The organism is Acidobacteriota bacterium (genome assembly GCA_034211275.1).
Classification (GTDB): Bacteria; Acidobacteriota; Thermoanaerobaculia; order Multivoradales; family JAHZIX01; genus JAGQSE01.
Map to the genome: position 1 here is coordinate 1 of JAXHTF010000003.1, position 57,671 is coordinate 57,671.

48 protein-coding genes and 1 tRNA gene (1 of these 49 running past the window's edge) are annotated in these 57,671 nt (G+C 62.5%); 32 read left to right on the top strand and 17 right to left on the bottom strand.

What is annotated here, in order from left to right:
• Positions 1-194 precede the first annotated feature (194 nt).
• Positions 195-1,661, top strand: coding sequence for a DUF4403 family protein (locus tag SX243_01120; protein MDY7091551.1), 1,467 nt, complete (start codon positions 195-197; stop codon positions 1,659-1,661).
• Between the two features lie 10 nt (positions 1,662-1,671).
• Here the strand turns inward: SX243_01120 and SX243_01125 are convergent, their stop codons facing one another.
• On the bottom strand, positions 1,672-2,292 hold the full coding sequence (locus tag SX243_01125; GenBank protein MDY7091552.1) for a hypothetical protein: 621 nt from the start codon (positions 2,290-2,292) through the stop codon (positions 1,672-1,674).
• Positions 2,293-2,478: 186 nt separating this feature from the next.
• Positions 2,479-3,714 carry a hypothetical protein gene (locus SX243_01130; GenBank protein ID MDY7091553.1) on the bottom strand — a complete coding sequence of 412 codons (1,236 nt, stop codon included), beginning with the start codon at positions 3,712-3,714 and terminating at the stop codon, positions 2,479-2,481.
• A gap of 538 nt (positions 3,715-4,252) precedes the next feature.
• On the opposite strand from SX243_01130, the gene SX243_01135 reads away from it, so the two are divergent.
• From SX243_01135 to SX243_01155, 5 genes are read left to right on the top strand one after another with little or no spacing between them, the layout of a single operon-like run.
• Complete coding sequence (locus tag SX243_01135; protein MDY7091554.1) at positions 4,253-5,929, top strand: class I SAM-dependent DNA methyltransferase; 1,677 nt, start codon at positions 4,253-4,255, stop codon at positions 5,927-5,929.
• Complete coding sequence (locus SX243_01140; protein MDY7091555.1) at positions 5,919-7,196, top strand: restriction endonuclease subunit S; 1,278 nt, start codon at positions 5,919-5,921, stop codon at positions 7,194-7,196. The genes SX243_01135 and SX243_01140 overlap by 11 nt, the downstream gene beginning before the upstream one ends.
• Before the next feature lie 44 nt (positions 7,197-7,240).
• Complete coding sequence (locus SX243_01145; GenBank protein MDY7091556.1) at positions 7,241-8,260, top strand: SIR2 family protein; 1,020 nt, start codon at positions 7,241-7,243, stop codon at positions 8,258-8,260.
• A 14-nt stretch (positions 8,261-8,274) separates the two neighbouring features.
• The gene (locus SX243_01150; protein ID MDY7091557.1) at positions 8,275-11,430 is read left to right on the top strand and encodes a type I restriction endonuclease subunit R; all 3,156 of its coding nucleotides are present in this window, start codon (positions 8,275-8,277) and stop codon (positions 11,428-11,430) included.
• A gap of 42 nt (positions 11,431-11,472) precedes the next feature.
• On the top strand, positions 11,473-13,602 hold the full coding sequence (locus SX243_01155) for an SIR2 family protein (protein MDY7091558.1): 2,130 nt from the start codon (positions 11,473-11,475) through the stop codon (positions 13,600-13,602).
• 382 nt (positions 13,603-13,984) lie between these two features.
• Here SX243_01155 and SX243_01160 read toward each other — a convergent pair whose 3' ends face one another.
• The 7 genes from SX243_01160 to SX243_01190 all read right to left on the bottom strand — a co-directional run bounded on the left by SX243_01160 (position 13,985) and on the right by SX243_01190 (position 21,071).
• Positions 13,985-14,743: a JAB domain-containing protein gene (locus SX243_01160; protein MDY7091559.1), complete on the bottom strand. Its 759-nt coding sequence runs from the start codon at positions 14,741-14,743 to the stop codon at positions 13,985-13,987.
• 237 nt (positions 14,744-14,980) lie between these two features.
• Positions 14,981-15,427, bottom strand: a complete 447-nt coding sequence (locus SX243_01165) for a hypothetical protein (protein ID MDY7091560.1) — start codon at positions 15,425-15,427, stop codon at positions 14,981-14,983.
• Positions 15,428-15,798: 371 nt separating this feature from the next.
• Positions 15,799-16,485: a HEAT repeat domain-containing protein gene (locus SX243_01170; GenBank protein MDY7091561.1), complete on the bottom strand. Its 687-nt coding sequence runs from the start codon at positions 16,483-16,485 to the stop codon at positions 15,799-15,801.
• A 91-nt stretch (positions 16,486-16,576) separates the two neighbouring features.
• Positions 16,577-16,852 (bottom strand): hypothetical protein, encoded by a 276-nt coding sequence (locus tag SX243_01175; protein ID MDY7091562.1) that lies wholly within the window; start codon positions 16,850-16,852, stop codon positions 16,577-16,579.
• A 134-nt stretch (positions 16,853-16,986) separates the two neighbouring features.
• A complete protein-coding gene (locus SX243_01180; GenBank protein ID MDY7091563.1) occupies positions 16,987-17,586 on the bottom strand; it encodes a DUF6714 family protein in 600 nt (199 codons plus the stop codon).
• Positions 17,480-19,300 carry an RHS repeat-associated core domain-containing protein gene (locus SX243_01185; protein ID MDY7091564.1) on the bottom strand — a complete coding sequence of 607 codons (1,821 nt, stop codon included), beginning with the start codon at positions 19,298-19,300 and terminating at the stop codon, positions 17,480-17,482. The genes SX243_01180 and SX243_01185 overlap by 107 nt, the downstream gene beginning before the upstream one ends.
• 637 nt (positions 19,301-19,937) lie before the next feature.
• Entirely contained in the window at positions 19,938-21,071 is a 1,134-nt protein-coding gene (locus SX243_01190) for a hypothetical protein (GenBank protein ID MDY7091565.1), read from the bottom strand.
• 749 nt (positions 21,072-21,820) lie between these two features.
• On the opposite strand from SX243_01190, the gene SX243_01195 reads away from it, so the two are divergent.
• Both SX243_01195 and SX243_01200 read left to right on the top strand, forming a co-directional pair.
• Positions 21,821-23,098, top strand: a complete 1,278-nt coding sequence (locus SX243_01195) for a tyrosine-type recombinase/integrase (GenBank protein MDY7091566.1) — start codon at positions 21,821-21,823, stop codon at positions 23,096-23,098.
• A gap of 129 nt (positions 23,099-23,227) precedes the next feature.
• The gene (locus tag SX243_01200; protein MDY7091567.1) at positions 23,228-23,623 is read left to right on the top strand and encodes a hypothetical protein; all 396 of its coding nucleotides are present in this window, start codon (positions 23,228-23,230) and stop codon (positions 23,621-23,623) included.
• 341 nt (positions 23,624-23,964) lie between these two features.
• Here the strand turns inward: SX243_01200 and SX243_01205 are convergent, their stop codons facing one another.
• The 4 genes from SX243_01205 to SX243_01220 all read right to left on the bottom strand — a co-directional run bounded on the left by SX243_01205 (position 23,965) and on the right by SX243_01220 (position 30,566).
• A complete protein-coding gene (locus SX243_01205; GenBank protein ID MDY7091568.1) occupies positions 23,965-27,411 on the bottom strand; it encodes a type IIL restriction-modification enzyme MmeI in 3,447 nt (1,148 codons plus the stop codon).
• Positions 27,412-27,650: 239 nt separating this feature from the next.
• Positions 27,651-30,050, bottom strand: a complete 2,400-nt coding sequence (locus tag SX243_01210) for a DUF3987 domain-containing protein (GenBank protein MDY7091569.1) — start codon at positions 30,048-30,050, stop codon at positions 27,651-27,653.
• 82 nt (positions 30,051-30,132) lie between these two features.
• Positions 30,133-30,342, bottom strand: a complete 210-nt coding sequence (locus SX243_01215) for a helix-turn-helix domain-containing protein (GenBank protein MDY7091570.1) — start codon at positions 30,340-30,342, stop codon at positions 30,133-30,135.
• Positions 30,339-30,566 (bottom strand): helix-turn-helix domain-containing protein, encoded by a 228-nt coding sequence (locus SX243_01220; protein ID MDY7091571.1) that lies wholly within the window; start codon positions 30,564-30,566, stop codon positions 30,339-30,341. Before SX243_01220 ends, SX243_01215 begins: the two co-directional genes overlap by 4 nt.
• A 657-nt stretch (positions 30,567-31,223) precedes the next feature.
• On the opposite strand from SX243_01220, the gene SX243_01225 reads away from it, so the two are divergent.
• The 14 genes from SX243_01225 (at position 31,224) to SX243_01290 (ending at position 41,601) form a co-directional block, all read left to right on the top strand.
• On the top strand, positions 31,224-32,417 hold the full coding sequence (locus tag SX243_01225; protein MDY7091572.1) for a tyrosine-type recombinase/integrase: 1,194 nt from the start codon (positions 31,224-31,226) through the stop codon (positions 32,415-32,417).
• A gap of 9 nt (positions 32,418-32,426) precedes the next feature.
• On the top strand, positions 32,427-32,684 hold the full coding sequence (locus SX243_01230) for a type II toxin-antitoxin system HicA family toxin (GenBank protein ID MDY7091573.1): 258 nt from the start codon (positions 32,427-32,429) through the stop codon (positions 32,682-32,684).
• The gene (locus SX243_01235; protein ID MDY7091574.1) at positions 32,681-32,902 is read left to right on the top strand and encodes a type II toxin-antitoxin system HicB family antitoxin; all 222 of its coding nucleotides are present in this window, start codon (positions 32,681-32,683) and stop codon (positions 32,900-32,902) included. Before SX243_01230 ends, SX243_01235 begins: the two co-directional genes overlap by 4 nt.
• Before the next feature lie 1,190 nt (positions 32,903-34,092).
• Entirely contained in the window at positions 34,093-34,353 is a 261-nt protein-coding gene (locus tag SX243_01240) for an AlpA family phage regulatory protein (GenBank protein ID MDY7091575.1), read from the top strand.
• Positions 34,353-35,141: a bifunctional DNA primase/polymerase gene (locus SX243_01245; protein ID MDY7091576.1), complete on the top strand. Its 789-nt coding sequence runs from the start codon at positions 34,353-34,355 to the stop codon at positions 35,139-35,141. Before SX243_01240 ends, SX243_01245 begins: the two co-directional genes overlap by 1 nt.
• Positions 35,138-36,490 (top strand): DUF3987 domain-containing protein, encoded by a 1,353-nt coding sequence (locus tag SX243_01250; GenBank protein MDY7091577.1) that lies wholly within the window; start codon positions 35,138-35,140, stop codon positions 36,488-36,490. Before SX243_01245 ends, SX243_01250 begins: the two co-directional genes overlap by 4 nt.
• 232 nt (positions 36,491-36,722) lie before the next feature.
• Complete coding sequence (locus SX243_01255) at positions 36,723-36,926, top strand: hypothetical protein (protein MDY7091578.1); 204 nt, start codon at positions 36,723-36,725, stop codon at positions 36,924-36,926.
• Positions 36,919-37,524, top strand: a complete 606-nt coding sequence (locus SX243_01260) for a hypothetical protein (protein MDY7091579.1) — start codon at positions 36,919-36,921, stop codon at positions 37,522-37,524. Before SX243_01255 ends, SX243_01260 begins: the two co-directional genes overlap by 8 nt.
• Before the next feature lie 640 nt (positions 37,525-38,164).
• Positions 38,165-38,240: transfer RNA gene (locus SX243_01265), tRNA-OTHER, on the top strand.
• A gap of 176 nt (positions 38,241-38,416) precedes the next feature.
• Positions 38,417-38,824 (top strand): hypothetical protein, encoded by a 408-nt coding sequence (locus SX243_01270; protein MDY7091580.1) that lies wholly within the window; start codon positions 38,417-38,419, stop codon positions 38,822-38,824.
• Complete coding sequence (locus tag SX243_01275; GenBank protein MDY7091581.1) at positions 38,821-39,465, top strand: hypothetical protein; 645 nt, start codon at positions 38,821-38,823, stop codon at positions 39,463-39,465. Before SX243_01270 ends, SX243_01275 begins: the two co-directional genes overlap by 4 nt.
• Positions 39,462-40,217 carry a terminase family protein gene (locus SX243_01280; protein MDY7091582.1) on the top strand — a complete coding sequence of 252 codons (756 nt, stop codon included), beginning with the start codon at positions 39,462-39,464 and terminating at the stop codon, positions 40,215-40,217. Before SX243_01275 ends, SX243_01280 begins: the two co-directional genes overlap by 4 nt.
• A gap of 28 nt (positions 40,218-40,245) precedes the next feature.
• Positions 40,246-40,845 carry a hypothetical protein gene (locus SX243_01285; GenBank protein ID MDY7091583.1) on the top strand — a complete coding sequence of 200 codons (600 nt, stop codon included), beginning with the start codon at positions 40,246-40,248 and terminating at the stop codon, positions 40,843-40,845.
• Positions 40,846-40,983: 138 nt separating this feature from the next.
• Positions 40,984-41,601, top strand: a complete 618-nt coding sequence (locus tag SX243_01290; GenBank protein ID MDY7091584.1) for a hypothetical protein — start codon at positions 40,984-40,986, stop codon at positions 41,599-41,601.
• 713 nt (positions 41,602-42,314) lie between these two features.
• On the opposite strand, the gene SX243_01295 is transcribed toward SX243_01290, so the two are convergent.
• From SX243_01295 to SX243_01310, 4 genes are all read right to left on the bottom strand, one after another.
• A complete protein-coding gene (locus tag SX243_01295) occupies positions 42,315-43,241 on the bottom strand; it encodes a tyrosine-type recombinase/integrase (GenBank protein MDY7091585.1) in 927 nt (308 codons plus the stop codon).
• Positions 43,238-43,486 carry a hypothetical protein gene (locus tag SX243_01300; protein MDY7091586.1) on the bottom strand — a complete coding sequence of 83 codons (249 nt, stop codon included), beginning with the start codon at positions 43,484-43,486 and terminating at the stop codon, positions 43,238-43,240. The genes SX243_01295 and SX243_01300 overlap by 4 nt, the downstream gene beginning before the upstream one ends.
• Before the next feature lie 349 nt (positions 43,487-43,835).
• Entirely contained in the window at positions 43,836-44,315 is a 480-nt protein-coding gene (locus tag SX243_01305; protein ID MDY7091587.1) for a hypothetical protein, read from the bottom strand.
• 103 nt (positions 44,316-44,418) lie between these two features.
• Positions 44,419-44,838 (bottom strand): hypothetical protein, encoded by a 420-nt coding sequence (locus SX243_01310; protein MDY7091588.1) that lies wholly within the window; start codon positions 44,836-44,838, stop codon positions 44,419-44,421.
• Positions 44,839-45,875: 1,037 nt separating this feature from the next.
• Here SX243_01310 and SX243_01315 point away from each other — a divergent pair.
• The 10 genes from SX243_01315 to SX243_01360 all read left to right on the top strand — a co-directional run.
• Positions 45,876-46,394, top strand: coding sequence for a DUF3347 domain-containing protein (locus tag SX243_01315; GenBank protein MDY7091589.1), 519 nt, complete (start codon positions 45,876-45,878; stop codon positions 46,392-46,394).
• 25 nt (positions 46,395-46,419) lie between these two features.
• The gene (locus tag SX243_01320) at positions 46,420-47,526 is read left to right on the top strand and encodes a DUF2231 domain-containing protein (protein MDY7091590.1); all 1,107 of its coding nucleotides are present in this window, start codon (positions 46,420-46,422) and stop codon (positions 47,524-47,526) included.
• 38 nt (positions 47,527-47,564) lie between these two features.
• Entirely contained in the window at positions 47,565-48,035 is a 471-nt protein-coding gene (locus tag SX243_01325) for a nuclear transport factor 2 family protein (GenBank protein MDY7091591.1), read from the top strand.
• Positions 48,036-48,037: 2 nt separating this feature from the next.
• Positions 48,038-50,443 (top strand): multicopper oxidase domain-containing protein, encoded by a 2,406-nt coding sequence (locus tag SX243_01330; protein MDY7091592.1) that lies wholly within the window; start codon positions 48,038-48,040, stop codon positions 50,441-50,443.
• A 99-nt stretch (positions 50,444-50,542) separates the two neighbouring features.
• The gene (locus SX243_01335) at positions 50,543-51,082 is read left to right on the top strand and encodes a DUF305 domain-containing protein (protein ID MDY7091593.1); all 540 of its coding nucleotides are present in this window, start codon (positions 50,543-50,545) and stop codon (positions 51,080-51,082) included.
• Between the two features lie 7 nt (positions 51,083-51,089).
• The gene (locus SX243_01340; GenBank protein ID MDY7091594.1) at positions 51,090-52,436 is read left to right on the top strand and encodes an APC family permease; all 1,347 of its coding nucleotides are present in this window, start codon (positions 51,090-51,092) and stop codon (positions 52,434-52,436) included.
• A gap of 31 nt (positions 52,437-52,467) precedes the next feature.
• A complete protein-coding gene (locus SX243_01345; GenBank protein MDY7091595.1) occupies positions 52,468-53,709 on the top strand; it encodes a hypothetical protein in 1,242 nt (413 codons plus the stop codon).
• Between the two features lie 148 nt (positions 53,710-53,857).
• Positions 53,858-55,684: an ATP-binding protein gene (locus tag SX243_01350; protein ID MDY7091596.1), complete on the top strand. Its 1,827-nt coding sequence runs from the start codon at positions 53,858-53,860 to the stop codon at positions 55,682-55,684.
• Entirely contained in the window at positions 55,681-57,027 is a 1,347-nt protein-coding gene (locus SX243_01355; GenBank protein ID MDY7091597.1) for a sigma-54 dependent transcriptional regulator, read from the top strand. The genes SX243_01350 and SX243_01355 overlap by 4 nt, the downstream gene beginning before the upstream one ends.
• 361 nt (positions 57,028-57,388) lie before the next feature.
• Positions 57,389-57,671 carry the 5' portion of a hypothetical protein gene (locus SX243_01360; protein ID MDY7091598.1) on the top strand. 71 nt of this gene lie beyond the right edge of the window, so 283 of the gene's 354 nt are visible here — the first part of the coding sequence; the start codon lies at positions 57,389-57,391; the stop codon falls past the right edge of the window.

Genomic DNA, 57,671 nt, shown 5'->3' on the forward strand with positions numbered 1-57,671 from the left:
CCCCGCCCCCCCCCCCCCCCCCCCCCCCCCCCCCCCCCCCCCCCCCCCCCCCCCCCCCCCCCCCCCCCCACCAGGGGCCGGTGGAAAACGGCCAGTTCGAGGCAGCCAGAAGCAGATCTCTCGCGCTTCGGGAAGAGCTCTGCTGCGTCCGTCTCAAGAGTTGAACGTAGACTCTTATGCTGACTGGAGGCCTCATGCGTCGACTCAACCGGGGAATTCTGATCCTTGTCATCCTGCTGCTGGCTACCGCTCTCGGTGTGGGCTGGCTGGGTCAACGGGACCGCGAGCTGTCCGAGGAGCCGGAGCTGCTGGCTCCTGCTCGTGAAGCCACTGTCGAGCCGAGCACTCTTGCCATCGCCGTGACTCTGCCCTTCGAGGCTATGCAGCAGCGAGCCAACGCGGAGGCTCCGAAGAATTTCAGTGATTCAGGTCATGGGAAGAACGTCTGCAAGAGAATTCTAGGAATCAAGCATTGCGCTGGGACGAAGTACTCCTTCAATGCGACACGAGGCACCATCGCTGTGCGCGCCGCCTCCGATGATCGAATCCATGTCGAGGTCCCGATCAAGGTCCGGGGGAAGGGAGGTTTGCGTGGGGATGGAGCCAAGATCCTCGATCTCGACGGGAAGAACTTCAAGGCCGATCTGGTGGCCTTCGCCGATATCGATCTCGCTTTGGACGAGAATTGGTGTCCGAAGCCGACCGTCAAGGCCGACTTTCGATGGACTCGGGGTGCGCGAGTCGAGATCGTTGGTGGAGTCTGGGTGCACATCAACAGCCTCGTCGAATCCGCGCTGCGAGAGCAGGTGCAGTCGATGGGTAAGGAGGTTGCCAAGTCGATTCAGTGCGACGAAATCCAGCGACAGCTGGCGCAGGTCTGGGCTCCCCGAGCCTATCCGGTGGACCTTCCCGGTCGCGATGATCGACTCTTCATCCACGTCGAGTCGAAGTCTTTGGCGTACTCGGGACTTCAGACCCACGCGGAGGCGGCCGAGCTCCTGGCTGAGCTCGAAGTCGACATCTCGGTCAGAGACGAAGCGGAGCCAGGAACAGCCAGCCCTTTGCCTCCACTACAACGCACCGATACGACCCAAAGCGCAGTGCATTTACGAGTTCCGTTGATCCTCTCTTACAGCGAGCTCGAACGCCGACTCGGAGCGGAGCTTGTGGGCAAAAAATGGCAGTCCCCGACTCCCGCGGGCGAGGCAGTGCTCGAGGCAAAGAATCTCCGCATATACCCCAGCGGTGAATCGCTCGTGGTGGGGACGCTGGTAAGCGTTGATCTCCCCGACCGACTCTTTGACGTCAATGGCTGGGTCTATGTTGCCGGCGTGCCGCGTGCCAACGATTCTGGAGACGGTCTCTACGCGGACGATCTTGTGTTCACTCGGGCGCTGGACAACAAGCTATGGAGCACGCTGTCGGTGATCCTCGAGAGCACCTTGCTGCAAGAGCTGCGCAAGGCGGCCGCGGTCGATCTCCAACCAATGATCGAGCAGGCGAGTTCAATGATCGTTGCTCAGCTCGAACAACCCACGGGCGATCTGATGGTCGAGCTGGGCGACCCGGAGCTGCGGCTTGGGCGTCTCCTGACCACCCGGGATCATCTCTTGCTGGAAGCTATGCTCGATTCCGGGGCCGACGTCACGCTAATTCGCTAACACGCACCCTCTACGTACTTCGTTTCGGGCCAGCCCAGACGCGAAAGGCCACGCGGGCTGCTGCCGCCACTGCGCCGACCAAGAGCGCCATGATCAGCCAAGATTCCCAGAAGGGAAAATACTGAATGCCTGCTTCGCCGAGAGTGTATTTATAGCGAAAGGTCAGGGGCTTTACGGTGAAGAGATGGGCAAGTACCCCTGTCCCGGTGACGGGGGTACCCGAGCTGCGCTCCACGACCGCTGTACGGAAGACTTCGAGGAAGAGATGAACAAGGCCGGCAGTCGGCACCACTAGGAAAGCACTCAAGGAGAAGGCTTGAACCGTCTTCGCCAAGGATGGTGATTCGCCAAGCTCGAGCCCTCCGAGTGGAGGTATTTGCTTGTGCCATCGGCGCGAGGGATACGTGAGGAGAAACAGGTGCCAGAGGAAGAGTTGCGCTCCGAAGGCTAGAGCCCCGACGAAGAACCCCAACACGGCAGCGGAGGCATCCCCGTGGTGCTGGCTGAAGTCCATCCCGCTCGGGAGTCGGAAGTAGCCCTGTTGTGTGTAGATCCAAGTGTTGAGGATGGTTGAGGAAGCGAAGATCGCCGGCACGCTCCACACAAGCCCGTGACGAGACCTCGTGTCCATTCTGACTTCCTCCTAATCCTTGTCGGTGGAGAGGCCCATTCGGTCAGTCGCTTGAGCTACGTGGGCTCGATTCCGCCGCCATCCCAGGGCGCCTCACCAGCCAGCGCGTCTACTGGCCTCGGTTGTCACTGAAAGCCCAGCGCCCCGCCAGGATGCCGGTAGCGATCTGAGCTGAGGCTCTGAGGATCATTTCGTTTCGCGGTACTTGTCGCCGAAGATTGTCTTTTTGGTACGGGTCTTATGCTTGGTTTTGGAGGAGCCTCCAACGCTCTCCGTGTATTCATCGCCGAAGAGATCCTTCTTACGTCGCGACCGGGATTTGACTTTCCCGTCGGGGCCCTTCGTCTGCGTGTACTCGTCGCCGAGCCATCCCTTCTCGCGAGTTGTCGTACCGGTCGTCTTGCCGGTAGCGCTCTTGTGGCGACGTCTTTCGTCTCCGAAGAGGTTCTTCTCGTCCTTCGACTCGCTGATGAGCTGTCCGAGGCTGTTGTAGGTCTTGAAGACCGTCTCGCCGAGGATGGTGGTCGTCCGGACCGTTCGAAACGGCTTGTGCTTGAAGAGCTCGCGACAGTCGGGGCACCGCTTCGGTAGGTCCCAGCCTTTGCTCTTGCAGTTGATCTGCGTGCCAGTGGGAATCTGGAAGCTCTTGCCGCAGTGGCTACAGGAAGACTGCTTGGGAGCGAACTTCTTCTTGCAGCCGTCGCAGAATCGAGGCGGGTTGTCCCAAGCCCGATGGGTCTTGATGCCTGTGCTGCAAGACTGGCAAGGTGTAGTCGTCCAGGCGCACTCCTTGTGATACTCGGGGATACGCTTCCAATCCACGTGGTATTTGAGCTCTCTCCCGCAGTGGCGGCAGGAACGGGTCTTCCATTTCGCAGCCTGGCGGGCCTTGCACTCCTTGTGGGCTGTTGGCGGGTGATCCCAGCCGCGGTGGATTTTCATAGGCTTGCCGCAGATCCCACAGGGGGCAGTCTTCCATGCACATTCCTTGTGGTACTCGGGGATCTTGCTCCAGTCCACGTGGTATTTGAGCTCTCTCCCGCAGTGGCGGCAGGCGCGAGTCTTCCATTTCGCCGCTTGGCGAGCCTTGCACTCTTTGTGGGCTGTCGGTGGGTGATCCCAGGCTCGGTGGATCTTCATCGCGCCACCGCAGATGCCACACGATGCGGTCTTCCAAGCACATTCCTTGTGATATTCGGGGATGTTGTCCCAATCGGCGTGGTACTTGAGCTCACCGCCGCAGTGTCTGCACGACCGCGTCTTCCACTTGGCGGCCTGGCGATCCTTGCATTCCTTGTGCGCAGTGGGCGGGTGGTCCCAGGCGCGATGAATCTTCATCGTTCCGCCGCAGATGCCACACGAAGAAGTGGTCCAGGCACACTCCTTGTGGTACTCCGGGATCCTGTCCCAGTCGGCGTGCACAGGGATGTCACCACCGCACTGACGACAGGAGACTGTGGACCATTTCGACATAGATGCTTTCGATACTAGCCTTTCGATCCAACCTAGACCAGGTGATGTTCTGTCCGGTCTGATCTCCCGAGGACTTTGGGTAGATAGTGATGGTGGAAGTTGATGGAGCCCTTCTCGGTGTTGCCCTGGGTGCCTTCATCTTAGGGTTCCCTCGGAGCCGACTTCAGGGACAGCGGCCCGGGCTTTTCCCGATTTCCCTGCTCAACTGAGGAAGGTGGAACCGACTTCGTCTCTTTCGATGTGCGCCCGCGGTTCACGCCGGCTGCTAAACTCCCGCCCTATGACGACAAGCAAAGTTCCCTCGCTGGACTTTCAGCGACAGGCTCTGGCCGTGCTCGGCCGGGATCGGTTGGCGGAGTTGAGCGAGCAGTTCGAAGTGTCCGTGGGTGACCGGCGGGTGGCCGCGCAGCATGTGGAGGCGTTGGTGGAGGGCTCGGTGTCCTTTCGGGAGATCCTGGAGGAGCTGAAGCGGGACGAGCTCAAGGCGATGTGCCGGGCGGTGGAGCTGGACGACAGTGGTCGCCAGAAGGCACGGATTATCGACCGGCTCCTCGCTGGTCCGGGGGCGGATACGGGAGCCTCCAGCCAACCGAAGAAGCCTCGGAAGCAGCAGCGCAAGGCTCGGGGGGAGAACGGAGGCTCCGGCTCGCCGCTGGGCTTCGAGTCGAAGCTCTGGGCCGCTGCCGATGCGCTGCGCAACAACATGGATGCGGCGGAGTACAAGCACGTCGTGCTGGGGCTGATCTTCCTCAAGTACATCTCCGACGCCTTCGAGGCGAAGCATGCCGAGCTCGAGAAGCAGCGAGCCGAGGGAGCCGATCCGGAGGACCCCGACGAGTATCGGGCGGAAAACATCTTCTGGGTGCCGAAGGAGGCGCGTTGGCAGCAGCTCAAGGAGAACGCGCCGCAGCCGATCATCGGCAAGTTGGTGGACGAAGCGATGGCGGCCATCGAGCGCGACAACCCGACGCTCAAGTCCGTGTTGCCCAAGATCTACGCCCGCCCTGGGCTCGACAAGCAGCGCCTCGGGCAGCTGATCAATCTGGTGAGCGATATCTCCCTCGGCAGCTCGGCGGATCGCGCCAAGGACACCCTGGGCAGGGTCTATGAGTATTTCCTGTCGCAGTTCGCCAGCGCCGAGGGCAAGCGCGGCGGGCAGTTCTACACGCCGTCCCACGTGGTGCGCGTGCTGGTGGAGATGCTGGCACCGTACAAGGGGCGGGTCTACGACCCCTGCTGCGGCTCGGGCGGGATGTTCGTGCAGAGCGAGAAGTTCATCGAGGCCCACAGCGGCCGCATCGGCGACATCTCGATCTACGGTCAGGAGTCGAATTACACGACGTGGCGGCTGGCGATGATGAATCTGGCGATCCGCGGCATCGAGGGCCAGGTGGCCCACGGCGACACGTTCCACAACGACCGGCACCCGGACCTCAAGGCGGATTACGTAATGGCCAATCCGCCGTTCAACGACAGCGATTGGCGCGGGGAGCTGCTCCGCGAAGACAAGCGCTGGGTCTTCGGCGTGCCGCCGGCGGGGAATGCAAACTTCGCCTGGGTGCAGCATTTCATCTATCACCTGGCGCCGACGGGCATGGCCGGATTCGTGCTCGCCAACGGCTCGATGTCGACGAATCAGTCGGGGGAGGGGAAGATTCGCGAGGAGATCGTCGAGGCGGACCTGGTGGACTGCATGGTGGCGCTCCCCGGGCAGCTTTTCTATTCGACCCAGATACCGGTCTGCTTGTGGTTCTTGGCGCGCTCGAAGAAGAACGGCCGCTTCCGAGACCGCCGCGACGAGACGCTGTTCATCGACGCCCGGGATCTGGGCTCGTTAGTGGATCGCACCCACCGTGAGCTCACCGACGACGACATCGCCAAGATCGCGGGCACCTACCACGCCTGGCGCGGCGATGAGGGGGCTGGTGAGTACGAGGACGTGCCCGGCTTCTGCAAGTCGGCCGATCTCGAGGAGATCCGCCAGCACAACCACGTCCTCACCCCCGGCCGCTACGTCGGCGCCGCCGAGATAGAAGACGACGGCGAGCCCTTCGGAGAAAAGATGCAGCGTCTGGTGGCGGAGCTTCGGGAGCAGCAGGCTGAGGCTGCGCGGTTGGATGCGGCGATTGCTGCGAATCTGGAGGGGCTTGGGTATGGGGAGTGAGTGGCGAGAAGCTCCGCTGGACGACCTAGCCTCTGAGATCACAGTCGGCCATGTTGGTCGGATGGCATCTAGGTATGTTGAGGCGGGGATTCCTTTCTTGAGGTCCCTGAACGTCGAGCCATTCAGGATCAACCTGGGCGATCTGAAATTCATTCCTCCTGAATTCCACTCAGACTTAGGAAAGTCGTCGCTGGTTCCCGGGGACGTTGTGGTCGTGCGGACTGGCAAACCCGGTGCCTGTGCGGTCATCCCGAAGTCGCTTCCAGTAGCCAACTGCTCAGACCTAGTTATTATTCGATGTGCGGAAAACCTTGACCCTCAATTCCTTTGTGGGTACATCAACTCTGTAGCTTCTCACCACGTAAGGGCTAGTTTGGTTGGCGCTGTGCAACAGCATTTTAACGTTGGTGCGGCCCGCAGAATGATCATTAGGTTTCCTCCTCTACGGGACCAGCGTGCCATAGCCCACATTCTCGGCACCCTCCACGAGAAGATCGAGCTCAACCGCCGGATAAGCGAGACCCTGGAGGCGATGGCGCGGGCGCTCTTCAAGTCGTGGTTCATCGATTTTGATCCAGTGCGGGCCAAGTCGGAGGGCCGCGGCTCGGGACTGCCTGCGGAGGTTGCGGATCTCTTCCCGGAATCGTTCGAGGAGTCGGAGCTGGGGGAGCTTCCGAAGCATTGGAGCGTCAGCCGGATTGAGAATATTGCCCAAGTCTCTGGGGGGAGTACTCCGAGCACGAAGATCCCGAGATTCTGGAAAGAAACTGGCCACCTTTGGGCGACCCCAAAAGACTTGTCGGGACTGTCAGCTCCAGTGCTTTTCGATACCGCGAGAAGAATCTCCGATGAGGGACTCTCGCAGATTGGTTCAGGATTACTACCAAAGGGTACTGTTCTCCTGTCCTCGAGAGCTCCAATTGGGTACTTGGCTATAGCCGAGAATCCTACTGCTGTGAATCAGGGCTTTATCGCAATGGAGCCCAAGGGGGCGGTGTCGAATTTGTTTCTTCTCTTTTGGGCCCGAGCTGCAAAGGCGACAATCATTAGTCGGGCAAATGGTTCAACATTTTTGGAAATTAGCAAGAGAAATTTTCGCTCCATGCCGATTGTGCTGCCGCCGGCTGAGATCATGGATGCTTTCGATAGGAGGGTGCGGAGTTTGTATGGTCGTATAGTTCTCTGTTGTCGAGAGAGTGTTGCTCTAAATGAGCTGCACGATTCGCTCTTGCATAAAATTTTTACTGGCGACCTGCAGGTGTTGTAGGGTCGATGGGGAGGGATATTCTACGGTCCATTTTCGAGGATCAATTGGTTTTTCAATTCCGAGATGGGACCATTATCGAGGATAGTGTGTTTATTGGCGATACGGAATTCTTTCCTGTGGAAGCCTTGCGTAGCGACGAAGAGGCGTACGAGTCGAATTTTAGTGCATGGCTTGACCAGTCATGGTTCCCAGCGCAGCGAGATTTGCTTGGAGAGATACTCTCAATTAGTGGGAACAGGAAGAGATATGCGGATTTGAGTGCGGCTGTCAGTCGCCGTCAAGCTGTTCCTCTGGTTGGTTCAGGGATGTCGGTGCCAAGCGGTCTGCCGACGTGGTCGCATTTGCTTCGTTTGGTCTCGGGCTTTACCCCAGTAGACCCTGTGAGTCTGGAGGAGCTCATTGCAGACTTCTCTTTTGAGAAAGCTGCGGACCTGATTGCTGAATCCACAAACGTCAATATGCTGAACGAGAGGATCGAGCACGAATTGAGAGTCGAGGCTTCAGCGGAGATCTCTGGGCCTGTGAGGCTCTTGCCGGCTATTTTCCCAGATCTGGTTGTAACTACAAACCTAGATGATGTGCTCGAGTATGCCTACTCTTTAAACGGCTGCTCTTTCGAGCACGTGCTTGCAGGCCAAGGTATTGCTAAGTATCGCTCAATAAAGGCTTTGGGTCAGAGCCTTCTTCTTAAGCTTCATGGGACCTGCCGTGATCCCGAAGGTCGTGTGTTGCAGACAAAGGAGTATGACCATGCCTATGCTGAGGGTGGACTGATCCGGGATGAGCTAGCTCTTCTATATCGGACTCATCATCTGTTGTTTATTGGTTGTAGTCTTGGAAATGATAGAACTGTCGAGCTTGTTGCTGAGGTGGCGTCGAAAGATAGTAATATGCCAAGGCATTATGCTTTTCTGCGCTTGCCAGATGATTCGCAGGTCCGAATATCGAGGGAGGGCTTTCTGAGCGAGCGGAATATCTATCCCATCTGGTACGAAAGACCCCACGATGAAGCATTGTATGCTCTATTTACGGGGTTGTTCGATTCAGCTTCGAGTGGTAGCTAGTGAATAGGAAGACTATGACTCTTCTAACCGAATCCACCGTTGAAGACGCTGCTCTCGTTTGGCTAGAGGCTCTCGACTACCAAGTCCTCCACGGCTCGGAGATCGCCGCGGGTGCGTCGGCTCCGGAGCGGAGCGACCCGGGCTACCGGGACGTGGTGCTCGCCGGGCGGTTGCGTCAGGCCCTGGCCAGGCTCAATCCGGACATCCCGGCGGAGGGCCTGGAGGAAGCGTTTCGGCAGCTCACCACCGTCGAAGCCGGCTCCCTGATCGAAGCCAACCGCGCGCTCCATCGGCTCTTGGTCGCCGGCGTCAGCGTGGAGTACCGCGGTCCCGATGGCTCCACTGTCGGTGACCAAGTGCAGGTCTTCGACTTCGAGGACCCCGACAACAACGACTTCCTGGTCGTCAACCAATTCACCGTCGTGGACGGCCAGAGACAGCGGCGGCTGGACGTAGTGATCTTTGTCAACGGTCTGCCGCTGGCGGTCTTCGAGCTCAAGAATGCGACCGACGCCAAGGCGACGGTGTGGAGCGCCTATCAACAGCTCCAGACCTACCAGGCACAGCTCCCGTCGCTCCTCACCTTCAACGCCGTGCTCGTCGTCTCCGACGGCCTCTCGGCGCGGATGGGGGCGCTGGGGGCGGGGAAGGAATGGTTTAAGCCTTGGCGCACCATCGGCGGGGAGGAGCTCGCTCCCGAGACCGTGAGCGAGCTGCAGGTGATGCTGGAGGGTGTCTTCGCTCCCGAACGCTTCCTGCTCCTGCTGCGCCACTTCATCGTCTTCGACGACGATGGCGGCCAGATCGTCAAGAAGGTGGCGGGGTATCACCAGTACCACGCCGTCAACGTCGCGGTGGAGGAGACCTTGCGGGCCGCGCCGGCGAGCGACGCGGGCGAGGTGGCCGAGCTCATGGGGCACTACGAAGCGGGCGGACGGCCCGGCGGAGAGGCGGGGGACCGGCGGGTCGGTGTGGTCTGGCACACCCAGGGTTCGGGCAAGAGCCTGACCATGGCCTTCTACGCCGGGCGGATCATCCTCCATCCGGAAATGCGCAACCCGACGGTGGTGGTGCTCACCGACCGCAACGACCTCGATGATCAGCTCTTCTCGACCTTCGCACGATGCAAGGATCTGCTACGGCAGCCGCCGGTGCAGGCGGCGGATCGTGCCGACCTGCGGGACAAGCTCCAGGTCGCTTCCGGTGGCGTGATCTTCACCACCATCCAGAAATTCTTCCCCGAAACCAAAGGCGACCGCCATCCGGTGCTCTCGGAACGCAGCAACATCGTCGTCCTCGCCGACGAAGCCCACCGCAGTCAGTATGACTTCATCGACGGTTTCGCCCGCCACATGCGCGACGCCTTGCCCCATGCCTCCTTCATCGCCTTCACCGGAACGCCCATCGAGCACGCCGACGCCAACACCCGCGCGGTCTTCGGCGACTACATCAGCATCTACGACATCCAGCGCGCGGTGCTCGATGGTGCGACGGTTCCCATCTATTACGAGAGCCGCCTGGCCAAGCTCGAGCTGGAGGAGGCCGAGCGCCCCGTCATCGATCCCCGGTTCGAGGAGGTGACCGAAGGCGAGGAGCTGGAACGCAAAGAGAAGCTCAAATCCAAGTGGGCGCAGCTGGAGGCCCTAGTCGGTTCCGAGCAGCGGCTGGAGGTGGTGGCCCGCGATCTGGTGGAGCACTTCGAGCAGCGTCTGGAGACCCTCGAAGGCAAGGCGATGGTGGTGTGCATGAGCCGGCGGATCTGTGTCGAGCTCTACCAACGGCTGGTGGAGCTCCGCCCCCAGTGGCACCACGACGACGACGCCCACGGCGAGCTCAAGGTGGTGATGACCGGTTCCGCCGCCGATCCTGCGGACTGGCAGCCCCACATCCGCAGCAAAGGCCGGCGAGAAGCGCTGGCCAAACGCTTCCGCGATCCTAGCGACCCATTCAAGATCGTCCTCGTGCGCGACATGTGGCTCACCGGCTTTGACGCCCCGAGCTTGCACACCATGTACATCGACAAGCCCATGCGCGGCCACGGGCTGATGCAGGCCATCGCGCGGGTCAACCGCGTGTTCAAGGACAAGCCCGGCGGGCTGGTGGTGGACTACCTGGGAATTGCCGACGAGCTGAAGAAAGCGCTGCACATCTACACCGAGTCCGGCGGCCGCGGCAGGGCGGCCCTCGACAAGGAAGAAGCCATCGCGGTGATGCTCGAGAAGTGGGAGGTCTGCCGGGGCCTTTTCCACGGCTTCGACTGGACCGCTTGGATCTCCGGGACTGCTGGGGATCGGCTCTCTCTCCTCGGTCCCGCCCAGGAGCACATCCTCGCGCAGGAGGACGGCAAGGAGCGCTTCCTGCGGACGGTTTCGGAGCTGACCAAGGCCTTCGCGCTCTCGGTTCCCAACGAGGAGGCCGAACGGATCCGTGACGACGTGGCCTTCTTCCAAGCGGTGCGCGCCGCCTTGGTCAAGAGCTCTCCGGAGGTGAGCCGGAGCGAGGAGGAGCTCGACCACGCCGTGCGCCAGATCGTCTCCCGCGCGGTCTCTTCGGAGGAGGTGGTCGATATCTTCGCCGCCGCCGGCCTCGACAAGCCGGACGTGTCGATTCTCTCGGATGAATTCCTCGCCGAGGTGCGGGATTTGCCGCAACGAAATCTGGCGGTGGAGACATTGCGCAAGCTCCTCCAAGGTGAGATCCAGAGCCGTGCGCGGCGCAACGTGGTCCAGGCTCGCTCCTTTGCCGAGATGCTCGAACAGTCGATCCGCCGCTACCAGAACCGCTCCATCGAGACCGCCGTGGTCATCGAAGAGCTGATCCGCCTGGCCCAGGAGATGCGCGAAGCCAGCCACCGCGGCGAGGCCCTGGGCCTGAGCGACGACGAGCTGGCCTTCTACGACGCCCTGTCCGCCAACGACAGCGCCGTCGAAGTCCTCGGTGAGCCCACCCTCGCCACCATCGCCCGCGAGCTGGTCGAGATCGTCAAGAAGAACGTCACCATCGACTGGACCGTCCGCGAGACCGTCCGCGCCAAACTCCGCGTCATCGTCAAGCGTCTGCTCCGCAAGTACAAATATCCCCCCGACCAGCAGGAAGCCGCGACCCGGACCGTGCTGGAGCAGGCGGAGGTGGTGTCGGAGGGGTGGGCGGTTGGAGCCTCGGCATCCTGACGACGCTCTGAGCCAACTATGGGAGGAAGGGAGAAGGGGCCGATGACGCTTGGCAGGAAGGCACCCCACCTTTCTCACGGTGGCGGTCTCGTTTTCCTCCTCGGTGCCGGCGCGTCCATGCCGGCTGGTATCCCCAACGTTCTCCAATTCGTAGACGAGTTCAAGGCCGACCTCGTAGACCGCCGCGGTCAAGACGACTTGCTGGTGCGGGAGCTGATCCGCCTCGAAGAGGCCTGGGAGAAGGCCGCAGACTCGGATTCTTCGTTGCCTCGCAGGATGGGGCTCGAACGGCTCTACGAGCTCTTGACGCTACTCGGGGGTGAGGGAGGTAGGGAGTTGACGTTGCCCGTCTACTTGCCGAGCACGTTTCCTTCTCCCTCCCGGGCCTGCGAGCTCCTCGCTTGGGAGCTCAAGAAATACGTGCAGAGGCGCTGCCTGGGCTACAAGCGAGCCAGGCTTCGCTATCTTCGACCACTGCTGAACTTCATCGATCCTGAGGCAGGTCTCGACATCCTTTCCCTGAACTACGACACGTGTATCGAGTCGCTGCTCGAGAAATCGGGACGTCCCTGGGGTGATGGCTTTCCCTCCGATGGTTCGCCGGTGCATCGCTTCACGGCGGAGGCGTTCCTCTCCAAGAGTGCTCCGGAGGCAGTGCGGCTGCTCAAGGTTCATGGATCGGCCTCCTGGTACGAGCAGTCTGGGAGTGGGGTCCGTCGGGTTCTCAGCGGATCGCAGCCGGCGGTGGGGCTGAAGCTTGGTTCGGCGAGGAGCATGACTCACGAAGCGATGATGATCTATCCGACGCTTCAGAAGGCGCTGACCGATGGACCGTTTCCAGCGCTCATCCTCGCCGCCCAGCAAGTTTTCGCCGGGGCAAGGCTGCTGGTAGCCGCGGGCTACGGGTTTGCAGACCGACACATCCGTAGTCTCGTTCTCGGAGCCCTTGCGAGCAACTCCGAGCTACGACTGGTGTTGGTCGACCCCTGGCCGGAAGGTGCCGTCCGGCGTCTGTTTGCAGATCCGAAGGCCCCAAGGGACCTCAAGGGCCGGGTGGGTGTTTGCGGTGTCGAGCCGGTTGTGCAGGGAGCACTGAAGTACGGTTTCCTCGAGGAGGCCCTCATGAGCGGTTGGCTTCACGATGCGTCGAAGCGGTGGCTCCGGGGAGAACCTCTCGTGGATCCCTTGCCCAGCATTCGAAGCCGAAGTAATGGGCGAACCTGGACTTGGCGTCTGAGAGTTCCCCTGGACGCCGGTGCAGCTCACATGGCCCGCGGTTCCACGGACCAGGCCCCGAGTCTTTGGGTCCTCGGGAGGACTTCGAAGGTGCTCCAGAAGGTCGACGTTCAGTCGGGAGCCTTGGAGACCATCAAGACAGACCTGATCGCTCCGAGAGGATTGGTTTGGGATCCAGCAGCGAGCCTGCTCTATGTGGTCGAGAACCGATATCGAACCGGGAAGAGACTACCTGGTGCGGCTCAGCTCGGCGAAAAAGCTGGCCTAGGCCGACTCTGGGCTCTCGATCAATCAGGAAAGACCGTTCGTCCCCTGACGCGACTAAACTTCCTACGAGCGTCGGCCCGGCTTGCCCGGAAGTCCTTCAGCGGCCTTCCCCTCAGCGAGATTCTCGGGAGAGGGTTGGGCGTGCTCTCCTGGCCGACGTCAGTGCTCCTCGAGCGGCCCGGAGTCTCGGTTCTTCTGACCGAAGCCAGGGCTTTGGTGCGTCTCGATCTCGCGAGCAGGAAGTTGAGTTACCCGGTCGAGATTCCTCTCTGCTTCAATCTCGTGAGTCTGTCCAGAGGACCCGGCGGCAGCATCCTGATGGTCGATGGCGGGGTCTATCCCCACGGCCGAGGCCGGCTTTTGGTCGCAGACCTCGACTCGGGCCGCGTCCAGGTGCTGTATGAGAGTGCCACCCGGTTAACCCACGTCGCCTGGCACGAGCGCCATGAGATGGCTCTAGTCTCGACGGGTTGGGGCTGGCCTCGCGGAAAGGTTCTCGCCTTCCGTCTGGGAGGCACTGGTGCCAGCCTAGTTGGGCAGTGGGAAGGCCTTGACTATCCAGGACCGATTACCGTGATCGAGGAGATGGACCTCGTTCTGGTCGGGACTGCTGAGGGGCTGGTTGAGTTGTCGACCGACCGATGGAGTGCTGCTAGCTCGCCGGGCTGAGTGCCTCTGAAAAGCGAGGATCTTGGGCTGTCAGCCCGTCGCGCCAAGAGTCGGCGGCTTTGCCTGGGGCAACCTAACGTGTGCGCTATGCAAGCGATCTTGAGAGGGTCGAAGCCACTGCGGGAGTGGCGTATTTGAAGATTTGCGATAACCCACCACGGTCCTTCCGACCGCGTAGAGAATTCTAAGGCCCCTCTATGGCTTCGGACCTGAGGAGGCTTCCAGGTCATGGGGTGCCAGTGGGAGGGCCGATCTCAAAATTGCTTTCAAGATCCACCTCCTTTGCCTTCTCAAAATGAAGGCGGTTCCGATCATATCACCACACCCGAGGAGTGATATTGGGTCCAGAAAATGAAGGTGCCCATTCATTGGGCTTCGTGCGTCAGGACAGCACCGCCCGCCACTCCCCCCGCCCACCCACCACAACCGACCCCACCACCTCGACCCCCAGCATCTTCCCTGCCTCCGCAACCCGCCGCGTAAACACCTCGTCTTCCCGACTCGGCGTCGCGTCGCCGGAGGGATGGTTGTGGGCGACCGCCACCGCCGCCGCATTCATCAGCAATGCCGGCGTGAGAATCCCCCGTGGCTCGACGTTGGCTCGGGTCAGGGTGCCGATGTACGGGATGTCGTAGCCGAGAACTCGGCGGCGGGTGTCGAGGAAAAGGACGGCGACGGCTTCGCGGTCGAAGGTGTGGAGGATCTGCCAGAAGAGAGCTGCGGCGTCGGCGGTGGTTTCTAGCTTGGGATAGGTCTCGATGGGTTGTTGGGCTTCGTGGAGGAGCTGGAGGCGATAGCGCGGGAGCTTGGGAAGGACGATTCCGGCGGTGCGCCAATAGGGGCTGGCGGCGAGGCCGACGGGAAGGTTGGGGCGGCAGTGGATTCGGGGTGATGGCGAGTGGTCCGGAAGGAGATCGGCGAGGCGGCGGAGCGGGTCGAGGCGGAGGGGGAGGTCGGCGAGGGCTTGGAGGAGGTCGGGGGTGGGTTTGAGGTCTGTCCAGCCTGTGTTGGGCTGGCGGTCGCCGACGGCGAAGCCCACGGCCTCGGCAAGGCGTTTGAACTTCTGGTTGTGGTAGCCGGAGTGGTTGCAGTCGGCGATGCCCTGCTGGGCGTTGATCCAGTGAACCATTGCGTGAAGCATCGCGGGCAGGAGCTCCTCCCGGGGCAGGCCGAGTGTTGCCGCCGGGATTCGCACCATCGGAGGGCTCAGTTCTTCGAGGCGGCTGCCGCGGGGTTTGAGGCCGTCAATGCGGACCTGGAGGTGGCTGGTGCGGAGGGGTGTCTCCTCAAAGAGCGCAGCTAGGCGCCGGCAGCATCGCTGGAACTCATTCTCTGCTTGCTCGACGGCTTGGGGCAGGTTCTTCTTTCGAGGCACGGTTCAGGCCTCGTCGTCGGCGGAGCCGGAGGCCGGGAAAGCTTCACTGATTCGGGCCAGGATGCCTTCGAGCTCTTCGGCGACCGCGGCAGCAAGCAGGCAGAGCTGGGTGGAAGCTGCGTCCTGCGTGTCGGCTTCAGCTTGCCGGCCCAAGTCGTGGAGATAGGCCTGGGCGACCCAAATATCTCGCGCCACGGCCCGTAGGTCGGTGGCGACTGCGGGCTCGCCTCGTTCGACGTAGCTGACTTCGAGGGCCAGCGCTGCTTCGTAGAGGGAGACGCCGACCTGCCGATAGGCGGCGCGAATCTCGGGCTCCGGGTGGAGGTTGAGGAAGGTCTCCCGGAAGACGGCGCGGTCTTCCCAGCTCTCGGCTCGCGGTGCCTCCACCGCTCCTGACCGTCCGGGTCGTCCATCCTGGTCGCCGTGAGGATCACCAGTCTGCTCTCTCATCGTTCAGCCCCCTATATGCAGCTTGGCCCGGCGGGTGCTGGTGCACGGGGCCGGGCCGGTGGTTGCTGCGCTCCCGGCCGGATGCCGGGGCGCTGTGGGCTGGGAGGAGTAAGTCGGAACGCGCCGGGATGTCAACGGGCTGGTGGGTAAGAGCCGGATTCCAGCAAGTGGTGGGTCCTGAGAGATAGCTCTGAATCGAGGTGGAGCGACGCCGGGGATGGCTTCGGGCCTCGGTCTGACTACACGGTCGTTCTTTCACGCATGGCCAAGGTGGGCGTTAGGAAGAGCGCCCGGATCGCTGCATGGCTGTGTCTAAGCTCTGGATAGGTAGTAGCTTCTGGGGTGGTGGTACCGGAGCTTTCGGTTTCAGCCTATGGTATTTGCTTTAGGGCTTCCTGGGCTTCCCGGGATACCTCCCACCAGCCTTTTACCATTTCATGATCATTTTCGGCGATCTCCGCAAGTCGTTGCCGGGCACGGGGGTCTGCGAGCTGGCCCAATGCAAAGACCGACCAGAATCTCAGCTCGGGGGCGGCGTCGTGACTTGCTCGAAGTAGCGATGGGACACTCTTCATCTCCTGAATATAGCCAAGCGCTTCGGCGGATTGGGCTCTCAAGAACACTGGTGCGCGGGGATCAAGGAGGATGTTCTCCAACAATTCCACTGCCTCTTGGTCCCTTAGGGCACCCAGACCGTAGACTCCGATTTTCTGCTTCTCAGGATCTTCTGCGGTCAGGGTAAGCTGCCTCATCACCTCTGCTCCTTGACCCAAACTTGCTAGAGACTTGGTCGTTTCCCAAAGGAGCGCTTCGGGTGTTTCCTCGCTTACAAGCTTTTCGAGGGTGGGGCTTACTGAGCGAAGCCGTGCAAGCCCCACCAGCCAAGCAATATCTGCAAGCAGTAGGGGCTCGAGCCTTGAGTCACCAAGAGCCTCTTGAAAAGCAGCTTCCGAGATCTCGATTTCATCTTCGATTCTGGCCAAGGCCTCAGCGGCCGAGCTTCTGACAGATGCGTCGAGTTTCTTGACAACTGATTTTAGGTGTCTTCGTAGATCCATGACAGTATTTCAGCTGGCGATTCCAGCATAGATGCCGCCTCTGCCCGTCAAGGTTGATATCGCTTGACAGTTTCGGAGCGCTCACGAGGCTTCAGACTTGGCGCTCCTCGGGCTGACTCTCGTCACCTACTGCACCCTGGTTGGCTCGACGGACGAGCTTCAGCGAGTCCTCTGGATCCACATAAAGGACAAGACCCAGCTTCTCGAACTTGACCAAGATTCCATGCCGGAGCCCCAGCCATTCGTCACGAGGGTACTCTTCCGAAAACTCATTTGTGTCGACGGAGCATACGACGACTCCGATCTCGGAATGACCAAGGCGGACGTGGTCACCGAGGTGGGCTACTTCGCTGCTGGGGTAGAGCATCGGGAAACGGTCTCTCTAAGCGGCCTCAGCAACTTTGGCACTCGAAAGTCTGCTCTCGATACTCATGCCCGTCGCGATTGGGGGCTCTGCCTCACGAATACCTTTCGCGGACCCCGCTTGTCGGGCCCCTAGCGTCAAGGTTCGCCAGCAGGAGCATCGGGCCTAGTCAGACAATCCAAGATGCCGTCCTTCGCATGCTGAAATTCCCAGAAGGAAGGATCTGTTTCGTCCGGTGAGAGAGCTTCCAATACGGCCAAAGTTACTGTTAACTGGTCTTTCGTCAGTAAGCAGAGGTCCTCGTCTGAACCCCTTCCTTGGGAAAGAGACATCAGGAAGCCGTGGAATGCTTGGCCCATGCTCTCCTTATCTTCAATCGCCAAGAGTAGGTACCCCGGCAAAAAGTAGCGCAAGGCCCTCCCGGAGAAAAAAGCAGTCGCTTCCGGCTGTCGGAGAAGGAGCTCATTCGTAAGTTCGCTCCAGTGGCGACGTCGGAAGGCTCTGGCGACTTGCTCGGCCTCAACGCCACGATTCCGCGGATCAGCGATGTCGTCCCCTGGGGAGGGCATATCTCGGAAGGCCCGTCGGACGCGTGCAGCAAGAATCTTGGTGATCGTGCCCGTCATCACGTTAACGCCCAACGATATGCGAGAATTCCTTACCAATGAGCTTGACGCAGTTCGCAACTGCTTGCCAAGCGTCGGCAGAAGCTCTCTGGTGCCCCAGGTCACCTCCATTGAAACATCTCTTATTGATGCGGTCACGCGCTGCTGCACAATTGATATTCTTCTTCTTGTTGGTCAGGAGCAATCCGAGGTTTTGGCCTGGACTGCAGGCCCTTAAACCCGTCTTGCAGAATAGTTCGACGGCTAGTTGCAAGGCTGCATGTTCTGCTGGGGAGCAATCCCCGCAGTTTCGTTCCTTACAACTATTGGTGACGGCTGCCGAACCGCCGATGATAAGGACACCTGCTGCAACCCCAAGGCCTGACCGGCTCTTCATTAGAGAACATCCCAACTCCAGGGCAGCAGTTGCTTGGAGGCCAAGCGGATCCCTTCGCACAATCGAGTTCGAGAGACCGTAAGCGAAGAGATTGAGGCCTCCTTCGAGCCCCAACGGATCTACCCTTCCGTATCTGCCTGTCCCGGGTTCGTACCAGCGGTAGACGTTGTACCCCACCCCCGCCCCCTCGCTCGCCTCTCCCCAAACCTCATCCTCCCACTGCCCCGGGAAGCGCAGATCCACCCCAGCAACGCTCGCCCCAGAGTAGTCCGCTCCAAACGGCTCAAATCCGCCCTGCCAGAGCACAGCCCCAGCCTCGTCGGTGGCCAGGACGGGAGTCCCCAGGTGATCGACGGTCAGCCAGGTGGTGGTGGTCGCTGCGCCCACCGGCACATCCATCTGCGCGACCGGCTGGCCGGCGAAGTAGAGATAGTAGCGGGTGCTGTCCTCGGTGGGGCCAGTGAAGTGGGTGACGGCGTGAAGGAGGCCTTCGGAGCTGTAGACGGTGGTCAGGGAGGGATCGGTGGAGCAGTCGGCGGTGCCGGCGCCGATGTCGGAGCCGGTGGAGCTGGTCCAGCAGGAGCCGTCGCCGGCCTCGAAACCGTCGGTGAAGATCTCGCTGAGAGAGTCCGCCGCGGCGGAGGTTAGGAAGCTACGGCCATCGTAGAGGAAGTCGCTGGAGGCGTCGCCGGCGGGGCGCTCCAGGCGCGTCAGGCGGCCGGCGGCGTCGGAGAGGAAAGTGATCTCGTTGGCGGGGGCGGTTACCTGCTCCAGATGGCCGGCGGGGCCGTAGGTGTAGGTCTTGGTTCCCGTTGACGCGAGGGTGATGGTGTCCAAGATCGCCGTGTTGCCGCTGGCGCCGTTGGGCTGGTAGGCGTAGGTGTCAGTGGCAGTGTCGCGGGTCTCTGTCAGGCGGTTGCCGATGCGGTCGTAGGTCCAGGCCAAGTCTCCCCAAGGGCCGTCACCCGCTGTGAGGAAGTACTGGAAATCCTGGTAGCCGTAGTCCTTGTCGTTGGCGGGCGCCAGCACATCCTGGATGGCCTCGATGTTGCCGACGTTGTCGGTGGTGTAGGTCCACTGCAGGACGGCTGAACTGGTGAGGGGCGTCGTAGGAGTCACGGTGATGGCGGAGGGGAAGTAGCGGTCGTTGAAGCTGCGGCTCTCGGTCAGGCCGTTGCCCAGATTGAGGGTCGTGAGCGGACCGGAGGGGGCGTACTCGGCCCCGTTGGCGAGGAGGAGGTCCGGCTCGCCGGGGCGCTGGACCGTGAGGCTCTCGGGGCGGTCCGCAAAGTCGTGGGTGTAGACGGCGGTCACGGCTCCAGGATACTCCACCACGCTACGGTTGCCGTTGGCGTCGTATTGATAGCTGAGAGCGCCGTCCTGCGTGAGGCGGCCGAAGCGGTCGTAGAGGTAGTCGACGGACTGGCTGTTCCGAGTGATGGCGGTCAAGCGGCCTTTGGAGAAGGGGGTGGGTGGGCCTGAACGGAAGGCAGATCCCGCCGATTCGGGCGAGGATGCCGTCGAGCTCTTGGGCGACCTCGGCGGCCAGCAGACAGAGGTGGGTCGAGGCAGCGTCCTGGGTGTCAGCTTCAGCCTGCCGGCCCAAGCCGTGGAGATAGCCCTGGGCGACCCAAAGATCTCGCGCCACGGCCCGTAGGTCGGTGGCGACTGCGGGCTCGCCCCGTTCGACGTAGCTGACTTCGAGCGCCAGCGCTGCTTCGTAGAGAGAGATGCCGACCTGGCGGTAGGCGGCGCGGATTTCGGGTTCCGGGTGAAGGTTGAGGTAGGTCTCTCGGAAGACGGCGCGGTCCTCCCAGCTTTCCGCTCGCGGTGTCTCTCTCGTGTCGGCCTGCTTGGGCCGTTCTTCCTTGTCGCCATGAGGATTGCCCTTCTGCTCGCTCATCATTCAGCCCCCTGTATGCAGCTTGGCCCGGCGGGTGCTGGTGCACGCGGCCGGGCCGGTGGTTGCTGCGCTCCCGGCGGGATGCCGGGGCGCTGTGGGCTGGGAGGAGTAAGGCGGAACGAGCCGGGATGTCAACGGGCTGGGCTGGGATTCAGGCTGATTGTAGGAGTCTGGCGTGTGATCTCACCATGCCAAGATTGCAATGAGTAGTGACATAAAACCAACGACAGTGAATACGAATCCGTGATCTGTGTTGTAGGTGGGGTCGTGCCTTGAGTTGTATCTTCTAAGGATGATTGATGCGTAGTAGCATCCAAGTACGGAGAGCGATAGAAAAGAAACCAGCATGATGGACCACAGCGTTTCGGAAGTCCAGCGCAATGTGGACATGAATATTATCCGAGAAGTCACGGCTAGATTGGCGATATCCTTGAGGCGTGTCTCGATGAGAGACGATGCCAAATACTGAGATGTCAAGAAGAGAGTGGAGGTAGACCGTGAGAAGGCGTTGGAGAGCGCTCTCTTTCGGTGCGTCCTAAGAGGGTCCTTGATTTCACCCTCGAAGTCACTCCATGCCTCGCGGAAGGAAAATATTTCGCGCGCTAAGGGGTCTCGCAGAGCCGCCTTGAGGAAGAGTTTATGAGCCCTCTGGTCGCCGGTGTTGACGCCGGCGGATTTTAGAGCGTCTATGAATGGTTGTGAACCACGATATTCTCTTCCAGTAAGGGAGAGGAGGTCGGCATCTCGGGGTGCTATGGATTGCGAGCTCAGATCTGCAACCGTTTCTGGATCTAGGAGATAGGTGCTTGTGTTCGTCGACCAGTCTGCGGGGCCCCACAATTCTAGAGAGCTTGTGCGATGATGGAGCATAAAACGGAGACGCACAGCACGAAATGTAACAAGGAAATAGGTCTCGTAACGAGCTTGGTAGTCACGAATATCGGTACTGTCCCGGATAATGCCGTCGTGTGAGAGGGTATTGGGCTTAGCGTATTCGTACAGGCCCTCAAGCCTGCTGTGGCTGATGAATGAATTGGCGATAGTTAGGGGTCCGATGAATATGACTAGTGCCGTCAGTGCCGCTGCGAGTAGGACTGCTGCAAGTTGAAGGACCTCCTCTCGCTTAAACATTAGGGGGCCTATTGCGATTGTGAGTGGTGTGAGTAGGGCGGTTGAAATGGCGGTAATGACCAGCGCCAGGAACATGGTCGTCGTGATCGTAATATAGAATGCAAAAATAGTGATGAAGGTGGCTACGGCGACAAGCCCTTTACGATAAACAGGAATGAGGCGATCTGGTAAGTCGGTCGTCATCAAGCGGTGTACTCCTAGCCTCCGACCAAGCGGACTGTTGGGCGAGATCAATCCAGCAAAACTGACAACAGCAACAGCGAGGCCAGTGGCCGATAAGACCTGGGGGACAAAGAGCATTAAGGCGCTTAGCAGGAGGCCTAGGCTTGCGAGTAGAGGCGGTAGGCAGACGTTCCGAAGCCAAGACCTTGTGGCGTCACTTTTTGGGCGCGCACCCTTAGATGCGCGTAGACCATGCTGGTTCGCTCTCGTGATAGCGCGATTCTTTCCTCCGCCACGGGTTCGGCTCTTCTTACGCTGCTTGCCTTTCACCGGCGTACACCTCTAAGGCGGAAGTCAAGTTGTGCGGAGCGGTGTTTAGAAGACTAAGGGTACAGTAACTGCAATCGCCTGGTAGTCGGCGTCCCTGACGGCAAATCCTACCAGCGGCTTCGAGGCCCACTCGAGAAGTCGTCCTTGGGGCGGTGTTCCCGTGCCTACCAGCATCTCGGGGTTGCATCAGCCCCCACCAAGTCCCGCCAAGTCACACCCCAAACGGACCCAAATGGGACCCAAACCACCCTGGGGCCACTACTTCAGCGCAATGGAAAGTTCGGCAAGTTGTTGGAAACAATGAGGATATCTGGAGCCACCGACAGGACTTGAACCTGCGACCTACTGATTACGAATCTTTGTTCCCGGGTATTTCAAGCGACGCTTAAGCTTGGAAAGCCCTTTGTTTAGGGAACTTTTTGTTTGCGTGGCTTTGGTAAGGTATGATTTTGCTGGCTACGAGCTGGCTACGAGCTGGCTACGAATTGGCTACGAGTTGGCTACGGATAAGGAGGGGGGCGGCAATGAAGATCACAAAGCGTGCGGTAGAGGCGGCGGCTCCCGTCCCGGGGAAGCAGCAGACCTTTTTCTATGACGCCACGCTGAAGGGCTTCGGGTTGCGGGTCTCGGCCAAGGGGCGCAAGACCTACATTTTCGAGTACCGCAATGCTCAAGGTCGGAAGAGGCGCTATACCCTCGGCAGGGTCGGGGGCATGACTCCGGACCAAGCCCGCAAGGCCGCTCGGGCAGCGCTGGCGGCCGTGGACCGGGGCGAAGATCCCGCGGAGGAAGCCCAGCAGGAGCGGAAGGGCGAGACCATCGCGGAGTTCAGCGAGCGCTACCTCACCGAGCATGCACGGCCGAAGAAGAAACCGAAGTCGGTGCAGGAGGACGAAGCGCTGTTGCGCCGTTGCGTGCTGCCGGCGTTGGGGCGGATCAAGGTCAACGCGGTCACTCGGAAGGACGTCAGCCGGATGCACCACGGATTGAGCAAGACACCGACGCAGGCCAACCGGGCGCTCTCGCTGTTCTCGAAGATGATGAACCTTGCTGAGCGCTGGGGAGTTCGGCCCGATGGCACCAACCCCTGCCGCCATGTGGACCGTTACAGGGAGACCAAGCGGGAGCGCTTCCTCTCGTCGGAGGAGCTGCGCCGTCTCGGCGATGCGTTGAAGGAGTCGGAGGGGAAGGAGATGCCTTCGGTTCTGTTGGCTATTCGGTTGCTTATCCTCACCGGAGCCCGCAAGGGCGAGATTCTCGGGTTGCAGTGGGATGAGGTCGATTTTGAGCGCCAGTGTCTACGGCTCCGGGACTCGAAGACCGGCAAGAAGACCATTCCCCTCGGCGCTCCGGCTCTGGACCTGCTGGCGAACGTCAAGGGCTACGCGAGCAACCCCCACGTCTGCCCCGGCTTCAAGGCCGGCAAGCCCCTGGTGAACCTGACCAAGCCCTGGTATCGGATCCGTGAGCGGGCGGGGCTGGAGGACGTGCGGATTCATGACCTACGCCATAGCTTCGCCGCTTCTGCCGCCAGTGGGGGAGTCCCGCTTGCCGTCCTCGGGTCGCTTCTAGGGCACTCGCAACCGCAGACGACGCAGCGGTACGCCCACCTAGCCCAGGACGCCCGCCACGAGGCCATGGGCAGGGTCTCGAAAGAGATCGCCGCAACGATGGATGGAAAGCTCGGCGAGGTCCGGCAATTGCGGCAGAAGGGGAGCTGAGCACCGAGCACAGATTTCGGAGACGTAGCAGGGGCCGGGCCTGATCAACCTACCCCATAAACCAGTAACCGGCCCCGGCAGAGGCAGCAACCTCCACCGGGACCTGACACCCAAGGAGAGATTACCTCCATGGATGCTGACCGAGAGTCTATCCCGCCTGACTTCCGGACCTGGGAACGAGATTCCCCGGCTTTCCGGGCCATCTTTCTACAGCACGCCCCCACTACCGAGGCCGCGGAGACGCTGCGCCGGTTCGGACGGCTGCTCTTCCACTGGATTCTGGAGTACGGCCCTGGCGCCGGGCCTCCGGAGTCCTCGACCCGTAGCGAGCTGAGGGCGGGAGCCCTGGACCTGCGCACGGCGCAGAGCTACTTGCTGCATGTGGCGCAAGGCCGCATCGCTAGTGACCTCCCACCGGAGGATGAGCAGCTCGCCGTCCTCGCCGGCAATCTGGCGGCGGAGGTGGGCACGGTGGCGGAACGGATCGAGGCCACCCTCGGCCCGATTCCGGAACGCCCTACGTAAGCCCTCAGAAAGCCTTCGAATCAACGCACCGGGGCGCCCTTGGCCCCGGTGTTGTTGTCTGTGGTCGAAGTCTCTGGCGTCGCACTGGTGGCTCAGAGGTCATATCGAAAGAAGCAAGCGGAAACCTCCCCAAGCCGGCCGGTGTTAAAGCCCTACGTTAAAGCGTCGAGACTGCCTCATCTTGGAGGGTTTGTCTCTAGAGAAAGGGCACCACCAGGGGGCTGTGAGCCCCGGCGCTCCTAGCCGGCTGTCCCGGCGGCGAGGCGGGCCGAAGGGCAGGCAGTGCCTCCCTGCCTACCAAAGAGCGCGGGGCCGGGGCTTTGGGGGCCGCTCAGAGCTTCTCAGGCCGCCACGAAGCGCCCGTCATCGGTGGCCCGGGCCTGCCCTAGGGCGGTGAGGGTGTCGAGGAGCTCGGAGACGCGGCGGGTTTGGGCGCGCCGGAAGAGCCGCGCCAGCTGCTCCGAGGTGACCGGGGCGGGTTGCTCGGTGAGCGCAGAGCGCACCGCCTGCACCTGCTCCGGTAGCGCCTTGGGCCATGCTCGCTTCGCTCCCTTGGCGGCGGTGGGCTTGGCGGCGGTGGTCTCGCTGGCGAGGCTCTGTTGGTCGCCGGTGGTGCCTTCGGGGTTCTGGAACTCGGGACGCAGCCACCGGATGAGGCCGTTAGCCTCCTCTGCCGCGCGCTTGGCGTTCAAGTCCACCAGCCGCTGGAGGAGCTCTTCCTCAGCCTCCAGTTGCTCCGGGCTCTTGTGCTGGCTCGGCGTCGTGCCCCCAGGCTTGCCCACCAGCGCTGGCGCCAGATCGGACCATCCGTAGGCTTCGAGTACCGCAGCGTCCAACTCGTCGTGGATCTGCGCCAGGACTGAGACTAGGCCTTGCTCGTGGATCTTTTTTTCCTTGGGGGTGAGCTCTTCGCCGGCACGGAGCTTCTCAAGGACATTATAAAGACCTGTCATAGTGAGGTTCGGGTAGAGGGCGAGGCGCTCAGACCGGTGTTCTAGGGTGCGATTCCCCAGCTCGCGCAATAGATTTCTTTCAGGCGCTTCTAGGAGCGGGAAGGGAAATGTCTCAAAGCATTTAGTTTTAGTGTATCGCGAATCATTTCCGACACCCAAAAAGCTGCCAGATGCCAGGGACCAAAGAACATGCTGCCGACTTGAGAGGACGCAGAACGAGGCCAGGTCTTTAAGACCAATAGCAACCAGTGTCTGGTCTGGTAGCACCTCACCGTCTACAGCGTAGAAAATCCTCTGTCGGCTTGTAAGGACTGTAGCGATATACCGAGGCAAACCTTCCAAGCTATTTCTTAGTTCCTCGTTGTTCCTCCGGTGAAGCCACCAATTCTCGCGCAAGCTCTTGTCTCGGTTTTGGTCACGCTGGGGCTTAACCTTCAGCGATATCCATTGGAAGAGCTCCGGAAATCGCCGCTGCACCTCTTCAATCGCAAGGGGGAAGAGATCAATTACCATCAGATCTCGGCTGTGTTGCGTAAGATCACGCCCATTCAGATACCGGCGAATATGCTTGACTGCCCCCGGTCGAGTATTCAATCCCAGCGACTCGGCCTCACTCTTTGTGAGCACCATGCCTTTACCGTGTGGTATCACTCCCGTTGCACTGAGCCTTGAGTTTGCTTGCAAAGCAGAGGCACCGGTCACGTCTGCTCCTTGCCGGAGATTCGCTCCTATTACCCCCTTCTTTCCATGGGTCACACCTGTGAGTCCCTCTAGGTCAGCCACCCCACCGCCGACTACGTGGTGGAGTTCTCCGGCTCTAGGTCCCAGCGTTCCGACCGTCATTGCTATCCGAACGGCAGCGCTACCAGACTCATCAACCCAAGGGTGATCCGGTATCGCAAAGACCAGAGATATCGGAGGGCTCGCGGTCAAGAATTCCTCCAATACCCTTCGGTTGAAGCCGTGGGCTATCGAATTGGTCGTTATTAGGCCAAATCGTCGGAGAGACTCTTGCTGTAGAAGTTTGGCGGCATAGTGCCACCAATACATCACATAGTCGGCAGAATGAGGAAGGGCAGGCCAGACCGCTCTCAGAGCATCGACATACCCATCTCCAAGCGATGCCCGAATGTTGAGCTTTCCAATAAACGGCGGGTTCCCCACCACAAAATCCGCCTCGGGCCATTCCGCCTTCCTCGGGTTCACGTACCGCTCCACCGCCACCGTTGCCGTCTCGTCGGGGACCTGCTCCCCGGTGACGGGGTGGGTTTTGGTGGTGACGCCGTCCCAGCGGGTCACGGGGGCGCCGGTCTCGTCTCGCTCCAGCTCGATGGAATCCCAAGCGAGCACCGCATCCCGGTTCTCGATGTTGTGGAAGTCACGCAACACCGGCTCGGGAGGGTTGGCGTTGCCGCGGGTGCGGAAGTGCCATTGCAGATAGCCGATCCAGAGCACCGCCTCGGCGATGCGTGCGGCGCGGGGGTTGGTTTCAAGGCCTAGCATTTGGTGCGGGTCCACGCTGGCCTGGTCCATCTCCAGCGGGGCTTGGGTGTCTCCCATCTCGGCAAGGAAGTTGAACACCTCGCCTTCGAGCCGCTTCATGTGCTCCAAGGTCACATAGAGGAAGTTGCCGGAGCCGCAGGCCGGGTCCAAGACGCGCACCTTGCACAGCTGGCGATGGAAGAGGCGGACCTCCCGGGCAGCATCCTTCTCCCGCCCTTGCGCCTGAAGCGTCAGGGCCGCCGCCTGCACATTGGACCAATCCTCCCGCAACGGCTCGATCACCGTGGGCATCACCAGCCGCTCGACATAGGCCCGGGGCGTGTAGTGGGCTCCCAGGCGGTGACGCTCCCGGGGGTTGAGGGCGCGCTCCAGCAGGGTGCCGAAGATCGCCGGCTCGACGTCCCGCCAGTCCGCCCGCGCCGCTTCCAGCAGCAAGTCCACCTGCTCCCGGTCCAGAGGCACAGCGGTTTGCTCGGCGAAGAGCCCGCCGTTGAAGCGCAGCACGTCACTACGGATCTCGGCGGAGAATCCGCCCTCGTTCATTGCCCGCCAAAGGCCCGGCACCAGCCGGGGAAAGAGGTCCGGATCATGGCGGGTCTCTTCTAGGAGGTGTGTGAAGCTGCGGGCCGGGAGCAATCCCACGTCCTCGGCGAACATGGTGAAGAGGCAGCGCATCAGGAAGGCCGCCACCAGGTCCGGCCCGTGGCCCGCTTTCTCGAGGCTGCTGGCCAGCTTGGCGAGATTGGTAGCAATGGCCTTGGTCACTCGGGCCGAGCGCCGGGAGGGATCGAGGCTCATGGGATCGAGCCACACCGCCCGCAGCTGCTCCCGCACCTCCTCCCGCGCCAGATCTTCCAGCCCCACCCGGTAGGAGCGCGGATCGGGGAAGGGAACGTAGGTGGCGCCGGAGCGGCTGAATTCCGAGTAGAGCTCCAAGCTCCTGCCAACGTCCGTCACCACCAGGAAGGGCGGCCGGCCCTCATCGGAGTGGAGGGCGCGGGCGTACTGCTGCGCCTGCCCGTGGGCTCGGAGCATGGCCGTTCCCCAGCTGGCAGAGTCCATCTTCTTACCGGTCTGCTTGGCCTCCAGCACGAAGCACCCGCGGCGGTAAAGATCAATGAAGCCTCGGCTCTCCGTGCCGTCGGCGTGGGCGAAATTCACCCGGCGCTCGAAGACGTAGGAGTTGTCTTCCCTCTCGTCGGTGGAAGGCTCGGGCCGGGGCAGCTCCAGCAGCTCGCAGAGCTCGGTCAAGAAGAGCTGGTAGTTGGCCCGTTCGGTCCCGGTGGCCTGCTGCCAGCGCTCGATGAATTGTTCAACGGTGTGCTCCGCCATAGTCTGGACTCCGGTTGCAGCCTAGGGCGCTCGCCTCTCGTGGGAGAGGGCGCCGCGTTGGGGGTGGGGCAGCGGCATTGTAACCGGTGGCAAAGAGCGGGGCCTCACTGGAGGAAGCAGGAGCCAGTGCTTGACGCGAGGGAGTCGGAGCGGTTCGGCCAGATCCCGTCGAAAGGGGCTTTCAGTGTGCTAAACCTGCTAGACCTGCTACAGCGCCTCTCCAAAGGGCTATTTCGTTGCTAGAGCGGGTGCGAGTTGCTGCTAGCTTTCCTTACCACTCCGTAGGCTTCCCGCCTCGTGACCTCTCGAATAGTTGCCCGTGTTGGCGGGCCTTTGAGATGGCCATATTCGAGAAGTAGGGGCAGGATCTTTTCCTTCAGCAGCTTGCGTTTTCTCCGAAAGCGCCCCGGGCCGCGTTGGAGCAGGTCTGAGATCGAAATGTATTTCTCTTCCCACTTCTCGTGTATCCACTTCGCCACTAGCGCCGCGTCCTCGGCATAAGGCTCCGCGAGCTTCCCTACGAGCCGGAGGCGCTCCGACAGGTAGAACCGGATGAGGTCGACCGCAGGGCCTAGCGAAGCTATCTCCGTCGCGCTCGGGTCTTCGAAGACTGCGAGCACTCCCGCGATGCGGCAGGCATGCTCGGCTGCCTTGGCCGCGAAGCTACGGACCGAGTCGAGGTCCCCAGAAGGCCCGAGCTGTGTCTCGATCTCGTCGTGGAGTGCGATCCACTGCCGGCGGGCTTCGTCGCTGAGCTGGAGCTTCTGCCGCTCCGAGCTATCCCCTTCCAGCAGCTCCCGCACCCTCTCGGAGTACCGATCTACAGCCTCCCGAGCCCAGGGCGCCGGCTCTCGCCATTGGCGGGTGCCCATGGTGCTCTCGGGCTCCACCACCAGCACGCGGGACAAGAGCCCCTGTCCCTCCAAACCTTCATCCCCCAAGAGCTTCTCGGCGACCACCGGTTGCACCAGCAGATGCATGGAGGCGCGTTTGCTGTGGCCAAGCCGGAGCTTCCCGCCTCGGCGCTCCTCCCGGATAGCCTTGCCGTCCCAGAGAGACGAGAACACCGCAGCGGTGCGTGTTCGCCGGTCATTCTCCTTGGCCATGGCGTAGCCGGCGAGAAAGCCGCCGCCCTCATCCGAGAACAAGCCGACGGAATCCCGATCCTCCAGCATCGAGAGGATGCCCTCCAGCGTCCCCATCGTCACGAGCAAGCCCGGCTGAGGGGGCGCCTTGGGCTCCGGCCCCAGTTTTAGGAGTCGCTCTCGCACAGCCCCGGAGTCCTGCTCCTCCCGCTTCGCCGCGCTCCTCGCCAACTTCCAGGCTTCGAGCTCCGCATCGAATTGGGCCCTGCTTTCTCGATAGGCGGTCTCTTGTCGCCGCTCTTCCTCCTCCAGTGGAGCCATGGCCCAACGGTCAACCGTGGACTTGCGCTCTCCGGATTGCGCAACCGAGACGAAGAAGAGGCTCAGCGAGGAGGCTTGCCCCGTGGGTAACTCGACATCCGCCAACCGCTGCGCAGCCAGACAGGCGACGGCCAGCACGGATTGAGCGCACAGCGCCAACGGCGCGCGGGTGAGTTCGTGAATCCCTTCGGCCGCTTGGCGGAGTTCTGGAGGAAGCGCAGCTAGGGGGTAGGGGGTCTCTTGGTCCGGGCTCAGGGACATCGGCTCTTCGGAGGAGTCGCAGCTCGGTAGGTCATCTATAGCACCCGAAGAGTCCGGATCTTCGTTGCTGTAGCAGGTTTCGCAGGAATAGCGGTCCTCAGGCTCATAGGGCGTGCCGTGCTGAGCCGCTGCCCTGGAGAGGCCCTCCCGGATCTCCGGTTCTCCGGCCCCATCAAGGCTTGCTCGATAGGCCTCCAGCCACTCGACCGCGTCCGCCCCGGGCTCGGTCAAGCCTATGCCTTCGGGGTCGAGGATGCGGAGCTTGCCGGCGGACGGAGCGTTAACCAGGATCTCAGCGCAGCGCCGCATCTGCTTTCTGCCTGGGGCGTCGAGGTCTGGCCACAGCACCAGATCCTTGAATCCTGTCAGCGTGGCCAGAACGGCCGGTGACGGCGCGGCGGGGGCGCCTAAGGCGGTACCCACAACTTGTGCACCGATGCTGAGGAGGGCGTCCGCCGCCGGCTCACCCTCGACCAAGAAGAGCGGCTTATCCGGCGAGTAATCGCTGAGCTTCTCCGATAGGTAGAGTGGTAATTCACTGGCAGGTAGACCGTCTAGGCCAGGCATGCCCCTCCGCCGCCAAGCGTAGCGTTTCCTCCTTTTGCCGCGGCCGTTCCATCGAAGATGCTCAGCAACGAGGTTGCCGTCCACGCCTCGAATCTGCCAGATCCTGTCAGGACGGCCCCCAAGCTTCGGCGACCTCCTCCGAGGCTTTGGGGCGGTGTCTTTCGACCAAACCGCCTCGCAGAAGTCGCCGAAGCCTGAGGAGCACTTCCGGCAACCTAGGAGCGTACCGCCGCCGGACTTGAGCTTGACGTGGAACCGGTCCTCACCGCCGCACAGCGGGCAAGGGCCGGCCCATTCCTTACCCTTCCTGTGGAGCTTGATTCCACGCGCGCTGTGTATCTGCTTAACCCACTCCTCCGGTGAGCGGTTCCCAGGGGCTAGAGCATCGGCACTCGCTACGCTCACGAGCGGTCCTCGTGCTCCACCTTCGTGGTCGAGGCATAGGGCCGCTGCTTGCTCCAGCTGCCGCAGCGGCTCCGGCAGCAACTCACTGCCCCGGGCCAGGGTCAGAGGTGGAGGTGCGATTGCCGGCAGCGGACCATGCTTCCAGCTCATCGAGCCGATAAACGACCTTCCGGCCATGCTTGCGGTAGGCAGGGCCACCGCCGCGACACCGGTAGCCCTCAAGGGTCTTCGGCGACAGGTGGAGGAACTCGGCAGCCTCTACGGTGGAGAGGTAGGGGCTTAGGCGGGTCATGCTCGCACCTCCCGCTCAGGCGTAGAAGGGGAGCGGCGCTCATCGGACCAGCGCTCTAGGTCGTCGACGTGGTAGACGACGCGGCGGCCATGCTTGCGATAGGCAGGGCCGCCACCTCGGCACCGGTAACCCTCAAGGGTCTGCGGCGAGAGGTGGAGGAACTCGGCAGCCTCTACCGTGGAGAGGTAGGGGCGGGAAGGAGGGTACGCAGCAAGATTAGACATGTCCCGAGAGTATCCAAGACAAGTCCTGCCGTCAAATGGTACCTAAGTGTTGTTGGGGTGTCAACACAAATGCACCAGGTTGAGAGGATTTTTTTGAGAAGGAGCTTGGTAGGGCGGATTCTTTGAGGCTAGGAGCCGCCAGCCAAAACCCCCGCCAGCCATGAAGACTCTCTCTTGCCTTGGGTGCATCCATAGCGATTACGCCGTGAGTGCCGCCCTCGCCCGCCTGCTGTGGTCGTGTAGTAGGTCCGGCGAGGCTTCTCCGGGTCATGCCGCAGAGCCTGGGGAGTTCGATCTTTCTGGCTACGATCTGGCTACGAGTGACGAGAGGGGAGCGGGCTTGGTGCTTCGTGATGTCCCGTAAGTCCCTTATCGATAGGTGCTTACATGGAGCCACCGACAGGACTTGAACCTGCGACCTACTGATTACGAATTATGTAGCCAGCATGTCTTTTTTCGTTGCAGGCTGTTGCAAGGCGTTCCGAAGGCTCCTTGTAACTGTTGACATGATTGAAGTTGCCGAGTAGCGTCCTGGATCATGACGTTGCATCAAGTCCCTGTCGGAACGGCCCCAAATTGGACCCAACCCAGCCCGTGGGTCCACTGGTCGGATCCTCATGGGACCCTAATGGGACCCTAGATCCGGAGGCTCGGCTCATGCCCAAGGTCAATCTCACCCACCGCAGCATCCAGTCCCTCGTTCACGAGGGCGAGTGGATGGTGGACTACATGGACCGAGCGCTGCCCGGATTCGGGGTCCGCCTCCACAAGAACGGCCGGAAGACTTTCTTCGTGCGCTATCGGCTCGAGGGGCGCAAGCGAATCACGCTCGGGGTCTACCCGACGATGAGCCTTGCCGATGCGCGCTCGAAGGCGAAGGACGTGCTGGGGCGAGTGGCTCGGGGTGAGGATCCGCAGCAGGCCAAGCAGATCGACAAGGAAGCAATAACTTTCGGCGAGCTCGCGGCGGAGTATCTCGAGAAGCATGCGAAGCTGAAGAAGCGGTCGTGGAAAGAGGACCAGCGCATCCTCGGGAAGGACCTCCTGCCCGCGTGGCGGCGCAAGAAGGCTGGGAAGATCAGCCGGCGCGAGGTGGGGGAGCTGCTCGACGAGGTGGTGGCCCGTGGAGCGCCGATCATGGCGAATCGGGTCAAGGCACTGATCTCCAAGATCTACGCTTTCGGTATGAGCCGCGACCTGGTTGACCACAACCCTTGCTACGCCGTTCCTATGCCGGCGAAGGCGAAGCAGCGGGACCGGGTCTTGAGTGAGGAAGAGATCCGGTCTGTGTGGCAGGCGATGCACGTGGAGGAGCTGGTGATGGGCGCCACCTTCAAGATGCGGCTGCTGACCGCGCAGCGGGGGATTGAGGTCCTGACCATGCGGTGGGAGCACATCGATGGAGACTGGTGGACGATTCCGGCTGAGGTGGCCAAGAACGGGCGCTCGCAACGCGTGCCACTGGTTTCCCAAACGCTAGCGCTGCTCGACGAGCTTCGAGAGGTCACCGGCGATTCCGAGTGGGTCTTTGCCAGTCCGCGAAAGCCCGGCGCCCGCATCACAGCGGTTCAGAAGGCCGCCGCCCGCATCGCCCGTCGGGCCGAGGTCGACTTCACGCCCCACGACCTGCGCCGCACCGCCGCCACCTCCATGGCTTCACTGGGCGTCGACCGGCTGGTGATCCAGAAGATCCTGAACCATGTGGATTCTGGGGTGACGGCGATCTATGACCGGCATAGCTATGACGCGGAGAAGCGGGAGGCTCTGGAGCGGTGGGGGGAGAAGGTCGAGGCCATCCTCACCGGCAATTCGAAGGGCAACCTGGTCCGGATTGCTGGAGGAATGGGTTAGGGTGAAGGTATGAAGCCCTGGAAGCTACTCAAGAGGCTGGTGAGAAGCGACCTTCAGAATGTGAGCTTCGCCGATCTTCAGCGGTTGGTCGAGGCGTTCGGCTTTGCGCTGGTGAGGGTGAGCGGGAGTCACCACATTTTCTCCCACCCGGGAGTTCCCGAGCTGGTGAATCTGCAGGAGATCAAGGGGCAGGCGAAGCCGTACCAGATCCGCCAGTTCCTCCGCCTCGTCGAGCGGTACAATTTGACCCTGGAGGAACCCTCATGAGCGACTACCACATCAATATCTTCTTCAGCGAGGAAGATGGTGGTTACATTGCCGACATCCCCGACCTTCAAGCCTGCTCCGCCTTCGGCGAGACGGCTGAGCAGGCTCTTGCCGAGGTCGAGCGCGCGAAGGCCGCCTGGCTCGCAGCTGCGAAGGAGGCCGGAAAGCCGATCCCGCCTCCGCGATATCGTCCGGTGATTTACCAGGTGCCTGGGTAGAGGCCCGGGCTCCGGAGACTCTGGTCCGAGAGCGCTCTTGGAGCTATGACACGCTGTGACATCGAGCTGTGACACGAAGAAATGGAGGTTAGAGATGGCGATAGAAAGCTGGGCCGAAGCAAGAGCGAGACAGTTGGGGATGGACGAACCCGCAGAAGTGATCGAGGCGCTCATCCGGCTTTCGAAGAAGCCTGCGAAGAAACGAGGACGGCCCGAAATTCCTGACGACGACTTTCTTCGGCGCATGGCGCTGGAATCTGTCCGTTCGCCCAAGCGATTGAGCAATTCCCACCTCGCAAGAATTGTCACGCTGGATGCCCAAGGTACCACTCGGGATCAAGCAATAGAGCGTCGCCGCAAGAAGTACGGTCCCAAGCGCGACCAGCTGGAAGAAGAGGCCAGGCGCTGCCTGGCTCGGCAAGAGCAGGTCGCAGCTTCGCGGCGAGAAACCAGACCGCGCAGGTCGTCAGCGAGTCATGCGGTGCGCAGCTACCGATCTCCAGCAGCGTACCGTGTGGACGAGGTAAGTGCAGCTCGAGTTCCGAAGTCGATAGCAGTTCTGGATCGGTACAACCGGTCTACTAGGACACCGTCTGCAGCCAAGGTGTCTCGCCATCCGGCATTCGATGTGCCAAAGAGCCCTGCAGCATACTCGACCAAGGACTGGTATTCCTCAGCATGCCGAGTTCCGAAGAGCGACCTCCTGAGAAGTAGCGAAGGGATGGACTGCCTGAGAAATCCTCTCAGCGCCTTCTTCACCGACTGACGTATCTCATAGCTGTCACCTTGGCCTTGAGAGGTTGTGGCAACCTCTCAATCTACCCGCCCCTGCCCACCATTCAGTATCTTCCTTCCTTTTCGGACTGTAGGTAGAGAGTCGCTAGCTCATCCTGGAGTCTTGCGCGTTTCCCGTTCCCGTCGGCAAGAGTCGAGCCTTCCTTCATCCCAGTTTTCCGGGTCTGGCGAAAACCTGGTCGATTTTTTGCCAAGAAACGGCGACATCCAGCAGCTCGACAGCTTCAGAGGCCAGAATTTAGGCGAAAAATACTCTTCAATTAAAGACGCCTAAATGCCCTTGATTCAGTCACTTACATTTGATTACCCTGATCCTGCGAGCCTGAAATATGGCCAATCGGCTTGGCGGTGACCGGCTGGACGGTCCCATCCCTGGGCTCGCCAGGAGTTCCCCCATGGAGTCTTCCGAAAGCAGCCTTCCGACAATCATCCGGCCCAAGTTGTTGGCTGAACGCCTTGGGATCTCTCGCGTGACCCTCTGGAGGTGGGAGCGGGCGGGCATGGTGCCGAAGAAGAGGAAGATAGGTCCCAACACCGTCGGCTGGCTCGAGTCCGAGATCCTCGAGTGGCTGGAGTCGAGGCCGACGAGCTCTCCAACGGGGCTCGATTCTGAGCAGGGCGGAGACGCCAGGGCCTCGACAGGGGGGAGGCGGTGATGCAGAGCGCTGCACGAACGCCTGCTGGAGGACAGGGCCAGCCGCATCGCCTGGTCGATCATGCCTTCCTTTACGCCCGAGAGGGCTGGCCTGTCTTTCCGCTCCGGCCTCGTGGAAAGGCGCCGCTGACCCGGAATGGCGTCAAGGACGCAACAACGGATTCGCGGAGGATCGCCCGTTGGTGGCAGCGCCAGCCAGAGGCCAACATCGGTTTGGCCATTCCGGACGGCTACCTCGTCCTGGACCTGGACACCGAGGACGCGCTGCACCGATTGAAGGTGGAGGACCGGGTGCTACCTGCTACGGCGTGGGCGCGAACGGCGCAGGGTTACCACTTCTGGTTCAGGGCAGATGGAGAGATCCGCAATCGCGTCGGTCTCCTGGAAAAAGTCGACGTCCGGGCCGCTGGCGGCTATGTGGTCGCGCCGCCGAGCGTTCACCCCTCGGGAGTGGCTTATAGCTGGGAGGTCGAGTTGGCTCCGTCGGCCGTTGCAGAGGCACCGTCCTGGCTCGTCGAGCTCTTGGAGCCGAGCAGGCCCAGACAGGGACGCGAAGTTGTTGACTGGCATCGGACCTTGGTCGAGCCGGTCCCTCAGGGGCGCAGAAACCAGGCCCTCGCCGAGGTCTCGGGCCTCCTCTTTCGCTACCTGCCGGCAGTGCTAGCTGCTGACCTGGCTCTCTGCTGGGCTCAAGTGAAGCTGAAGCCGGCGCTGCCGGAACCCGAGGTTCTTCGCACGATCAACTCCATCGCCGGCCGAGAGCTGAGACGGCAGGGGGGCAAGTCTTGAGCCGCTTGCTCAACGTGGCGAGGCTGGCGTCGGTCCAGGAGGAAGAAGCTACCGAGGGCGAGGTACCGTTGTCCGAGCCTTGGCCGAGTCCTGCGGACGAAGTTTTCCACGGGCTGGCCGGGCGCTACGTACGCAAGATCGAGCCGCACACGGAGGCCGATCCCATCGGCATTCTGATTCAGCTCATGGTTCTCTTCGGAAACCTGTTGGGGCGGGGCCCGCATTTCCGTGTCGAGGCCGACGAGCATCACCTCAACCTCTTCGTTGTGCTCGTCGGGCAGTCGTCCAAGGGGCGCAAGGGGGTCTCTGCGGGGCAGGCAAGAAGGCTCTTTCACAACATCGACAGCGATTGGTGTACCAGGAGGATCGAGCAGGGCCTGTCTTCGGGAGAAGGTCTGATCTGGGCCGTTCGCGATCCTATCGAGAAGGTTGAAGCGGTCCGAGAGAACGGACGGCCCACCGGCGAGATCGAGACAGTGGTGACGGACGCGGGGGAGGACGACAAGAGGCTCTTCGTCCAGGAATCTGAGTTCGCCTCGACACTCCGAGTTCTGAAACGGGACGGCAATACCCTGTCTGCCATCGTTCGGAACGCATGGGACAGCGGCAAGCTGAGCTCCCTGACCAAGAACTCTCCCGCCCGGGCGACGGGCGCCCATATCTCCATCGTCGGACACATCACCAAACAGGAGTTGCTGCGGTATCTCGACTCGACGGAAGCGGCCAACGGGTTCGGAAACCGATTCCTCTGGTGCTGTGTTCGGCGCTCGAAGTTGCTGCCGGAGGGTGGCCAGGCTCACACCCTGGACTTCAGGGAGGAGATCCGAGAGCTGGAGGAGGTACTGGCCTTCTCGCGTCAGGTCTCGGTATTGAGGCGCGACGCTAACGCCACTCGGATGTGGGCGGAGGTCTATCCGGAGCTCTCCGAAGGGAAGCCGGGGATGCTCGGTTCAATGATCGGCCGGGCGGAGGCTCAGACCATGCGATTGGCATGCCTCTATGCCCTTCTGGACCGCTCCGATGTCGTCCGTTCCGAACACCTCTTTGCAGCACTGGCTCTCTGGCAGTACTGCGAGGACTCCGCCCGCTGGATCTTCGGCGATGCTCTCGGTGACCCGGTTGCCGATCAGATCCTTCGGTTCCTTCGGAGGAACCCCGAAGGACTGACAAGGACTGAGATCGGCAACCTGTTCGGCCGGCACTGCAAGAAGGGGGATCTTTCCCGAGGCCTCGGCCTGCTCCTGGAGCAAGGGTTGGCCAAGGCCGAGAAGTTGGAGACCGGAGGTCGGCCTACCGAGTCCTGGAAGGCCACGAGCTTGACCTGCGAGAAAAGCGAGGAAAGCGAGTAAAGCCCATGAGTCCGCACCCTTATCTCGCTTATTTCTCTTTTCTCGCACCCCAACTCTTCGTTCAGTGGAGGCTCGGGTGAGGTACCTAGAAATCGCCCGTGGGGCTTTGGAGTCTCCGGAAAAGCCCTCAGAGACCCCGGCCTCAGCTGGTCGGGCCGGGTCTGCCCGTCACCCCAAGGCGGAGGACATCGCCCTCATGGGGCTAGAGGAGTTTGCCCAGGCTGGCTTGGTCGTGAGGGTGAGGTCCAGCATTCTCGGTCAGGATGTGCTCTTCGTTTCCGACAACGTGCCGGAGGCGGCCATCGCCCATCGCGGCCTGACCGTCTACAGAGCACGAGAGCTTCGCAAGCTGGCGATCTTGGGTCCCTCTCCCCGGTCTCTCAAAACCATCCACGACGCGAAGACGATCTTCGATGGAGTGATCACCGATGTCTGACGAAATGGCGACCGATTTCGCCGCCGACCCCCAGAAACTCGAGCTCCGCTACATCCCCCTCGCCCAGGCGCAGCGCTGGGACGAGAACCCCAAGCTCCACGACCTGGACCGGCTGATCCGCTCCATTGAGACCCACGGATTTGGCGATCCTCCGAAGTTCGACTCCACCCTCGGAGCGCTGGTCTACGGCAACGGGCGCACCGAGGCGCTGGAGCGGATGCGGCAGGCGGGCAAGCAGCCGCCGCGGGGCATCCTCCTGACCGAGGACGGAGAGTGGGCGGTGCCGGTGATCTTCGGGGTCGATGCGGAAAGCGAAGCCCATGCCCGGGCCTTCGCCATCGACCACAACAACCTGACGCTCCTCGGCGGCGACCTCGGCTTCGCCGACCTGCTCCAGATCTGGGATGAGGAGGGGCTGCAAGCGGTGCTGCGGGACACGCCGGACGCCGGCGAACTGCTGGCCAGTCTCGACACCGATCACCTCGACGCCCTGCTCAACGGTCCGGACTTCGAGCCGGTGGCCGCTGACGAGCAGTCCCGCCTCGACGAGAAGAAACAGGTCACCTGCCCGGAGTGCGGGCACGAGTTCCGGCCCTGAGGGACCGGTCCTGAGAGATATGCGATGACGCTCCGACTCGACTTCTGCTCCCACGAGGCCGCCAAGCACGCGGTGCTGCGTTGGCACTACAGCCGGGTGATGCCGGCGGCGAAGCTCGTGCGCGTGGGGGTATGGGAGGAGGGCCGGTTCGTCGGAGCGATCCTCTACGGCAGCGGCGCCAATCGCCACCTGTCCCGGCCGTTCGGCTTGAAGCCCACCCAGGCTTGCGAGCTGGTGCGGGTGGCGCTGGCCCCGGCCAGAAAACACCCGACGTCCCGCTGCCTGGCCTTCAGTCTCAAGATGCTGCGCCGGCAGTCGCCCGGCGTCCAGCTGGTGGTGTCCTACGCTGATTCGAAGGAAGGCCACCTCGGCATCATCTACCAGGCCACTAACTGGCTCTACCTCGGCGCCTCGACCCAGCCCTATCTCAAGGTCCGAGGCAAGATCGAGCATCCGCGTTCCCTCTACGACCGCTATGGCCGTGGCGGGCAGCAGATCGGCTGGCTGCGCGAGCACGTCGACCCCAACGCCGAACGGGTTGAGATGCCGGCCAAGCACAAATACGTCTACGTCTTTTCGAAGCGCCTCCGGCGGAAGCTCGAAGGCGAGGCTCAGCCCTACCCCAAACCCGACTCGACTTGCGGCCGAAGTGACACCGGCGACACGTCCGGGCTCCCCCCGGAAGAGGGCGGTTCAACTCCGACCCGGCCGCTCCATCCCTCCCATGGCTAGAGTTTGCACTATCTGCCGCCACCCGGACCGGGAGGCCATCGAGAAGGCCCTGGTGGCAAGCGAAGCGGGATATCGAACCATTGCGAAGCGCTTCGCTATCTCGGAGTCGGCGCTGTTCCGGCATCGACAGAACCACTTGCCGGAGGTTCTCGCGCGGGGCTTGGCCGCGGCTCCCAAGCCGGTGCATCGGCCGCAGCCAGTGGATCCCGCGCCGAAGGAGCACGATCTGGAGATCGCCGGCCACCACCAGGCGGTGGAGGCTCGGCAGGAGCTTCACGCCCTCGACGTGATGCAGCAACTCAAGGCGATCAACGCCGCCTGCTTGGAGGTGCTCCGGCAAGCGCGGACCGACGGCAAACATGCCATCCTGCTGCGGGCGGTGGATCGTATCGCCCGCCAGATCGAGCTCCAGGCCAGGCTCCTCGGCCAGATCGACGAGCGGACGACGGTCAACGTGGCGGTCCTCCCCGAGTGGCACGGCCTCCGGCAAGTGGTGCTGGATGCGTTGCGGCCGTACCCCGAGGCGCGTCAGGCGGTGGCCGAGGCTTTGAGAGAGATGCGGCCATGAGCGCGTACCTCGCCGCAAGCCCACTGACCGTGGGCGTCGACATCGGCCAGAAGAACGACCCCACGGCTATCGCGGTGGTCGAGGCAGAACAGGGAAGCAGCAGGGACTATGTGCTCCGCTTCATTCAGCGCCTACCGCTGGGGACGCCCTATCCGGAGGTTGCCCGGTCTCTGGCTCGGATCTGCCGGCGAGCAGCCGAGAAGAGCGGGCAGCGGCCCGAGGTCTTTGTCGATGCCACCGGCGTCGGTGCGCCGGTGGTCGATCAGCTGCGGGCGCTGACACTCGATGCCCGGCGTCTCTGGGCGGTGACCTTCACCCATGGCACTCGCTGTCGCCGAATCCCTGCCGAACAGCGGGTGACGATGGGGAAGGCCTACATGGTCTCGCGGCTCCAAGCACTGCTCGGCGCCGGGCGCATTCACCTGCCAGGCACCTCAGAGGCCCGCGCTCTTGCTGCCGAGCTCCTCGGCTACGAGATCCGCGTCGACGAGAAAGGCACCGACCGTTACGGCGCCTTCCGCAGCGGTACCCACGACGACCTGGTCACCGCCCTAGGGCTGGCCGTGCTGGGGGAGGGCAGGGCAGCCAAGCCGGTGGTCAGGGCCTCCACGGGCGCTGGAAGGGCCGAGGGGGTGGAATGAAAGGCTCGGCACTGGCCCAGGACCTGCTGCTCGGCCTCGATCCGGTGGAGATGGCGCGGGCGGGGGGCCTCGACCCTGATCCATGGCAGATCCGCTTCCTGCGGTCACTGGCCCCGCGGGTGTTGCTCAATTGCTCTCGGCAGGCCGGCAAAAGCACCATGGCCGCCACCCTCGCCGTCCACACGGCTCTGTACGAGCCAAGCTCGCTGGTGCTCCTGCTCTCTCCCTCGCTGCGCCAGTCCCAAGAGCTGTTCAAAAAAGCCCTCGCCGCCTATCGCCAGATGGACGGTCCGGTCCCCTCCCGCACTGAGTCGGCCCTTCGCTTGGAGCTGGAAAACGGTTCCCGCATCGTCTCTTTGCCCGGTAAGCAAGACACCGTCCGCGGATTCTCCGGTGTTCGGCTCCTGGTGGTGGACGAGGCTTCGCGGGTTCCCGGCGATCTCTACTTCGCCATCCGGCCGATGCTCGCGGTCTCCGGCGGTCGCTTGCTGGCCCTCTCGACCCCCTTTGGTACTCGCGGCTGGTGGTACGAGGCCTGGAGGTCCGACGAGCCCTGGGAGCGCTATGAGGTTCCGGCCACGCAGTGCCCGCGCATCACCCGGGCTTTTCTGGAGGAGGAGAAGCGGGCGATGGGGGAGTGGTGGTTCGCCCAGGAGTACGAGTGCCAGTTCCTGGACGCGGAGACCCAGCCGTTCGGCCGGGAGGACATCGAGCGGGCCTTCGAGGAGGAGGTCGAGGCATGGGACCTGTAGCCGAGCCAAGAGACGAGGGAGGTCCGAGATGGGCAACCTGATCCTGATCGGGGTCGATATCGGCCAGAAGCGGGAACCTACCGCCATCTGCGTGGCCGAGCTCGTGGAGCGGAAAGAGGGGGAGCACCGCGTCATCAATCACTTCATCGTCCGGCACCTGGAGAGCCTGCCCTTGGGCACGCCGTATCCCGGAGTCGCTGTCAGGCTTTCGGAGCTCACGAGCGGGATCCGCCGGCACACCCGACGTAGCTTGTATCTCTATGTCGACGCCACCGGCCTCGGGCAGCCGATCATCGACCTTCTGCGGCAAGAGACAACCGGCATCCTCTCCATCACGCCGGTCTACTTCACTCACGGAGACCAGCGGACCCGCGAAGGTGGCCAGATCCGGCTCGGTAAGGCCTATCTGGTGAGCCGGCTGCAAACGCTCCTCCAGACCGGCCGCCTTCATCTGCCTCGAACCGCGGAATCCGAACGTCTGGCCCAAGAGCTCCTGGACTATGAGATCCAGGTCTCCGAAGACGCCAACGACCGCTACGGCGCCTTCCGGGTCGGCTCCCGCGACGACCTGGTCACCGCCCTAGGCTTGGCCGTCCACAAAGAGCCTCGCCGCTTCGGGGTGTTCTGAGGGCTTTATGGCCATCGCGATGGGCATCGATATCGGCCAGCGGCGGGAGCCCAGTGCTCTCTGCGTTGCCGAGGCACTCGGCAACGCAGTCCAGCAGGAAATGCCCGGGCCGGGAATCTACTGAGGACGGGAGGCAGGGTGACGATAGTGATCGGCGTCGAGTTCGGCCAGCGCAGAAGCCCCTCGGCGATCTGCGTGGTGACCAATCCGCTCCGAACCATCGACGGCAGGAAGGAGCACCACTTCGAGGTCCGGAGCCTGGAGCGTCTTCAAGTGGGCACGACCTTTCCCAACCTCGCGGCCCGCCTCGCCACCATCGAAGCTGGTGTCCGAAAGCATGCTCCGGATGCTCGTACTGCCATCTACGTGAACGCGACCGGCGTAGGAGATCCGCTGGTCCAGCACCTCAACTCAAACACCCGAGCCCGGGTCCGCCCGGTCTACTTCACCTACGGCGACCGGAGATCCGAGACCTGGCCCCAGGTCGACCTCGGAAAGGCTTTCCTGGTCGCTCGGCTGCAAATGCTCTTGCAGACCGGCAGGATTCACCTGCCCAGAACACCCCAGGCAGAGCTCCTGGCAGAAGAGCTGCTCGCGTACGAGGTCCGCGTCGAAAGTGACGCCAACGAGCGTTACGGCGCGTTCTCGGTGGGTACCCAGGATGATTTGGTGACCGCGCTGGGGCTGGCGGTACAGACGGACGTGCCGAGCCCGGGGAGGGTTTCGTGGGCGAGGCCTCGGATTCCGGGGCTTTGAGGTTGCTGGGGCGGGGAGGGGAGGCTGCTGCGTAGAATGTGCCTTCCAGCTAGGAGCCGCCCACCCTACCTCTCGCAGTGCCTTGGTTGGCCTTTCGCTCTGCGAGAATCGTGTTTGTCGGCGCCGTTCGTTGATGTGGATGCTTGTCGCAATGCTCCCCCAATCCCCACGACGCTTCCAGGCAGTCGGCGCAGGTGCGGTAGACGCGGACGTCGCCGCCGGGGGTCTGGGACAGCTCCTCCCGGAGGCGGCGGCGAGGGGGCGCAGGCCGCCCTCGTCCTCGTGCAGCAACATCCAGCGCAGCGCCGGGTCCGCCGGTGCGAGGACCCGCGCCTCGTCTCTACATACCTTAGTTGCCGCTGGGCGCCGTTTGTTGACGCCGGTTCGGATCTGATCTCGTCCGGCCCCTCGCTCCCGTCGCGGATCTCGGCGCGAAGGGGGCGGCTCCTTGCTGGAAGCCCGATTCTACGAACCAGCTTCGCCCCGCCTGCCCGTTGCCCGCCTCTGCCGCAGCGCTTGAACGCCCCACCACAGGCCCTCCACGGGCCGTGGACGGGCCGATCCAGCCTCAGCGACAGTGGGCCACGGGGAGCGGCCCTCCATCATGGACAGACCCGCCCACGAGCGTGGCTTCGGCGCCGTCGCGCTGGCCGCACCACGCACGACGACGGCCTCGCGGCCGCCTGGGTGGGATCTTTGCGAGTGTCGGCGGATCAGCCGGCGTGGTCGGGGATGGTCAGGGCGTTGACGGCTCGGCGCTTGGCGCCTTCGCCTCGGCGGTCGTAGCGGGCGGTGGTGCTGGCGTCGGCGTGGCCGGCTAGCTTTTGGACGGTGAAGACATCCTCGCCTGCGTCGAGCAGGGTGGTGACGAAGGAGCGGCGGAGATCGTGCGGCGAGAAGGGGTCGATGCCGGCCTGCTGTTGGCGGCGGCGAAGGATGTAGGCGATCGACTCGCCGCGCAGGCGGGTGCGGCCGAGCTGGCCAGTCTGGTCGATCGAGACGAAGAGCGGACCCGCGGCGGTGTCGCGCAGGCGGAGCCAGGCTTGAACGTGAGCGCAGGCTTGGGCGCTCAGGTAAACGGTGCGTTGCTTCCGGCCTTTGCCGTGGACACGGATCGAGCAGTCGGCGGGGTCGAAGTCGGGGATGTCGAGCCGGACGAGCTCGCCGCGTCGGAGGCCGCCGCCATAGAAAACGGCGAGGATGGCGGCGTCACGGGTGCCCTTGGGCGTCGGGTCGGCTGTGCAGGTCCCGAACAGGCGGGCGATCTCGTCACCGGGGAGCGCGCGGCCGCTGAGCAGGTTCGAGCTGCGCACGTTCTCGACATCGGCTGCCCGGCGGTAGGCCTCGGCGTCCATCAGGCCGAGACGCCACGCCTGCTTGAGCACTCCGCGCAGCGCCGAGAGCATCTTGTTGACCGTCGCGGGCCGGTAGCGCTCGGCGAGGGCGGTGCGGACGGTCATGGTGTCGCGGTAGGTCAGCTCGTGCCAGGGGCAGGAGTCGGCGTCGTGCCCCTGCCCTTCCTTACCGTCCAGGATGCCGGCGATGACATCGAGGGGCTGACGCATGCCCTGGCTGCCGGCGGAGAGGTTCGCGAGGTAGAGGTTGGCGGGGCTCGCTGCGGTGGCCATGGCGGTCCTCACGCCTCCTCGTCGACCGACTCGAGGAAGGCCTCGAGCAGCTCATCGAGCTCGTCGTTGAGCCCCTGGAGCCGCTCGTAGGCCTTCTCGATGGCCACCGGGTTGACGCCGTGCTCGTTGCCTTCCTGCCAGCAGTTTCCACAATGCGGGTCCTCGACCAGCTGGGTCACCTGTGAGGCGATCGCGTCGCCCAGCTTGGCCCAGCGGTTGGCAAAAGTGATCAGGTCGGCGGTGTCGATGTCGTTCATGGTCAGCCCCTTGTTTCTCGCGCCTTCGGCGGCTCATCCGCCGTGCATGGATACCAGTACGGAGTTCCGCGCCGCCTCGTCAACCAGCCGACGCCGGGAATCTCGCGGAATTTCTCGCTTCTGCGGCCGCTGCTCATAGATGTGGCGGACTTGACCACCGGCGCAGGCTGGGATCACGGCGCCACAGGGGCTGGAACGGCCCTGGAAGGCCCGCTTCGGGTTGTTGGGGTGGTACGGCTGCGGGTCCGAGGGGCCGGCGGTGGAAGGACCGTTTCACGACGCTGTGGAAGAGCGGCGACCCCCGGAGGCCCGGATCACAGACGCTCCGGGAGTCGCTCGTGCCGTGGCTTCAGCCCTCCGGCTCCACCGGGAGGTGCCCCTGCTCGCCCAGGTTCCTCAGCCAGAGACCCAGGAAGTCGTTGAGCTCGCGGCGGCGGCTGGGATGGTAGGAGCCGGGGCGCGGGTACACACGCTGATAAATTGGCGGCAAAGCCTGCTGGAAGCTGAGCCCCTCGGCGCGCCCGCGGTTCGGGTCGGTGGAGGGGCAGAGCTCCTGAAAGATGGTCATGCCGGGATGGAAGAGTCGAACGGTCATCTCCGGGTCCTGGCATAGGTCACCGTTGAGCAGGAAGTAGTGAGCCAGCGAGAGCACCATGCCACCGGTCTCCTCGCAGGTTGGCAGAACCTCCACAACCAGATCCATGAAGCCGGGAGCGCGGAGCCGGTAGACGCGATCACGGCGCAGCCCCGGCAGCGGCTGGCCGAGGAGCTTTTCGAGCCGGGCGTAGTGGCGTTCGTAGGCGTTGGGCGGACGGGTGGCGGGATGCATGGCGAGACCTCCTGTATCGATTGCGGGTTGAGCGGGGAACCCAGAAACAACGAAGGCGACCCCGAGAGGCCGCCTTCGCTTCGGTGCGTGGAGCGTGAGTCGCTCACCGCTTCTTGGTCTTCGCCTTCGCGCCGCGGGCCGGCGGATCCCCGGCGCCGTTCGCCGCGGGCGGCTCGAGCACAATGCCGACGACCCCGTCGCCGAAGTCCTGCGCCTCGTAGCGCCGCGCCTTGTCCGCCGTCAGCCTGTGGTGCGCGAACACCCGCTTGCCGTCGACGAGCCGCGACAGGCTCCCTTTCTGCTGCCGCAGGCCGTACGCTCCGCGCGCGCCCTCATCGGCCGCTCGCAGCCCGATCGCCCCGGTCTCGGGGTTGAAGCCCACCTGGACCCGCTCGACCCCATCCCCCAGCATCGCCACCGCCGCCGCGGTCAGGACCAAGATCCCGCCCTTGCGAACCGTGACCCGCGCCACCTCGGCGCTCTCGCTGCTGGTGCCTTCGTAGAAAGTGAATCCGTTGCTCATAGCTTTAACCTCCTGGTCGTCGGCGGGGGCGGAAGTGCCCGCTGCGCCGTGGAGGTGGACTTCTATGAGGGGGAGGCGGCGGTGGTCAACCAGGCTGTAGCGGCTGCACGCACCTTCTTGGGCCTCTTATCGGTCCAGGAGACGGGCAGCTTGCCGTAGGTCGGCTGGCTTGGCACCGCGAACACCGAGATAGAGATGGACCTATTGGCAAGTCGGCAGCAAACAGAGTAAGGTGGGAGCGATGAATTCTCGAATCCTCTCTGGAGCGATAGCGTTCTTAGTCTTTTTCATGCCGCTTAGTGCGTCATTCTGTGGGAGTTGCGTTCTTGGTCACTGTCCACTGCCCGAGGTGTCCAAAGGAGCGGATATTGGGGCTTCGCAGGCTCAAAGTCACTGCCAAGAGCCTGAGCCACCGGTATCGACACCAACTTCATGCCATGGGACAGTGCCTGCCTTAGCCGAGGATTGCTGCTCGATCACGAACGGTAGCGAGCCTAAGACCGTTGCAACTCCCGTCGCTCCTGTCCTTTTCGAGATTGCTCTCGATCTGACTCCACTTTCTGAGATTCGAGCCAAGAAAGAGAGCCTCGGAAAGTTCCAACGAGAGCACCCCCCTCGCCAGCCTCCCCAGCCCCTCTACACGCTCCACAGCACCTTGCTGCTTTGATCCTTCTTCAGGCGTAGTGCGTTTCACGCTCCCACTGGGAGCGGCTATGTCTCCTGCTCGAAAGAAAGAGCATGGTTGGGAGCGAAGCCTTCTATAGGTAGCCTCCTACCAGCTCGCGGAGTTGCTGACGCCTGTACATGGCGCGCATCACTGCCACCGGCGGTCGGCGGGATGGTTTCATCCTTCGTTGCGCTGCTGCGCTTCTTCCCATTGATCTGGTCCGTTCGACGGACATCTTCTTCGAACGAAGGCCCCCCTGCTCGCTGACTCGGAGCTTGAGCAAAATACGGCCAACTTGGCAACAACCGATGCCTCACGACCGCGCCCTCAACACTCGGTCGCGAGTCAACTTCATGAAAGGAATGACATCATGGATTCCCTCCTTCACAGCAAAGCTGCCGCCTTGTTTCTACTGATGTCGATGCTCGTCGCATCAGCAACCTTCGCCGCCGATGGCGAATCGACTGCCTTCGACCAGGTGGCCGAACACTACGAGTCCGTTCGCCTGGCGCTCACCAACGACAGTACGGACGGCATTTCGGAGCACGGGAAGAAAATCGCGGCCATCCTCGAAGAGCTTTCGAGCGAGTGGTCTTCTGCAGCGGCGGGCGTCCGAGCCGACATGGCCGAGGATGTCCGCGATCTGCTTCCTGAGCTGAGCGAGGCGGCGACCGCGCTCTCTGCCGCCACGACCCTCGACGCCGCTCGGGATGCCTTCTACGACCTGTCGAAGCCGCTCGTCCGCTGGCGCAAGGCGGCAGTAGGCGACAAGCTCGTCGTTGCCTACTGCCCGATGGCCAAGCGTTCTTGGCTCCAGCCCGAGGGTGAGCTCGGCAATCCCTACTACGGCCAATCGATGCTGCGCTGCGGCGAGGTCGTCGACGCCTGATCGCCGACGCTGAAAGGAGCCCACAATGCTCGACTACCTTATCGACGCCACCGCGTTGCCCAACCTGCATCCCGCGGTGGTGCATTTCCCGATCGCCTGCCTGCCGCTGGCTCTGGCCTTCGACGGCGTGGGCTTGTTCCTTCGCCGGCAACGTTGGCTGGCTCAAGCGGCCACCGCGCTCTACGTCGTCGGAGCGCTCAGCGCCTGGCTAGCCCTCTGGGCCGGTGAACGGGCCGCCGACGGCCTGGTCGGTGTCCCGGCCGCGGTCCAGCCGCGAATCGGCGAGCATAGCGACTGGGCCCACTACGCCTGGTACGCGCTGATCGCGGTCGCCGCGGTTCGCCTGGTCATCGAGTTGCGGTCCGGGCTGAAAGACCATCGCGGCGCAAGACTCGGGGCGCTGCTCCTGGGGCTTGTGGCTCTCGGAGTGCTTGGCAAGGCCGCAGATCTCGGCGGCGCGTTGGTCTACGAGCACGGGCTGGCGGTGAAGCAGGCCGAGCCGGTCGCCTCCGAGATATCGGACGCGGAGGTCGACGACGGAACGCCGTCACCGACCGGCGATTCAGCACGGGATCGGCTCGTCATCGCCGATGACGGCTCGCTCGCCTGGCGCCCCGCGCCGGAAGACAGCGAGGCTCTAGGGGCCGTGTTGGCCGCGGCGCCAGGCTCGGACCTCGGTTCAGTGCGCGCTCAAGAGTCAAATGGCGATGGCTTGCTGTTCACGGTCGACCGCCCGGCGACTTTGCTGCTTCCAGGCACCTTCGGTGACGTCCAGGTCGAGGCCGAGATCGAGCTGCTCGATTTCGAGGGCTCGATCGGCCTGGTGCATCACTATCGAGACGCAGCCGAACGGGGAGCCTTTGCAATCTCGACGGAAGGAGAGGCGATTCTCGACGATCTCCGTCAAGGAGATCGGACCGTGCTCGATCAGCAGGCATTCGAGGCCCCGACTGGCCCCGTCGTGCTGGCTGTCTCAGCCTCGGGCAAGCATCTCAAAGGGCTTGTCGACGGCAAGACCGTGACGCACGGCCACATCGCTCCCGCCCCGGAAGGCTCTTGCGGACTTCTGCTCGCAGGAACCGGCACCCTGCGCCTTCTCCGCATGAGCGTGGAGCCTCTGGAACCGCACTGATTCAGGCAACACATCCGTAACTGCCAGGAGACTCATCCATGCGCAAGATCTGCATATTTTTCATACTCCTCACCAGCACCGCGATCGCCACTGCCCAGGGCCAGACAGCAGAGCAGGACCAGACAACGCCGCCAGCACCGGTCGACGTGGCACGGAGCTATTTTGAGGCCATGGACCGCAAGGATCTCGCGGCTGCCGAGGCCCTTTTCGCCAAGTCGTCGTCGATTTTCGAAACCGGCGGCAACGAAGGTGATTGGCCGCACTACCGCGACCACCACATCGGCGCCGAGCTCGACGCCTTCGTCCGATTCGAGACGAGCTTGGGAGATCCGGAGACCGAAGCCAGTTCCGACGGCACGATGGCCTTCGTCGCCTGGCCCATCGAGTACCGCATCGAATTGAATGACGGGCGCAAGATCGACAGCCGCGGCACCGTCACCTTTGTGCTGGTTCGGGAGCGAGGCACACTTCGAATCCGACACCTGCACTGGTCGTCGAGGAGGAAGTGATCGTGACGCTGATCCCCAGGTCCACCCTCTTCTTCCACTCGGCGAGCTTGACAATCGCTTTTCTACTCACATCCAGCTTGCCCGCTCTTGGCTCCGAAATCCGAGAGTATGAGCTGGCGATCGCCCAGCAAGAGGTCAACGTGACCGGTCGCACCGCGCTGGCGATGACCATCAACGGTGGGATTCCCGGTCCGACGCTCCGCTTCACCGAGGGCGAGACCGCGCGGATCCTCGTGCACAACCGGATGGACGTGGAAACGTCGATTCACTGGCACGGCCTCTTGGTTCCTCCGGGCATGGACGGCGTGCCGAATCTCTCTTTCCCTCCGATCGCGCCCGGGACAACCTTCACCTACGAATTTCCCATTCGCCAGAGCGGCACGTACTGGTACCACTCGCATACCAGCCTGCAAGAGCAGCGCGGCGTCTACGGTTCGATCGTGATCACGCCGCGGGAAGGCGAGGTCGATCCCTCCGATCGCGACCACGTTATCCTGCTCTCGGACTGGACCGACACCGACCCGCACAAGGTGCTCCGAACCCTGCGCCGCGGCAGTGAATGGTACGCCGTCGAGCGTGGCACGGGTCAGAGCATTCTCGGCGCTGCACGAGCTGACAAACTAGGCGACTACTTCTCTCGCGAGCTGCAGCGCATGCCGGCGATGGACATCGCTGACGTTGCCTACGCTCGCTTCTTGGCCAACGGCGAAACCGAGTCGGGCCTCACGGCCAAGGCCGGCGATACCGTCAGGCTGCGGCTAATCGACGGCTCAGCCACGACGTTCTTCCACGTTGAGTTCGCCGGTGGCCCGATGACCGTGATCAGCGCCGACGGCATCGATGTCGAACCGTTCGAGATCGATCGCTTGCTGATCGGCGTCGCCGAGACCTACGACGTCCTGGTGAAAATTCCCGCGACAGGCGCCTACGAGTTACGCGCCACCGCTCATGATGCCTCCGGTTACGCCAGCGTGTGGCTTGGCGAGGGTGAGAAGCAAAGCGCGCCGTCCGTGCCTTATCCCAATCTCTATCAGAACATGGGCGGCTTGAACGCCAAACGCGTTTTCGCCCTGACCCCGGCGGGAACCATGGGCATGCCAGGACCGGAAGTGGAAGCCGGCAAGTTCGATACGCCGGGCATGAATATGGCAGACGGCAGTATGGATCACAGCGCCATGGGCCACGGCAGTATGGACCAGAGCGGCAGCATGGATCACAGCGCCACGGGCCACGGCAGCATGGACCGAGGCGGCGGAATGGACCAGACCAACATGGACCACGGCATGGACCAGGGCGGCGACATCGACCACGGTGGCATCGACCACGGCGAGATGACTCACGGCAGCTCGGACAGAGGTGGCAAGGGCTATGGCAGCTCTTTCGGCTGGCTAACGACCGATCTCTCGGCGCGTGGAGCCATGGTTCCCGACGGCATGAGCCAGGAGCGGCCATGGCCGCCCTACGATCGCTTGCGCGCGAGGGCGAAGACCGCGTTCGATCCCAACAAGCCGGTCCGCGAGATCCGTCTGACGCTGGATGGCGACATGGAGCGCTATGTCTGGTTTCTCAACGGCAAGGCCCTCTCCGAGGACGACGACATCGAAATCAAGGAGGGCGAGATCGCTCGATTCATCATGATCAACCGCACCATGATGCATCACCCCATGCACCTTCACGGTCATTTCTTCCGGGTGGTGAACGGCCAAGGAGACTACGCACCGCTCAAACACACCGTCGACGTCGAGCCCATGTCGACGACCGTCATTGAATTCGATGCCAACGAGGTCGGCGACTGGTTCTTCCACTGCCACTTGCTCTACCACATGAAAAGCGGCATGGCGCGAGTCGTTTCTTATCAGGCCTTTGTGCCTCCGCCGGAGGTCCAAGCCGTAAGACCCGAGCTCTACGAAGAACACTGGTATCAGTGGGGTGAAGCCGAGCTGATGAGCCATATGAGCCTCGGATCGCTCGTCGCCGCCGATACTCGCAACATCTTGACCGCCGAGTGGGAGATCGGCTGGCAGGACGTCGACGGCACCGAGGGAGAGCTCACCCTGACCTGGGACCGCTACATGAATCGATTCCTGAGGGTCTTCATCGGCCTCGATGTCGAGGGCGACGAGGACGATATCGACGACCCCCGCGGTGTCGCCGGCCTGCGCTACCTGCTGCCGTTCAACCTGGAGTCGAGCCTGTGGATCGACAGTGACGGAGAAGCCCGCTTGGGCCTCGAACGAACCTTCCACCTGACACCTCGCCTGGCGCTCATGCTCGAAGCCGAGTACGACACGCTCGAAGACTGGGAGGGGTTCGCACGCGCGTCCTACATGCTCAACCAGCGCATTGACGTGCTGGCCCAATGGCACTCGGACTACGGCTTCGGCACCGGCCTAGCCGTGCGCTTCTGATAACCGCCCTGCCACCGCGAAAGCCATACGACGGGGCACCTTGAAACTCCAACTTCAACCAACGACCTTCATTCAAACCCAATAGACCAGGAGAGAAAAATGGAAAACTCCCACCAAAGCTCGGGTAGCTATCGCCGATTCTTCATCATGATCGGCACGTCGATGATCGCGATGTTCTTCTTGATGTACCTGCATTCGTATCAAATTCTGGATCACGCCTGGTTCAGCGAAACTCGGTTCTTCATGACCCTGATCATGGGCGGCGCGATGATGGCGATCATGCTCGGCTTCATGCTTCACATGTACAAAAAACGCCAGGCCAACATCGCCATCTTCGTCGGCGCAGCCATACTTCTAGCCGCCGGAATCTGGCTCGTCCGTAGCCAGGTCACGGTGACTGGCGTGGACTACATGGAGGGGATGATCCCCCACCACTCGATCGCCATCCTCACCAGCGAACGCGCTGGAATCGAAGACGTGCGCGTCCGCAAGCTGGCCGACGAGATCATCAAGGCACAGCGCACTGAAATCAAGGAGATGGAGTGGCTGATCCAAGACATCAAGAAAAACGGAGTCGCTCGTACACAGGCAGAGGCGAATGCACGCACGATCCCGGACTTCTCAGCGACGCCCGAGTGATCGACTGATGGAAGAGACCTACAGAGAAGGCAGCCTGAGCCTGACAGGTGCGGTCGCCATGGGAACCGGCGTAATGATCGGAGCCGGCATTTTCGCCCTGACGGGGCAGGTGGCCGAGCTCGCGGGGCCGCTCTTTCCGCTCGCTTTTTTGGTCGCGGCAATCGTCAGCGGCTTCAGCGCCTACAGCTACGTGATGATGTCCCGCTCCTATCCTTCGGCCGGCGGCATCGCCATGTTCTTGAAGGAAGCCTACGGCCGAAGCTTGATGACCGGCGCTTGCGCGCTCCTGATGCTGCTTTCGATGATCATCAACCAGAGCCTGGTCGCCCGTACCTTCGGAACCTATGCTCTCCAGCCCTTCAACGTCGACAAGGGCTCGATCCTGGTGCCGGTGATCGGCGTGGCGCTGATCGGCGTTGCCTTCCTGGTCAACGTCGCCAAGAACGAGGTCATCAGCCGTATCTCGCTGGTCGCCGCATTCTTCAAGATCGGCGGCATCGTCGCCTTCGCACTGATCACGCTGTGGGCCGCCGACTTCGGCTTTGCGGCAGCCGATGCGGAGAGCGCGGCCAGGCAGGGCGGCCTTGGCGGCTTCATTGCTGCTGTCGCGCTCGGTATCTTGGCCTACAAGGGCTTTACGACGATCACCAACGACGGCGACGAGCTAGAGGACGCTGACAAGAATATCGGTCGAGCCATCGTCATCTCGATGTCGATCTGCCTGGTGGTCTACCTGCTCGTCGCCTGGGCCGTGGGCTCGAATCTCTCGATCGAAGAGATCGTCAAGGCCAAAGACTACTCGCTCGCCGAGGCGGCCCGGCCCGCGCTCGGGAGCGTCGGGCTGTGGCTCACCGTCGCGGTGGCCCTCATCGCCACCGCCTCGGGCGTGATGGCCAGCATCTTCGCCGTCTCGCGTATGCTCGCCATGGTCACCAAGATGGAGCTCATACCGCACCGGCACTTTGGTATGGGCGGGCGTATTCAGACCCACACGCTGGTCTACACGGTGATGCTCGCCAGCCTGCTGACGATCTTCTTCGACCTGAGCCGGATCGCGTCCCTGGGAGCGATCTTCTACCTGGTCATGGACTTCGCGGTCCATTGGGGCGTCTTTCGTCACCTGCGCCAGGAAGTCGGAGCCCGCGGCTGGGTCCTGATCACCGCGATGGGTCTCGATGTCATCGTGCTGGCCGCTTTCCTGTGGAGCAAGGCATCGAGCGATCCGACGATCGTGTTCTGGGGAATCGGCGGTGTCTTGGCCGTCTTCGCCGCGGAGAGGCTCTTCCTCTGGCACCACGAGTACTCCGAGGGTGAAGATCCCAACTACAGCAGCCCAAGCGAGAACGGCGAGTAGCTCGCGCCAATTTCCTTTCTGGAGAAGAAGAATGTCCAAACTGATCATGTCACCCCATACCTCGCCACTACGCCCATTGATGGGCGCACTGGCTGTCTTGCTGCTCGCCGCCTGTGCGGCCGAACCTCCTCCTGGAGCGGAAAACCGCTCACGGCCGGAATTGGTCAGTCTGAAAATGCTGGACCCGCCGTCTGGTCCTGGTGCACTGGCCCCCAACCTCGAGTTCCACTCGGGTGGTACAGCGCTGACCTGGCTCGAACCCACGGAGAACGGCCACTCGCTCCGCCTGGCGAAGTTTCAGGGTGAAGCGTGGGGCCCGCCGGAGACCATCGCCTCGGGCGGTGGTTTCTTCGCCAACTGGGCGGACCTGCCGCAAGCGGTCGAGACGAGCGACGGCACGCTCTTCGCTCATTGGCTCGACAAGCTTGGAGAGGACACATATGCATACGGAGTCCAGCTAGCGCGGTCGGGGGACGGCGGCACCACTTGGCAAGAGTTGGGATGGCTGCATGACGATGCTTCGCCCACCGAGCATGGCTTCGTCTCCTATGCCGCGCTTCCTGAGGGCGAGGTGCAGGCGTTCTGGCTCGACGGACGTGCCATGCCGGCGGGCGGCGGCATGCATCTGCGGACGACACGGCTCGCTGGAGACGGCCCTGGCGCGAGCGCCTTGCTCGACGATCGAGTCTGCGAGTGCTGCGCCACCGATGCAGCACTCGCAGCGGGCGGCCCAGTGGTGGCGTATCGAGACCGCAGCGATTCGGAGATCCGCGATATCGCCGTCGTTCGCGCCACGGCCGATGGATGGAGCGAACCCACCGTGATCCACGACGACGGGTGGGAGATCTACGGCTGCCCGGTCAACGGTCCGGCCATCGCCGCTGACGGTAAGCACATTGCCGTCGCTTGGTTCACGGCCGCCGAGGGGCAGGCCAAGGTCCAGGTGGCCCACTCCGCCGATGGTGGCGAGACCTTCGGTGCGCCCGTCCTAGTCGACGATGGCCAGCCGCTTGGGCGAGTCGATGTCGCGATGGCGCGAGATGGTCGTGCGGTCGTCAGCTGGTTGGGTAGTTCGGAAAGCGGAGCCGAGATTCGCTGGCGGCCGGTCTCGACAGAAGGAAAGGCAGGGCCGGTGCGGATTGTCTCGTCCACCACGACGAGCCGGACGGCAGGGGTACCTCGAATGGTGAGCAAAGGCGACAACCTGCTCTTCGTCTGGGTGGAGGACGGCGAGGCGCCCCGCCTGCGGGCTGGCCTGGTTCCGCTGTCGTGAGCTGCCCCATCCGCGGGCGGATGCCAATTCTCTCGTGGCTCTTGCACTCCGCCGCAGCCGTCCAGAATCAGGCTGCGCAACCGGCACCGCCTGAGGTTGGCACCGCGCTCAGCATCCTCGACTTAGGCCCCCCGGGAAACCCAACACCATGCAGGATTTGCACTTGATAGCCGGGATCGGCCTAGCGATATGCCTCGCCTTGGCGGCGCTGCTCGCGGCAGTCGGACTGTGGGCGGGGCTCTTCTCCTCCACCCGGGCACCAGAGAGTCCCCGCCTGATGCCCGACCGTCATTCCCAGCTTATCGACCATTCGCGATGGTTGGCACAGCTGCGATGGGTCGCCGCAGGCTGTGTGTTCGTGCTGATCCTCCTTGCAGTCCCTCTATTCGATCTGCTTCCGCTGTGGACTCTTCCTCGACTTCTTGCTTGGCTTCTGGTCCTGGTGGTGGCCAATGCCATTTTCAGCTGGCGAATCGAGCAGCAGAAGAGGCCAGAGCAGATGATGGCCCTCCAAGTCGGCCTCGATCTCGTGGTGCTGACCGGATTGCTGAATGCTTCGGGCGGCGTCGAAAATCCCCTCTATTTCGGCTATGTATTTCCCATCATCGTGGGAGCCACGCTGCTTTCGGAGCGATACGCCTTCGCGCTCACCCTCTTCGGCTGCCTCTTGTTCTGCCTTCTGAGCGTGGGTGAAGCCCTGCACATTCTGCCGCACGTGACGCTGGATCTTTTTCCGCATTCGAACGCCGGAACGGCACACGCTTCTCACGACGCGAGCTTCGTCGCCGGCAAGAGTGTTTCCCTCGTGGTCCTCGTCCTGGTGTCTTCCTACCTCACCGCGCTCCTTCGCCGGCGCCTCCGAGAAAGTGAAGAAGCGGTCTCGAGATCGGCCCGCGAGGCGCGTCTCGAGCATGAGCGACTCGAAAGTATGGTGCAGGCCGCGGGCGTGGGCATGATCGTGGTCGAGCCGAGACTTCGCATTCGCTGGTTCAGCAGGAGGGCCAGTAGCTGGCTTGGCTGGTCGCAGGGCGTCATCGGCCAGCGCTGCCCACTCTTCGAAGCCGAAAACGGTTGTCGTGAATGCGTGGCTCTCGAGGCCTTGCAAACGGGTCGGCCAGCAGAATCCGAGCGGGAGCTCGCGAATGGCAACTCGGGTACTCGCTACTTTCGACACGCGGCGGAACCGGTTCGAGATCGCGGCGGTCGGGTCTTCCAGGTGGTCGAGCTGGTTGAAGACATCACGCGGCGAAAAGCCCTCGAGACAGAGGCCGTGCATGCTGGAAAGCTTTCGGTCCTAGGCCAGCTCGCGGCCGGCCTTGCGCACGAGATCGGTAACCCGATCGCTTCCTTGACGACTCGCCTCGAACGCATGGAACGCCGTCGCGACCAGGATTTCATCGAGGAGAGTCTCACGGTGTTCCGGAGTCAGATCGAGCGCATCGGCCGCACCATTCGCAACGTCTCGGCGTTCTCCCGCCTGCCCCCACAAGAGAGGAGGCGATATCCGGTTAACGCGATCATCGTCGATGCTCTGGAGCTACTGCGCCTGGACCCGCGTGTTCGGCGGATCAAGTTCGAACAGCGACTGATCGAACCCTCCCCCGAGATTTTCGCCGTGCGAGATCAAATTTCACAAGTCATCTTGAATTTGCTTCTCAACTCCATCGAAGCCATTTCCGGCGACGGAACGATTCGCATTGAATCGCGGCTCGAGAAAGGCCAGGTCATGGTCGACATCAGCGATACTGGTTCGGGGATCCCGCTCGAGCTCAAGAGTCAGGTCTTCGAACCTTTCATCACCACCAAGGCGGAGGGCGTAGGTCTCGGCCTGGCAATCACCAAGAGCTTGATTCAGGCGCATGGAGGCACGATCGACGTTGACAGTGAAGCGCAGCGTGGAACCTGCTTTTCCGTGACTCTGCCGCGAAGTGATACCGGGTCCTCAAAGAGTGCTGCTGCCGGAGTCGAGCGATGAAAGCACACCTCTTGATCATCGATGATGAACCTATTTTCCGCGAAGATCTCGCCAGCCTGCTGAGGGACGAAGGCTACCAGTGCAGGACGGCCGCCGACGGGGAAGCGGGTCTCGAGGCGGTCCGAATCGACGAGCCTGACCTGGTGGTCTGTGATCTCTCGATGCCCGGCATGGATGGAGTCGGGGTCGTCGATCATCTGGCCACGGAACATCCTGATGTCGCAGTCTTGCTCGCGACCGCACACGGTTCGCTGGAAAGCGCGCTCACCGCTTTCCGCAAGGGGGTGGCGGATTACCTGCTCAAACCACTCAATCATCAAGAGTTGCTGGTCAAGATCAACCGCTGTCTCGAAAAGCGAAAGCTCGATCGCGAGGTCCGGTTTCTGCGCCGACAAGTATCCCAAGCCGACGAGGGAACTCGACTGATCGGAGGGAGCGCTTCGATCGAGAAGGTTCGCAAGCTGATTCGTCACGTCGCGCCGACCGACACCTCTGTGCTCGTGACCGGGGAAACGGGCACTGGAAAAGAGGTCGTAGCCCGGTCGATCCACGAGCTCGGTTCCGGTCTCGACGCTCCCTTCGTGGCGGTGAATTGCGCGGCTCTTCCTCGCGAGTTGATGGAGAGCGAGCTCTTCGGGCACCGCAGGGGGGCCTTCAGCGGCGCGATCCGAGACAAGCCGGGCATGTTCGAGCTGGCCTCCGGAGGCAGTCTGTTCCTGGATGAGATCGGCGAGCTACCCCTCGAGCTTCAGCCAAAGCTGCTGCGCGCCCTCGAGCAGCGCGAAGTCATGCCGATTGGCGGCGTGCGGCCGATTCCGACGCGGCTGCGCTTGATTACAGCGACCCATCGGAACCTCCAGGAACGCGTGCAATCCGGTGAGTTCCGCCAGGATCTCTACTACCGGATCAGGGTGATGGAGATTGCACTGCCTGCGCTGCGAGAACATCGCTCGGACATACCGGGGTTGATCGAGCATTTGTTGGTTCGGATCAACGCCCGTCTGAAAAAGCATGTTCTCGGGGTCGACGAAGCAGCCCTACGAGTCCTCATGGCTGCTGATTGGCCGGGCAACGTCCGCGAGCTGGAGAATGCACTCGAGCGAGCGGTTCTGCTGGCCGAAGGGCAGATTCTCGGGCTGGGGGACTTACCCGAGGACCTCGTCAGCTCTGACACCGACGTCGAAGCATCGCAGGAATTGAGGACAGCCGTTCGGGCCTACGAGAGAGAGCACATCCAGAGAGTCCTGGCGGCGACAGGCGGCAATCGAGAGGAAGCGGCACGTCTTCTTGGGATCAATCCATCAACGCTCTACCGGCGGCTCCAGCGGCCGGGCCTCGATTGACGCCTTCGTTGGCGTCACTGGCTCTGACGCCCTCGAGCTTTTGCGCGAACGAGAGCCGATTTCGCCACCGCCTTGCACGATTGCAAGCTGACGGGAGCACGAGCGGGCGGATCTGTGCGGCGAGGCGGGTGGAGCGCCGAATCCTCAGAGAGTACCCCTCGCGCTGGGGCGCCGGACCCACGAATAGGTTGCACCGCTGCGAGTCGTCTGCCGAGCTTGTCTTGCGCCAATGCAAGAGTCTGCTTCCCGGCGCGCCTTCTCCCAACTCCGAGAACGCGGCTTGCCGGGACTTGCCGCGGGCAAGAGGGTATCCCAGCACATGGCACGTGCTTTGCTCTAGGTCTCTCTATGGTGGTAGTGCATGGTGCGAGACACGGACATCGACAAGCAGGCCAGTCGGCTGATCAAGGCCCTACAGCCTACCTTGCGCCACCACCTCGGTCTCGAGGGTCTGGAGAGACAGTTTGTGACCGAGCTTTATTGGCGGCTCCGTCAAACACTCGTCGATTGCGGTGGATTGGCTGCGAGATCGAACGAGCGCCCAGTCGACCCGCAGAAGCTCACCCTCGATGTCTATCTCACGGCAGCGACGTGCCTAGAGGGAAGCAAGGTCACACCCGATCTGCTCAGTACCTTGAGCAAGA

What these genes read in the sequence shown, in the direction of transcription:
- SX243_01120 (MDY7091551.1), top strand. Translation starts at nt 195, where the DNA reads ATGCGTCGACTCAACCGGGGAATTCTGATCCTTGTCATCCTGCTGCTG.
- SX243_01125 (MDY7091552.1), bottom strand. Translation starts at nt 2,292, where the DNA reads ATGGACACGAGGTCTCGTCACGGGCTTGTGTGGAGCGTGCCGGCGATC.
- SX243_01135 (MDY7091554.1), top strand. Translation starts at nt 4,253, where the DNA reads ATGTGCCGGGCGGTGGAGCTGGACGACAGTGGTCGCCAGAAGGCACGG.
- SX243_01140 (MDY7091555.1), top strand. Translation starts at nt 5,919, where the DNA reads ATGGGGAGTGAGTGGCGAGAAGCTCCGCTGGACGACCTAGCCTCTGAG.
- SX243_01150 (MDY7091557.1), top strand. Translation starts at nt 8,275, where the DNA reads ATGACTCTTCTAACCGAATCCACCGTTGAAGACGCTGCTCTCGTTTGG.
- SX243_01155 (MDY7091558.1), top strand. Translation starts at nt 11,473, where the DNA reads ATGACGCTTGGCAGGAAGGCACCCCACCTTTCTCACGGTGGCGGTCTC.
- SX243_01160 (MDY7091559.1), bottom strand. Translation starts at nt 14,743, where the DNA reads ATGCTTCACGCAATGGTTCACTGGATCAACGCCCAGCAGGGCATCGCC.
- SX243_01165 (MDY7091560.1), bottom strand. Translation starts at nt 15,427, where the DNA reads ATGAGAGAGCAGACTGGTGATCCTCACGGCGACCAGGATGGACGACCC.
- SX243_01170 (MDY7091561.1), bottom strand. Translation starts at nt 16,485, where the DNA reads ATGGATCTACGAAGACACCTAAAATCAGTTGTCAAGAAACTCGACGCA.
- SX243_01175 (MDY7091562.1), bottom strand. Translation starts at nt 16,852, where the DNA reads ATGCTCTACCCCAGCAGCGAAGTAGCCCACCTCGGTGACCACGTCCGC.
- SX243_01180 (MDY7091563.1), bottom strand. Translation starts at nt 17,586, where the DNA reads ATGGAGGTGACCTGGGGCACCAGAGAGCTTCTGCCGACGCTTGGCAAG.
- SX243_01195 (MDY7091566.1), top strand. Translation starts at nt 21,821, where the DNA reads ATGATTTTGCTGGCTACGAGCTGGCTACGAGCTGGCTACGAATTGGCT.
- SX243_01200 (MDY7091567.1), top strand. Translation starts at nt 23,228, where the DNA reads ATGGATGCTGACCGAGAGTCTATCCCGCCTGACTTCCGGACCTGGGAA.
- SX243_01205 (MDY7091568.1), bottom strand. Translation starts at nt 27,411, where the DNA reads ATGGCGGAGCACACCGTTGAACAATTCATCGAGCGCTGGCAGCAGGCC.
- SX243_01215 (MDY7091570.1), bottom strand. Translation starts at nt 30,342, where the DNA reads ATGACCCGCCTAAGCCCCTACCTCTCCACCGTAGAGGCTGCCGAGTTC.
- SX243_01220 (MDY7091571.1), bottom strand. Translation starts at nt 30,566, where the DNA reads ATGTCTAATCTTGCTGCGTACCCTCCTTCCCGCCCCTACCTCTCCACG.
- SX243_01225 (MDY7091572.1), top strand. Translation starts at nt 31,224, where the DNA reads ATGCCCAAGGTCAATCTCACCCACCGCAGCATCCAGTCCCTCGTTCAC.
- SX243_01230 (MDY7091573.1), top strand. Translation starts at nt 32,427, where the DNA reads ATGAAGCCCTGGAAGCTACTCAAGAGGCTGGTGAGAAGCGACCTTCAG.
- SX243_01235 (MDY7091574.1), top strand. Translation starts at nt 32,681, where the DNA reads ATGAGCGACTACCACATCAATATCTTCTTCAGCGAGGAAGATGGTGGT.
- SX243_01240 (MDY7091575.1), top strand. Translation starts at nt 34,093, where the DNA reads ATGGAGTCTTCCGAAAGCAGCCTTCCGACAATCATCCGGCCCAAGTTG.
- SX243_01245 (MDY7091576.1), top strand. Translation starts at nt 34,353, where the DNA reads ATGCAGAGCGCTGCACGAACGCCTGCTGGAGGACAGGGCCAGCCGCAT.
- SX243_01260 (MDY7091579.1), top strand. Translation starts at nt 36,919, where the DNA reads ATGTCTGACGAAATGGCGACCGATTTCGCCGCCGACCCCCAGAAACTC.
- SX243_01275 (MDY7091581.1), top strand. Translation starts at nt 38,821, where the DNA reads ATGAGCGCGTACCTCGCCGCAAGCCCACTGACCGTGGGCGTCGACATC.
- SX243_01280 (MDY7091582.1), top strand. Translation starts at nt 39,462, where the DNA reads ATGAAAGGCTCGGCACTGGCCCAGGACCTGCTGCTCGGCCTCGATCCG.
- SX243_01285 (MDY7091583.1), top strand. Translation starts at nt 40,246, where the DNA reads ATGGGCAACCTGATCCTGATCGGGGTCGATATCGGCCAGAAGCGGGAA.
- SX243_01300 (MDY7091586.1), bottom strand. Translation starts at nt 43,486, where the DNA reads ATGAACGACATCGACACCGCCGACCTGATCACTTTTGCCAACCGCTGG.
- SX243_01305 (MDY7091587.1), bottom strand. Translation starts at nt 44,315, where the DNA reads ATGCATCCCGCCACCCGTCCGCCCAACGCCTACGAACGCCACTACGCC.
- SX243_01310 (MDY7091588.1), bottom strand. Translation starts at nt 44,838, where the DNA reads ATGAGCAACGGATTCACTTTCTACGAAGGCACCAGCAGCGAGAGCGCC.
- SX243_01315 (MDY7091589.1), top strand. Translation starts at nt 45,876, where the DNA reads ATGGATTCCCTCCTTCACAGCAAAGCTGCCGCCTTGTTTCTACTGATG.
- SX243_01320 (MDY7091590.1), top strand. Translation starts at nt 46,420, where the DNA reads ATGCTCGACTACCTTATCGACGCCACCGCGTTGCCCAACCTGCATCCC.
- SX243_01325 (MDY7091591.1), top strand. Translation starts at nt 47,565, where the DNA reads ATGCGCAAGATCTGCATATTTTTCATACTCCTCACCAGCACCGCGATC.
- SX243_01335 (MDY7091593.1), top strand. Translation starts at nt 50,543, where the DNA reads ATGGAAAACTCCCACCAAAGCTCGGGTAGCTATCGCCGATTCTTCATC.
- SX243_01340 (MDY7091594.1), top strand. Translation starts at nt 51,090, where the DNA reads ATGGAAGAGACCTACAGAGAAGGCAGCCTGAGCCTGACAGGTGCGGTC.
- SX243_01345 (MDY7091595.1), top strand. Translation starts at nt 52,468, where the DNA reads ATGTCCAAACTGATCATGTCACCCCATACCTCGCCACTACGCCCATTG.
- SX243_01350 (MDY7091596.1), top strand. Translation starts at nt 53,858, where the DNA reads ATGCAGGATTTGCACTTGATAGCCGGGATCGGCCTAGCGATATGCCTC.
- SX243_01355 (MDY7091597.1), top strand. Translation starts at nt 55,681, where the DNA reads ATGAAAGCACACCTCTTGATCATCGATGATGAACCTATTTTCCGCGAA.